Genomic DNA, 57,671 nt, shown 5'->3' with positions numbered 1-57,671 from the left:
AGATCTGGCTAGCAAAAATCATAAGTCGTTTGTCACTGTGGTGGGCTTAGTCACGGGCAAACAATCTCCAGGAACCGCAGGCGGTGTGACCTTTGTGACTTTGGAAGATGACAGCGGTAATATCAATGTGGTTGTTTGGGCAGCAACGGCTCGAGCTCAGAAAAAAGCCTACATGCGTGGTAAAATATTAAAGGTTAAGGGCATATTAGAGCGCGAGGGTGATGTGGTGCATGTCATCGCGGGTAAGCTTATTGATCTTAGCGACTGCTTATTGGAGCTGGACAGTAAATCTCGAGATTTTCATTAGCCAAGGCGTCGAGAGCAGACAAAGCGAAGAGAACATAAAGCAAAGAGAGTAAAGTGACAAGTCAGCATAATCGAAACAAAAAACATCGTCCTTACCAGGTAAAAAAAACCGGTATTAAAGACGAATATATCGATAAGCAAATCATTGTGCTGCATGCTGCGATGGCGCATAAACTATTGTCTGAACCGCAATTACTTGAACAGGTACAGCAGACTTTGGAGCAGCGTCGTGAAACAGGGCGTATAGGCTATGGTGCGTACATTACATGGGTCAGCATTTTGGAGATGTATCATCAACCCGATGTGTTTATCAAAGAGATGACTCGTGATGATGCCAAAATGCGCCGTATGCGTCGCAAGACACCGTTTGTTGGTATTCTAAATGAACAAGAAAGACAGCAGGCCATTAATGCTGGCGCGATAGGTACCATTGATGACATTTCAGTGTTATTTTAATAGCAACCTAACGATTAAGTTAACATATTGAATACTCGCATTATTATTAGTTATTTTTTAATCATCTCCTTGGTTACTTTCTTGGTTTATTGGCATGACAAATATAAAGCCAAAACGGGTAAGTGGCGCACCAATGAAGCCTCGCTGCATTTGTTGGCGTTACTAGGAGGTTGGCCTGGGGCAATGTTGGCAAGACAGTTGTTTCGACACAAAACTCAAAAACAACCTTTCGTTGTGATCTTTTATATCACCATAGTGTTAAATGTTAGCGCGATAGGCTTATTTATCTTTAGACATTACATAGATTTTTGATTAACCAAAATCGTCACTTAGTATTTTTTTACTAAATGGCTCATGCCCTGTATTTTGGCGATGAACAAACTATTCTAATACTAACTAAGCTCATAAAAGTGTTACCATTATTGATAACTTTACCTTAATTAACGCTATCGGTGGTCTTGGCATATTTTTACTTGGCATGATCATTATGACCAATGCCTTGCAGCAACTTGCCGGCAGTGCTTTGCGAACCGCGTTAATTCGTTTTACCAAAAGCCCAACAAGTGGTGCTATCACCGGCGCTATAAGCACCGCTGTGCTGCAATCGTCTAGTGCGACGACCGTTGCCGCGGTGGGGTTTGTTGGTGCCGGTATCATTAGTTTTTCCGAAAGTTTAGGTATTATCTTTGGTGCCAATATTGGTACCACCATTACTGGGTGGATGGTGGCTTTGCTTGGCTTCAAGCTTAAACTTGGGACTGTGCTGTTACCGGTGATTTTTATCGGTGCGCTGATGAAACTGTTTGGTAAACGCCGCTTGGCCAGCGCTGGTTTGGTACTAGCCGGTTTTGGTTTGATCTTTGTTGGTATTGGGCAAATGCAGTTTGGTATGGCCGAGCTTGAGCAATATATTACGCCGCAACAATTTCCTGATGACGATCTGCTTGGCCGATTACAGCTTGTTGCCATAGGTATTGCCATAACGCTCGTCACCCAGTCATCGAGTGCCGGCGTTGCAACGGCAATCACTGCTCTTTATGCCGGAGCAATCAATTTTAACCAAGCCGCAGCTTTAGTTATTGGCATGGACGTAGGTACAACAATAACCGCCTTAATGGTCACCGTTGGCGGCTCGTTAGGTGCACGGCGCACGGGATATTCCCACGTCGTGTATAACTTGTGTACCGCCATTGGGGCGTTAATCTTACTGACACCATTTACCCAAGCCTATCAGTATTTTTTTCCCGGCCAATTACAAGCAAATGGTGAAATAGCATTAGTGGTATTTCATACTGTGTTTAACTGCCTTGGTGTGTTTATTGTATTGCCGTTTACCAAGCAATTTGCCTTAATGATGATGACTTTGGTGGGGGGCAAAGCACCTAGATATACCGACACTTTAGATAAATCTTTGGTGCGCCATCCAGATGTTGCATTGACCGCCACCAACGCCGCTTTGTTACCGCAATTGGTGGACTTACTTGATTATATAAAATACCTCTTTAACCCGGCAGACAAAGACGCAAAGGTTGAATTTAGTCAGTTAGAAATGGCGCTAGATCAAACCCATGAGTATTTGGATCTGATCCACCTTAACAAACAAGACAAGCGAAATTGGCCGACACTGGTATCGCTTATTCACTTGCTTGATCACATGCAAAGGTTGCACGATCGTTGTCTAGACAAAGACATCGTCAGCATCAATAGCAGCAAAGATAAAACCTTGATCAGCGTCGCCGCAGAAATTACTTATACCATTGATTTAGTGATTGATGCCATTGAGCTTAAAAACTTTACACAGGCCAATGTGTTGTTGCTAGCATGCAAAGAACATAATGTCGGCGTACTCGAGCAGTACCGTGATAACGTTATGAATCAAATTGCCAAAGGGGAAAAGGATGTGCCCCAGGGTAGCACGACATTAGAGTCGGTTAGAGACTTGTCGAGACTGCTCAATAATTTGCAAAGAGTGAGCTATTATTTGTTGCAAATACACGTGACCAAGCTGGCTGAAATAAAAGCCAAATCATAAATAGTCATTGCAGCCGATACTTGCCAAGACGAATAAGCAATTGATTTAATTCATGCTAGCATGTAATTGTAACGGTTGACGTTTTCTCACTTAAAACGATTACCAATGTAGGTTGGCGAGAGTTGGGATTAGATGTCACTATTAAGAGTCTAGTAGTAGTCTAGTTGTTCGGTTATTACATTTTCAGGAGCGTCAATGAATCACAATGAAGTAAGTTCGGTATTGTTTGTCTGTATGGGCAATATATGTCGTTCACCCTCTGCAGAAGCTGTTTTTCGGCAAAAAGCCCGTGCTTATGGCTTTGATATAGAGATTGAATCAGCAGGCACCATAGCCAATCATGTTGGCGAGTACCCTGATCCTCGCTCACAAAAAGCCGGTCAAGCAAGGGGCTATGATTTTACAGGTATTCGAGCCCGCAAAGTCGTTGTTGATGACTTTCAACAATTCTCTCTGATCTTAGCCATGGATAACGATAACCTTCGTGGCTTGATGAAACTTGCTCCACAAGAGCATCAACATAAAGTAAAACTGTTTCTCGATTATGCTGACAATTATGAGCATCGAGAAGTTCCAGACCCATATTACGGTGGCAGCCGTGGCTTTGAATTGGTGCTTGATCTTATCGAAGACGCCAGCGATGGCCTACTCAATAAGATAATGCGATAACCAGGTCCTTGTCATGCGCCATATGATCAACTACGCCTTGCTCATTGCCCTGGTTATGGCGTTGTTAATGACAGTCTATGATGCGTATCTAAACCCTAATCAATTGTTTGTCAGTGAAGCAGGTATCGAATGGCAAATGATTTGGCAAACCTTTTTCAGTTGGTTTATGCCACTTGCGATCTCGCTTGCTGTCGGTGCCGCACTGGGCTACTGGCTGTTTAGGGTGATTAAAAAAGGCAGATCATAGTCTGCCTTTTCGCTGTTTAATAAATGAATTTATTAGCGGATGATAGCTATTTCCCATGAAAAACAGATTTACTGCTAATGGCGTGATTGTCGGAGCGTAAGACAAACTCAAACGGTACAAACTTTGCCTTATGATCGATAGGTGACAACACATTGACCAACACCGACGCCCTTGAGTCTGCATCAATTTCTATCGGTTTATTACTGACAAGCTCAAAGCCTTGCACACCTTTAAGTGATACCGTGAAGGTTTCTTTGAGTTGGGTTTTATTGATCAGTTTTAGCTCAAAGGTATTTTCGATTCGTTGCTCATCAACCACACGGTATAAGACATTACGATCTTTGATGATGTTCAACTCAAACATAGGTCGGTTTGCCATCCAGATGATAAAGAGTACCGAGAAGATGCCAATCAAACCGACATAGGCCAGTGAGTGAGAACGTTTGCCTTGAACTTTGCCATGATAACGAATCAAGCCTTTGGCATAGTTAAAGCGACTCATGACTTGGTCACAAGCATCAATGCACAAACCGCAACTTATACATTCATACTGAAAACCGTCTCTTATATCGATACCAACCGGACAAACTTGCACGCACAAATTACAATCGACGCAATCACCCAGAGAATTAGTTTGTTGCTTAATTTGAGACTGCTTGTGCACTTCATCATGAATTTGAACCTGAGCGCTAGGTTTAGATAGTTTACGCGGGCCTCTTGGTTCACCTCGACTGTTGTTGTAGGTTATTTGTTTGGTAGCTTCATTTACCATGGCAGATTGAAAACGAGAATAAGGGCACATATGTTCGCACATCTTCTCTTTGATCCAGCCAGCATTAATATAGGTACAGGCCATAAAGGTCAGGATCCAACCCCAATATAAACCTTCTAATTGGCCAGTGAATAACTCACTGTAAAGCTGTGAGACGGGCAAAAAGTAAGACATAAATGTGGTTGCTGTAAACAACGAAACAAGCAACCACAAGCCATGTTTGATGCCTTTGCGGATCACTTTAGCGGCACCAAACGGCAACTTATCAAGGCGTTTTTGCGCTTGAGCATTACCTTCGACTCGAAACTGCAACCAAAAGAACAACATACTCCAAATTGTTTGCGGGCATAAATAACCACACCAAATGCGCCCGTATCGGTTGGCAATATAAAACAACGCGAATGCAGCAATGATAAAGAGATAAACGAAAATCAGCAGATCGTGAGGGTACAAAATCCAAGCAAATAGGTGCAGTTTTTGCGCACCGACATCAAATAGAATCGCTTGTTGACCTTGGTATGGCACAAACGGTAGGCCGATAAAAATGATGGTTAATATGCTTGCCAAATAACGTCTTATTTTTTGAAACTTACCGGTTTGTTCCTTGATATATATTTTGTCATCAATGTTGGCGGTTTGGAAAATAACTTGGCTAGGTTGGGGGCCTCGACTCATAGCTGAACCTCTGTGTAATGGCGTGCAAATTATGGCGCTGTGTTGGGGCATATTTTATTTATTACGCATCGATGGTTACAGGTACAGATAATTGTATTACTATGGGTACAGATGGGTTTTTAATAAATGTAGAGAACCTTTAAGTGTGTGCTTGGCATATTTATGGAGTCGTATGTTTATTGGGTAGCGTGTTTATTGAATAGAGTATGTAATGGCAACCTTGTATCAACAATTGAGTCGTAAACTAACAGAGCAAATCGAATCTGGTTTGATTCAGCCCGGTGAAAAACTGCCGTCGATTAGAGCATTGATGGCAGAGCATCAGCTGGCTAAAAATACTGTGATTAGCGCACTCCATGATCTAGAGACCGCTGGGGTTATCGAGGCGAAAACGAAGATTGGCTATTTTGTTAAACAGCCAGAGCATGCTAATAACAATGTGCCTAAACAACATTTCCCAGAACTTAGCCGACAAAGTATCTCGTTGTCTGATGTATTTCATAAGGTAATGGCTAAAGAGGCGGCATTCGATATTTTACCGACTGATAAACACCATACGCCAAGTAACGCCATACTCTCACTAAACAAACATATTCGTCGAGCGTTTAGAGAAGATCTGCATTATCGCACCAGTCACTACGACACGCCCAAAGGCAATCAAACGCTACGTGAGCAAATCAGTTTAAGATACCGTTTACGTGGTGTAAGCATTAATGCCGATGACTTGTGTATCACCGCTGGTTGTCAACACGGTCTTATGTTGGCGCTAATGGCCGTGTGCCAAGCAGACGACACGGTTATTGTTGAAAGTCCTGCCTTTTATGGCGTATTGCAGCTGTTAGCGCAACTAAAACTCAATGTGATAGAAGTATCGACCAACCCTGTTACTGGATTAGACATAGCTCAATTACAACAAGCGTTGCAGACATGGCCAGTGAAAGCGTGTGTGGTCACGCCTAATTTTGCTACACCTACGGGCAGCTTGATGCCAGATCACCACAGGCAAGCATTGATCGAGCTTGCGAATAAGCACGATATTGCGGTAATTGAAGACGACATCTATGGCGAGTTGGCGTTTAATGACTCGGTCAGTGCATTAAAAGCGTTAGACAGCCAGCATCGGGTGATTTTGTCCTCGTCAGTTTCTAAAAGCCTTTCTCGGGATATACGTGTCGGTTGGATCGTGGCAGGGCGTTGGCAAAAACAAGTAGAGCAGTTAAAGCTGAGCAGTTTATTGGCTTGCAGTAGTTCCATTCAAGCTGGAGTTGCTGCATTTATGCAATCTGGTGATTACCGTAAACATATCAACATAACGTGCCTGCAGTTAGCGCAGCAAAAACGGCAGTTACTATCTTTGTTGGAGCAGTATTGGCCGAATGAAAGTCGTTATACCAATCCAGATGGCGGTATTTGTTTGTGGGTTGAGTTGGCTCAATCATTCAATACCCAAACCTTGTATCAACAATTACTCGCTGACGATATCGTGATCACCCCTGGGATGTTGTTCTCCCATAAAAACGACTATCAGCAATGCCTGCGCCTAAGCTTTCAGCATGCTTTTGATGACAAACGTAAAGTGGTTATTAAGCGCATAGGGGAGCATATTAACAAGCATATAATTTAATAACCGCCAGCCATTGACCATAAAAAAGCCTTGTCATCAGACAAGGCTTTTTCGGTATAAAGTCAGCGCGTCGCGTTTATTGCTTGGCGGCTTGTAATATATCGAGAATGGTTTCGCTTTGTTCTAGGTTGACACATGCATCGGTGATGCTTTGTCCATAAACAAGCTTGTCTTCTTCACCCTCGATGACTTTTTGGTTTCCAGCAACCAAAAAACTTTCAATCATTACACCAAAAATTTTATCAGATCCATTGCTGATTTGGGTCGCAATATCTTCGGCTACATTGATTTGACGATTATGATCTTTACTTGAATTACCGTGACTGCAATCGACCATTACACTGGCGGTAATGCCGGCGCTGGTTAATTGTTCACATGCCGCATCGATGTGCTGTTCACCATAATTTGGCTGTTTGCCACCACGCAATATAACGTGCGCATATGGATTGCCCGCGGTGCGGTAGATACACATTTGTCCGGTTTTATCAGGTGAATACAAAACATGTGGAACACTAGACGCTTTAATGGCGTCCATAGCGATTTTAACATTACCATCGGTACCGTTTTTAAAGCCAACAGGGCAAGACAATGCCGAGGCAAGTTCTCGGTGAACCTGTGATTCAGTCGTTCGAGCGCCAATGGCACCCCAACTGATCAGATCGGAAATATATTGACCGGTAACCATGTCTAAGAATTCAGTGGCAGTAGGCAATCCCATATCGTTGATTTGCATCAACAGGTTGCGAGCCAGGTGCAAGCCTTTCTCAACATTAAACGATTTATCTAAATCAGGATCTGAAATAAGGCCTTTCCAGCCAACCGTAGTGCGTGGTTTTTCAAAATAAACGCGCATAACGATATACATTTCATTAATGTATTTATCGTGTAACGTCTTAAGTTTGCGAGCGTAATCCAAGGCGGCTTCAGTGTCATGAATAGAACACGGGCCGATTATCACTAACAAACGTTTGTCTTTACCACTGATGATATCTTCAATGACAGAACGAGAGTTGATGATAAATTGCGCATTTTCATCAGACAAAGGAATATCGCGAGCCAATTGCGCTGGTGAGATCAAGTGATCGATCAGCGAGGTGCGAAACTCATCGGTTTTAATTGTCATGTAAATTCTTGAGCTTACAAAAAATAAAGGCGCTAACTATATCAAAAACGGCTCTCTTTGGAACCGTTTTGCTTATATAAATAACGACTATTAAAGGATTAATTACACTATTGTAGTATGTAATAACGTCGTTACTAGTATTTGTAGCGTTGTAAACCCGCTTCAGAGATGATTTTCGCCGAGATCTCTTCTACCGAAAAACTGGTGGTATTGATGTAAGGAATGCGTTCCTTCTTATATAGCTTTTCAACTTCGCGAACCTCCATGCGACACTGGCGCGACGAAGAATATTTTGAGTTCGCCATGCGACCGTCTCTGATCTCCCGCAATCGCAGCGGTTCTATGGTTAAACCAAATAATTTTTTCTTATGTTTTTTTAGAAACTCAGGCAGAGCTACGTCGTCCATATCATCGTCGGTAAATGGGTAGTTTGCGGCTTTAATGCCATATTGCAACGCAAGGTACAACGAGGTTGGGGTTTTGCCTGAACGAGATACTCCGACTAGAATTACATCAGCGTGTTCGTAATCTGTTACTTTGCTGCCGTCGTCATTTGCTAAGGCAAAATTCACGGCATCGATTCGATAATCGTAGCTATTTTCGTGGATAGAATGGGTACGGTGTGATTTAGGTTTTGCGGTAATTCCCAGTTCTTGTTCAACAGGGTTTACAAAATGCTCGAGAAAGTTATAGATAACGGCATCGCTAGAGTCAATAATCTCACGGGTTTCGGGCGTGACAAAGGTGTGAAAAACGAACGGTTTTTCGCCGCTGCGTTTGGCGGTCAAATTGATCTGTTTTTTGACCTCTTCGGCTTTATCCACGGTCTCTACAAAGGGAATGGTGACATGCTCAAATTCCATAGGGAACAATGAAAGTAGGGCGTGTCCAAAGACTTCAGAAGTGATTGCGGTACCGTCGGAAATGTAAAAAGCTGTGCGCATTTGGTAACTCTTGTGAAATGTCATCTAAAAACTTACATGTTGGGTTTTAGTTTATCTTGTTAATGTGTAAAATGTCGATGAATTTTAAGGGCGGCTGAAAATATAAGTCAGCCCCCATTATTACAATAAGCTTAATTCTTGTTAGGAGAACGACGTGCAAGAAAATGTACTTTGGTACCAAGACCTGGGTATGGGCGATGTGGACCGCGTTGGCGGTAAAAACGCATCATTAGGTGAAATGATTTCAAACCTGGCTAACGTCGGGGTTCAAGTACCAGGTGGTTTCGCTACCACTTCCTTTGCATTTAATCACTTTCTTGAGCAATCAGGTATCAATGAAAAAATCTATGCTGAATTAGATAATTTAGACGTTGATGACATCAGTGCTCTAACCAAGTGTGGCGCGAAAATTCGTCAATGGATTATCGATACGCCGTTTCTTCCTGAAATGCAAAAAGATATCGAAAATGCTTACGCGCAACTAGCCGGTGAGTTTAGCGCAGAAGCGTCATTCGCAGTACGCTCGTCTGCAACCGCCGAAGATATGCCTGACGCGTCATTTGCCGGTCAGCAGGAAACTTTCTTAAATGTACGTGGCTTAGATGCGGTGATGACAGCCATCAAACATGTCTTTGCCTCTTTATTTAACGACCGTGCGATCTCTTATCGTGTGCATTCTGGTTACGACCATCGCGGTGTTGCTTTATCTGCTGGTATTCAACGCATGGTTCGTTCAGATATCGCTTCAAGTGGTGTTATGTTCAGTATTGATACCGAATCTGGCTTTGAAGATGTGGTGTTTATTACCTCTAGCTTTGGTTTGGGTGAAATGGTTGTACAAGGTGCGGTTAACCCGGACGAGTTCTACGTACACAAACAAACTCTAGCTGCTGGTCGTCCTGCGGTATTGCGCCGTAATATCGGTTCAAAAGCCATTAAGATGATTTACGCTGACACGCAAGAGCACGGCAAGCAAGTTGAAATCGTTGATATCGACGAAGCTGTATCTGATACCTTCTCGATTAATGATGCCGAGATTGAAGAGCTAGCAAAGCAAGCGGTAATCATTGAAAAGCATTACGGTCGTCCTATGGACATCGAATGGGCCAAAGATGGCCTAGACGGTAAGTTATACATTGTACAGGCGCGTCCTGAAACTGTTCGTAGCCGTGAAAGTGCTAACATAATTGAGCAATTCCAACTGCAAGACAAGTCTAAAGTTGTTTGTGAAGGACGTGCGATTGGTAACAAAATTGGTAAAGGTAAAGTAAAAGTACTGGGCTCAATTGATGAAATGGATAAGGTTCAAGAAGGCGATGTTCTGGTTACCGATATGACTGATCCTGATTGGGAACCTATCATGAAACGCGCATCAGCGATTGTCACTAACCGTGGCGGTCGTACTTGTCACGCGGCGATTATCGCCCGTGAAATGGGTATTCCAGCGGTTGTTGGTTGTGGTGATGCTACTGCTAAAATCAGTGACGGCAGTGATGTCACCGTATCGTGTGCGGAAGGCGATACCGGTTTTATCTATGAAGGTCAACTTGAGTACTCTGTGTCAACGTCTGAAATCGACAACATGCCAAGTATTCCAATGAAAGTCATGATGAACGTTGGTAACCCAGACCGAGCGTTTAGCTTTGCCCGACTACCTCATGCTGGTATCGGCTTAGCTCGTGTAGAATTTGTTATTAACAAAATGATCGGCGTGCACCCTAAAGCGTTATTGAATTTTGATAACGAATCAGCGGATTTGCAGCAAGAGATCAAAGAAATCATGGCAGGCTATGAGTCGCCGCGTGAATTCTACATCACAAAGCTTACCGAAGGTGTTTCAACCTTAGCAGCGGCGTTCGCTCCAGAGCGTGTTATCGTTCGTATGTCTGACTTTAAGTCTAATGAATACGCCAATTTAGTTGGTGGCGATATCTACGAGCCGGAAGAAGAAAACCCAATGATCGGCTACCGTGGTGCGTCTCGTTATATCTCTGAAGATTTCCGTGAATGTTTCGCGATGGAATGTGAAGCCATTAAACGGGTTCGCAATGACATGGGCTTGACCAACGTTGAAATCATGATCCCATTTGTGCGTACTTTAGAAGAAGCTGAGCAAGTGATTGCGATTCTCGCTGAAAATGGTCTAGAGCGTGGCCAAGATGGATTGAAAGTTATCATGATGTGCGAGTTGCCATCTAACGCCATTTTAGCGGACCAGTTCCTCGAACATTTTGACGGTTTCTCCATTGGCTCAAATGATTTGACCCAGCTAACCCTAGGGCTTGACCGCGACTCTGGTTTGATTGCTCACTTATTCGATGAGCGCAACCCAGCCATCAAGGCATTACTTGAGATGGCCATTAACGCTTGTAAAGCACGCGGTAAATACGTTGGTATTTGTGGCCAAGGCCCATCTGACCATAAAGATTTTGCCCACTGGTTGGTAGAGCAAGGTATCGATTCGGTTTCTTTAAACCCTGATACTGTTCTTGATACTTGGTTGTATCTTGCCGAGCAAAACAGCAAATAGTTATCTGCTTAACGGCGAATAATGTGTAAAAGGGCCTTCGGGCCCTTTTTTAATGGTTAATATACGCCAATTATGAATTAATAGTCATCTGCTTATACAATTCGCTCAATGTCGCTAAATTACTGGATAAAGCCATTGTTTTTATAACAAATTTTTAGCATTATTAAGGCCTGCCGTAATAAATAGAATGAATCTAGGATATGTTGCCTCGTTTAGATAGCACAGATATAACCTTACCTTTGTATCAAGCCTACGCTAAAGCGTTAAAGAAAGCCGGTTTTAAAGGTGATATTGAAACCAGTTATTCGTCACGATTAGCGGTGGCGACCGATAACAGTGTCTATCAACAAGTCCCGCAAGCGGTGATCCACCCAAAAACCGTGGAAGATGTCAAAATCATCAATGCGGTGGCAACAAGCGATAAGTTTCATGAGATAAAATTCAGTGCACGTGGTGGTGGTACGGGCACAAATGGCCAGTCATTGACACCGGGTATCGTTGTTGACATGTCGCGCCATATGAAGCAAATCCTAGAAGTAAATACCGAACAGCATTGGGTCAAGGTTCAAGCTGGTGTGGTTAAAGATCAGCTGAACGAATTTCTTAAACCTTTGGGGTTTTTCTTTTCTCCAGACTTGTCGACCAGTAACAGAGCAACCATTGGCGGTATGGTCAATACCGACGCATCAGGCCAGGGATCACTGCTTTATGGCAAAACCTCTGATCATGTATTGTCATTACGTTGCGTGCTCGCCAACGGCGATGAGATGCATACCGAAAGTAAGTCTCGTGAAGAAGTTGAGGCGATAATTGCCCGCCAAGACAGTGAATCTAAGCTATATCAAACCGCATTTTCAGCGTGTTTTGATAATCGTGAAAAAATCTTGGCAAAATTTCCTCGCTTGAATCGTTTCTTAACGGGCTATGATCTTGAAAATGTGTTTAACGAAGATTTATCTAGGTTTGATATTGGTCGTTTGATCACCGGCTCCGAAGGCTCGTTGGCTATGGTCACCGAGGCCAAGTTAAATATTACCCCCATTCCCAAAATCCGCGCCTTGCTGAACATCAAATACGACAGTTTTGAGTCGGCGTTGCGTCATGCGCCTGACTTGGTTAAAGCCAACGCGCTATCGGTGGAAACCGTTGACAGTCGGGTGCTTAATCTCGCTAAATCGGATGTGGTTTGGTATTCGGTTTCAGATTTGATCACCGATGTTGCAGGCAAGGTTATGGATGGCCTGAACATAGTTGAATTTGCCGGCGACAGTGAGCAGGAAGTTGTTGAACTGATAGAGCAATTACAATTGCGCCTAAATGACAATATTGAACAGCAACAACAAGGTGTTATTGGCTATCAAGTAACCTACGATCTAGCCTCTATTAATCGTTTGTATGGTATGCGCAAAAAGGCAGTTGGTTTGCTTGGCAATACCGAAGGCAAAGCCAAACCTATCGCATTTGCCGAAGATACTGCGGTACCACCGGAAAACTTAGCTGACTTTATACTTGAGTTCAGGCAACTACTTGACAGCTACCAGTTAGATTACGGCATGTTTGGCCACATCGATGCCGGTGTATTGCACGTTCGACCTGCGTTAGACATGTGCGATCCGCAACAAGAGCAAACCATGCGAGAAATCTCCGATCAGGTAGTCGCATTGACGGTCAAATATGGTGGCTTAATGTGGGGTGAGCATGGCAAAGGCTATCGCAGTGAGTATGGACCTGAATTCTTTGGTGATGAATTGTTTATGCAATTACGTCGCATCAAAAGCGCGTTTGACCCGTTAAACAAGATGAATCCCGGTAAAATTTGTACGCCGTTAGACTCAACAGAGCAATTGGTCAGTGTCGATGGTGTGAAACGTGGATTTTATGATAGACAAATACCCGTTCGAGTTCGAGAGTCACTGCCATCAGTTACCAACTGTAATGGCAATGGCCTGTGCTTTAATTTTGATCCGAAATCGCCAATGTGCCCATCGAGCAAAATCACCGGTGATAGACGACATTCTCCTAAAGGTCGCGCCGGATTAATGCGTGAATGGTTACGATTGCTGGCAGATAAAGGCGCTGATTTTAATGATCTAAGCCGTCAAGCAAAAGGCTTTAGCATCAAATCATTGGCGTTAAAAACAGTCAATAGTGTTAAGGGCAAGGTGGGGCAATACGACTTTTCCAACGAAGTGATGGAGGCGATGAGTGGTTGTCTCGCTTGTAAAGCGTGTGCCAGTCAATGTCCGGTTAAAGTTGATGTGCCAGAGTTTAAAGCCAGATTCAGTGAAGTTTATTATTCACGTTATTTGCGCCCTTTAAAAGATCACTTTGTCAGTAACATCGAATCTATGGCACCGAAGATGGCTATGTTGCCAACGTTGGTAAATCTAACCGTCGATAATAAGCTGTTTTCAATATTCTCCAAACAGGTTCTAGGCTATGTTGATACGCCTTTGCTGTCGGTTCCGAATTTGAAAAACAACATTAAAAGTCATGACTATCGTAAATTTGATCTTGCTGGCTTTGCCAAATTAACCGATGAGGAACGTGAAAAACTGGTTGTAGTGGTGCAAGACCCATTCACCAGTTTTTATGATGCTGAAGTGGTTAGTGACTTTATGGCTCTTATTAAAGGGCTGGGCTTTGATCCAGTGTTATTACCGTTTATGCCAAATGGTAAGCCGCAACACGTGAAAGGCTTTTTAGAGAAATTTGCTAAAACCGCAAAAACCAGCAGCGATTTACTGAATCAGATTGCTCAACTTGATATTACCATGGTCGGCTCAGATGCCTCATTAGTGTTATGTTATCGCGATGAGTACAAGCAAATCCTGGCGGATGAACGGGGGGATTTTGAGGTGCTGTTGGCACACGAGTGGCTCACTCAGATCATTGCCGATATGGACCAGCCGGAACAGAAATATCTACCTATTTATCAATTGTTTAGCCATTGTACTGAGAAAACTGCTTTACCTGCGAGTGAGCAACATTGGCAGACCATTTTTGAATTCTTTGGTTTAAAACTGCAACCTATGGCGGTCGGCTGTTGTGGAATGGCAGGCACTTATGGACATGAAGCGAGTCATTACGATAACTCGAAAGCCTTGTATAAATTAAGTTGGCAACAACCGGTTGCCTCAGGTGACACCAATTACCAACTCGCCACAGGCTTTTCTTGTCGTTCACAAGTAAAGCGTTTTGGCCAAAAACGACTACGACACCCAGTTCAAGCGTTGCTTAGCCACATTTAATATTAGATAACAGTAATTATGATTATTTGCCACAATGCCGTGAAAATTATAGAGCCCAACCTGCAATGCCAGCAGGCTTATCAGCATTATATTGAGCGTTTAGGTGATGAAGAGCGCTACCCATTTGTGCTCGATTATGACTCAACTGACTTTGCTCAATACATTGCGTTAATGCAAGACTTAAAAGACGGTAAGGTAACGGGTAAAGTTGCCAGCTCAACATTTTGGCTTATGCATGGTAAGCAGATCCTTGGGGTGAGTAACTTACGCCATTATCTCGATGACAGTATTCGCGAGGTTGGTGGCCATATTGGCCTTGGTATCAGCCCTGAATTACGTGGCCAAGGATTATCAAAACGATTACTGCAATTGACCCTAGACAAAGCAGAGCAACTCGGTATCAGCTGTGTTCACCTGCATTGTTATCAACACAATTTAGCATCAAATAATATGATCCGTGCCTGTCAGGGGCAACTTGACTCAGTCGTTGAAGATGCATCTGGCGCTGTCATTAACCGTTATTTGATCAAGGTAAATTAATTTTCGTTACAACAATAAAAAAGGTAAGCCATTGGCTTACCTTTTATGTCTTTTTGCATTTACTTTCTATTTATGACCGTTGGCGATGATCTCACGTGCCATTTTATCGGCAACCTGTCCCGTTGGTAAATCCAACTCGTCTGCCTTAGTAAACACCGTCATCAATGTATGATAAATATTTTCTACCAAACGTGTCGCTTCGTCGGCACAGTAAGGTTCTGGATAGATCTCTAAGGCAACGTTAATAATGCCGCCAGCGTTTATCACATAATCTGGTGCATACAAAATGCCTTTGTCTTTAACGATTTGATCGTGACGGTATTCGGCAAGCTGATTATTGGCACAACCGGCGATAATCACGGCTTTTAATTGAGCAATGGAATCATCGTTAATGCTTGAACCTAACGCACATGGTGAAAACACATCAACATCTTGGCTGTATATCTCGTCAAGACCAACGACGGTCGCGTTCAGTTCGCTAGCCGCTCTTTGTAATGTTTGTTCATTGATGTCGGTAACGATCAGGCTTGCACCGGCTGCATGAAGCTTTTCACACAAAGAGTAACCAACACTGCCTAAGCCTTGCACAGCGACACGAATGCCGTTTAAGTCATCTTTACCCAGTTTATGTTTAACCGCAGCTTTAATACCTAAGAAAGTACCAAGTGCGGTAAATGGACCAGGGTTACCACTTTTGCCTTCTAGACCAGAAACAAACTCTGTTTCGGTATTAACCATGGCCATGTCTGAGGTAGTGATATTAACATCTTCGGCAGTGATATAACGACCACCGACACGGTTTACCGCGCGACCAAACGCCTTAAATAAAGCGTCTGATTTAAGTTGTTTTGGGTTACCAATGATAACCGCTTTACCACCGCCAAGTCTTAAACCCGCCATAGCATTTTTATACGTCATACCTTTTGAAAGACGCAATACGTCTTTTAAGGCGTTCTCTTCGTTTTCATAATCCCAAAAACGACAACCGCCAGCCGCAGGGCCTAGGTTGGTATTGTGTACTGCAATGATGGCTTTCAATCCGGTTTGTTCATCAGAACAGTAAACAACCTGCTCGTGGTGATCAAAGTCGGTTAAGTTAAATAGAGCCACAATATTCTCCCGATGTTTGTTATTTGTGTGCTTAATATTGAAGACTGTTGTGCACAGATGAAAATAATGGGCAAACATAGCATTTTCGTGCGCAAGACTCTATCTTTTCTACCGTAATTAATGGCAATTTCAACGTCTATAATTGTTCAGATAAAATTACAGTGTAATTTTTCAGCATCTGTATCAATAATGCTTGTTTTTATGTTGCAATTCTGCGAAATTGAGCAAATTCAGATTCTCAGAGAAGTACTATGACAGAAACAAACCAACAACCGCCTATGAGCGAAGAGCAACGCTCTGCATGGGTTAGAGAACAATATCAAAAAGCAACCAAATACCTGGCACAAAAAGGTGTGGTAACCAATAGTGTTGCACCTGAATCAAGTCGTTATTTACCACCTGTGGTTGCGGTTTGGAAATTGCAAACCATTAACAATGAAAAAGTGTGGGTGATCAGTGGTGATGTTCCTTGCGATCATATAACCGCAGACGCCGAGAGCAGCGTACGTGACGTGTTGCGTAATTTCTCGATGAAGTGGCAAGTACAAGCGGAAAACATTCGTCATACAGCAAAAGACAAAAGTCATTTGGTATTTGCTTCATACTTGGTATCTAGAGCGGAAGGCTTATATCAATTATTTGAAAATGATCACTTCTGGAAAGAAGAACAATAATAGCCACTGCGATAATAAGCGCTTTTATCACTTTGAGCTAACATGACAACTCTTAGTGAGATAAGTAAAAGCGCTTAAGACTTACATCCGAAAGACCGCATATCATCCTCTGCCTTGGCACGCCAGCCTCCATAAATACACCGCCTATCGGCCTAAAATTGTGTTTCGCAAAATAAGTGACGGCGTCTAATGAACTGTTGATGAAAACTTCTTTTAACTTTTTGCGGCGGGCAATGTTGAGGAGGGTGTTGATAACGTCTTTACCTACGGGGGTCTTTCGCTTCGAGATAACTACACATATTCTCGATATCTCGCCTTGACTGGTAATACGTCCTGTGGCGATTGGCTCTGCGGTGCTCTTATCTACGACTAATACGTGAAATGCTCGGCGATCATGACGATCAAATTCAACATTTCTTGGTATACGACGTTCAAATACGAACACCTTCTCACGAACAGCTTTTAATTGCTGTTCCGCATCCTGCCAATTGACGATATTAATTTGGTAAGACATAACCTGTTCCGCATCATTAACCTAAGAGCAGAGGCGTCAATGCAAAACATCGACGCACACTCTGGACAGATTGAAAACACAGGTTGTAGTGTTTGCTATTAACGTGCGCTAATAAATAACACTAACTCGCCTACTCAAATGTCCAGAGCCCCTTATTTATAAGGCTAGTTAACAATTGAGTATTTTTCAAACAGTCAAAGGAACTTTCTAAGTCATCGGATGTCAAAGGGTGCTTGCTTGTCAATTTGTGCGCAAGCGCAAGGGTGTCCTCGTCTAGAGCAAAAGCTTCGCCATTTGCATACATCGCTTGATGGTCATTTTCGTTAATCAATAAGCATTTTAAACCAAGCACTGGTTGTAGGGTTTCACCCTCGGAAAATATCGACTCGATCACCGTCCAAGTTAACTCTTCTGTTGGCACTAATAGGTTCAAGGTATGATGTACTTGAGTAAGTTGCTTACCGAGAAAGTCTTGCAATACATGCTTATCGCTGATGGCGGTTTGCATCACCTGTTGCAACAAAGTCACATCGTCGTCAGCTAGTATATTGGGTGCGCTGGTTGTCTTTCGTTGACTGTCATCAAACCTGTCTTCAAGTAATTGATTATCAATAAGATAGTCAGCCAAACCAGAAATTAACTCCTGCGGGTTCGGTGCCTGAAAACCAACCGAGTAATTGACCGAATGATCGATTGCTACGCCATCATGAGGGTGATTTGGTGGAATGTACAGCAAGTCACCAGGCTCGGTAATTTCGTCAATTACAGCCTTAAAATCACTGACTTGCTTTAAATCTTCATGGGGTAGTAATTGTTGTAAACTGGCATCCGGATTGCCAACGCGCCAGCGTCGTTTACCTTCACCTTGAATTATGAATACATCGTATTGATCTAGGTGTGGGCCAACACCGCCACCAGGTGTGGAAAAACTGACCATAACATCGTCTATTCGCCAGTTTGGAATAAACGTAAATGGCTCAATTAATTGATTAACGCCGGCAAACCAATTATTCACGGCCTGTACTAATAATGTCCAATTAGCATCACCGAATTCACTAAAATCTTCAAACGGCCCATGTTTTACATCCCATGTGTCATTATGGCAGGATACGATGCGAGACTCTATAAACTCTTCCATAGCAAGGCCTGCTAGTTCATTCGCATCAATCGGATCGGTGAACTCTTTAAAAGCGTTTTTGATGATCAATGGCTGCTTTTGCCAATACTTTTTGAGGAATAACTCAGGGGTAAGTTCGTTAAATTGTATTTGCATGGTATGAGTTTAAAACGATTAGAGGTTGTTGTCGGCTATTATAGCGTTAAAATCACAGCGGAGTAAGAACTATAGAGTGAACAACACAAAGCACTCGGATAATGTTTGATAAGGCACAAAAAAGCCCAACGGATGTTGGGCTTTTACAGGTTTGCATTAAGCAGTGTCGTTAAATGTTGGTAACGGTGGCTATAAAGCTAATAGTCTGCCGCACTGCAACAGGGTAAACGTCGCTTACTTATAATTCGTTGATGAACTCAATAGCACGACCGATATAGCTCGCTGGTGTCATTTTTTTCAATTCGTCTCGTGCTTCTTGTGGCATATCAAGACCATCGATAAAGGCACGCATAGATTCTGCATCAACTCGCTTACCACGAGTTAACTCTTTAAGTTTCTCGTATGGCTTTTCGATACCGTAACGGCGCATTACTGTTTGAATTGGCTCTGCCAATAGTTCCCAGTTTGCGTCTAACTCATTAAGTAATGATTGCTCATTTACTTCTAACTTGCTGATACCTTTTAAGGTGGCTTGATATGAAATCAATGAGTGGGCAAAACCAACGCCTAAGTTACGTAGTACGGTTGAGTCGGTTAGATCACGTTGCCAGCGAGAAACCGGTAGTTTTTGCGCCAAGTGAGCCATGATAGCGTTGGCAATACCTAAGTTACCTTCAGAGTTTTCAAAGTCGATTGGGTTAACTTTGTGCGGCATTGTCGACGAACCAATTTCACCAGCAATAGTCTTTTGCTTAAAGTGACCCATGGCAATATAACCCCAAACATCACGATCAAAGTCAATCAAGATGGTGTTGAAACGGGCAACCGCATCAAACAACTCGGCAATGTAGTCATGTGGTTCAATTTGCGTTGTAAACGCGTTCCAAGTTACACCTAACGAGGTAACGAAGGTTTCTGAAAACTCATGCCAGTTTACTTCAGGGTATGCCGATAGGTGTGCATTGTAGTTACCAACAGCACCATTGATTTTACCTAACAACTCAACATTGGCGATTTGATCACGTTGACGACGCAAACGTACATAAACATTGGCCATTTCTTTACCCATGGTAGATGGGCTAGCTGGCTGACCGTGGGTGCGCGCCATCATTGGAATGGTTTGATACTCTACGGCCAAGTTTTTGATTGCTGCTAGAACGTCATCCATAGCCGGTAAAATAACCTGTTCACGGGCTTCTTTTAGCATTAGCGCGTGCGATAGGTTATTGATATCTTCTGATGTACAAGCGAAGTGAATGAATTCAGAAACTGCTGCAAGTTCTTCATTGCCAGCAACTTTTTCTTTCAATAGGTATTCCACGGCTTTAACATCGTGGTTGGTCGTTGCTTCAATTTCTTTAACGCGAGCTGCGTCTTGTTCAGAGAAGTTATCAACGATAGCGTTAAGCACTGCGTTAGCGTCTGCTGAAAAAGCAGGTACTTCATTAATGCCGTCAGTTTCAGCCAGTTTTTGTAACCAGCGAACTTCAACAGTTACGCGGTATTTGATTAGACCAAACTCACTAAAGATAGGACGCAAAGCTTTTACTTTACTGCCGTAACGACCATCTACTGGTGAAATAGCACTGATGCTTGAAAGTTCCATAGGTTTTCCCAAAAAGTTAAGGTTCATTTTTTAATAATTGCTGGGCGGCGCTGACGAATTTGCGTCGACCAAATAATATGTTGCGGCGTTTTCCGCCAACTTGACGCCAAAGCACGGCACTGCGAATGCCGGATAATAGTAGGGCGCGAATGCGGTGTTGATTACCCACTTGTTTTAATATGTTGGGCTCACCGGCTATTTGAATGCGCGTTGCCAACGGGCTGATAAGATCTGAATAGATGCTGGCAAATGCGTTCAGCATGGTATCGCTATTGATATCGTAGTGTTGCAATTGGCGTTGGCATTGTTCAATACGATTACCGAGCTCGGCCATAATCTTAGGCTTACCTTGAAGTCGGCGCTCTAGATTTAACAAGCTGACGATGTAGCGTGTTATTTCTGGGTCTTTTTGTACCGAACCATCCCCCAGTTGCGTGACGATAAGCGATAAACCTTGTTGTATGTTATCAAATTGTCCGCCATAGACGTCAATGGCATCGCTTGGATTGGTATTGATAATGCTTTGCAACATCACAACGAACTGTTGCTCATCCAATTGGTTTTTACGAGCGATACCTTGCACCATCGCCGCAGATTGGCATATGCCTGCAAAGGTTAGTGATTGTTGTTCAATACTCATACGCTGCTAATTAACCGTTTAATCTCGAATAAGGGTATCTATAATACCGCCGCCTAAACAAACTTCGTCTTGATAAAACACCACAGACTGACCTGGCGTGACGGAGCTTTGTGCGTTGTTAAATAGGATCTGATAGTTATCTTTATCAAGTCGTGTTACCTGACACGGCACATCGTTTTGGCGATAACGGGTTTTAACCGTGCAATTGAATGTGTCACCCACGGCAACATCATGACGGTCGACCCAATGCAATTGTGAAGCAAGTAATCCGTTTGAAAACAGGCGAGGGTGATTTTTACCTTGGCCTACGATCAAGACATTACGTTTTAGATCTTTTTCGACCACATACCATGGCTCTTCGCCAGCGTCGGCCATACCACCGATATGCAAACCTTTGCGCTGCCCTAGCGTGTGATACATCAATCCTTGATGCTCTCCGATGATTTTACCTTCAGCGGTTTCAATCTTACCAGGTTGTGCTGGCAGGTAACGGCCAAGAAAATCACGAAACTTACGCTCACCGATAAAGCAGATACCAGTAGAGTCTTTTTTATCGTGAGTGACTAAACCTTCACGTTCAGCGATAGCGCGTACTTCTGGCTTTTCGATGCCACCAACGGGAAATAGGGTACGCCCAACTTGCTCATGGCTTAAGGTGTATAAGAAATAGCTTTGATCTTTATTGGCATCAAGACCACGTAGCATTTCATATTTGCCATTGTCATTGAGTCGACGATCAACGTAATGACCGGTTGCAATGTAATCTGCACCTAAGTCTTCACAGGCAAATTCTAAAAATGCTTTGAACTTGATTTCTTTGTTGCACATGATATCTGGGTTAGGTGTGCGACCGGCTTTATACTCTTCAAGGAAGTATTCAAAGACATTGTCCCAGTATTCTGCAGCAAAGTTTATGGTATGCAGTTCTATGCCGAGTTTTTCACACACTTGTTGTGCATCTTTTAAATCTTCAGCAGCAGCGCAATATTCATCATCATCGTCTTCTTCCCAGTTTTTCATAAACAGGCCTTCCACTTGATAACCTTGCTGTTGTAGCAAGTAAGCGGATACAGAAGAGTCAACACCACCGGACATGCCGACGATGACTTTGATGTTACTGTTATCTGTGTTGGATTCGATGTTCAAGGATGTAAATTTCCACAGCTGTTAAAAATGGCGCGCATTTTAACATGAAAACCCTAAAACAACATTAAATATTAGCGACTATTTGGTTAATTTTCGTTGCTTTATTGTCAATGAATCAAGCGAGTTAGCGCCAATCATCGATTAGCTGATGTCTTCTTGAAGAATATCGAGACTGAATCTGGCGCCATTAACGTAATCATCTAAACATTTTTTTACCATAACGCTGCGCAGTTGCGCTTGTTTGTCGATGATTTGTTGATAGCTCAGCCAATGACACGCAATAATATCGTCGTCTTCTGGCGTCGCGCTAAGGTACTGATCTAATTCGACAATAAAACAGAAACGGACATAGTAAATGTCGAGATCGGCGCGGTGGTTATAGTAAATACCGCTTAGCCCTGACGGGGTAACACTTAAGCCTGTTTCTTCTTTTACTTCGCGTACAAACGCGTCATAGATGGTTTCATTGGCTTCGATGTGTCCTGCTGGCTGGTTGTAGACAAGCTGATCACTGTCTATCTCTTCCACCATCAAAAACTTACCTTGGCAATGAATAATGCCGGCGACGGTTGTATTGGGTTTAAACTGGCTCATATAGGGACTCTTTATTATGTGTTTTCGATTATACGAAACTCGCCGGGTTTTATATCACCAAGTTGATAGGGGCCTAGACTCACTCGTATTAAGCGCAAGGTTGGAAAGCCAACATGCGCAGTCATTCGGCGTACCTGACGATTTTTGCCCTCGGTTAGTATTATTTCTAACCAACTGGTTGGAATATTCTTACGTTCTCTTATCGGTGGCGTCCTTGGCCATAAATCTGGTTCAGATAATAGCTTGACGGTTGCAGGTTTGGTTAAGCCGTCTTTGAGTTCAACGCCTTTGCATAACTGGGCAATAGCCTGCTCAGTTACGTCACCTTCGACTTGCACCCAATAGGTTTTGCGTTTGTTGTATTTGGGGCTGGCGAGCTTGTGTTGCAATTGGCCGTCATTGGTCAAAACCAAGAGGCCTTCAGAGTCTTTATCTAATCGTCCGGCAGCGTAGACATCTTTGACCGTGATGTAGTCTTTTAACGTGGCACGATTCGCGTCATCGGTAAATTGTGTTAAGACATCAAAAGGCTTATTAAATAAAACGACGACTTGCTTTAACGGCCTAGGTGTAGCAGCTGTTTTTTTGCGAACCTTATTGTACGGCGTTTTTTGACCAGGTTTGTTTGTATCTCGATGCTTGGTTTGACTGCCTGCAGCAGTAAACTGAGATTTATTTAGTCTCTTGTTTGAACGCGTTTTATGTGTTGAATCAGTCAATTATCTGGTCCATGTCAGTATTGATTAAGGTTCAGTTGAATGACTTTGGTCAATGACCAATATAAGCCTGATGAATACCCTATATAAATAAGAGTACTATTTTAATCTATCGCATATTGCTATACTAGCGCCCGATTAAAATAATGACTCTTTAGACGCTTTATGTCTGACTATTTACGCCTACTCAGATGGGCCTAAATCGGCGGTTATCAATCGGCCCTCAGACAATGACAGACTCGTCGTTTTGCCAGTCTACATGCCACTATATTATGGCGTGGTTCAATTCGTTTCGGCAAAGTCGGCAAAAAGAATTCCGGTCACAACAGATGGCCAACGCATAAAATAGGAAATCACATGACAACTGATAATTCTAACATCATTTACACCATCACTGATGAGGCGCCAGCGTTAGCAACGTACTCATTTTTACCTATCGTTCAAGCGTATGCTGCAACCGCTGGCATCAACGTAACAACGAAAGATATTTCTTTAGCAGGTCGTATTTTAGCGCACTTTCCAGAATACCTTACCGAAGAGCAACGCATCGGTGATGCTCTAGCTGAGTTAGGTGAATTGGCAAAAACGCCAGAAGCGAACATCATTAAACTGCCGAACATCAGTGCATCGATTCCACAATTACAAGCAGCGATTAAAGAATTGCAAGAAAAAGGTTACGCGTTACCTGATTTCCCTGAGGAAGCAAAGAATGATGAAGAAGCAGCTATTAAGGCACAGTACGCTAAAGTATTGGGCTCAGCTGTTAACCCAGTATTGCGTGAAGGTAACTCAGACCGTCGTGCGCCAGCGTCAGTTAAGCAGTACGCTAGAAACAACCCACACTCAATGGGTGAGTGGTCAGCAGACTCTAAATCATACGTTGCCAGCATGACTGACGGTGATTTCTTCGGTTCAGAGCAATCAGTAACAATTGCTGATGCCACATCTGTGAACATCATTCATCGTGATGCCGATGGTAATGACACCGTATTAAAATCAGGTTTAGCACTAGAGTCTGGTGAGATCATTGATTCATCAAGCATGAACAAAAACAAATTACGTACTTTCTTAGTTGAGCAAATCGCTGCAGCTAAAGAGCAGGGCATTTTGTTCTCATTACACATGAAAGCAACCATGATGAAGGTTTCTGACCCAATCATTTTCGGTCACTGTGTGTCGGTATTCTACCAAGACGTATTAGAAAAACACGCTGAGCTATTCGCTGAGTTAGGTGTTGATGTAAACAACGGTATCGGTGACGTTTACGCTAAAATCGCCAGCCTTCCTGCTGACAAGCAAGCTGAAATCGAAGCTGATTTCGTTGCTCTATACCAAGAGCGCCCAGACATGGCGATGGTTAACTCACACAAAGGTATTACCAACCTTCACGTGCCGTCTGACGTAATCATTGACGCGTCAATGCCTGCCATGATTCGTTCATCTGGTTGCATGTGGAATAAAAAAGACGAGTTGCAAGATACCATTGCGGTTATTCCTGATCGTTGTTATGCCGGTGTTTACCAAGCCACTATCGATTTTTGTAAGAAACACGGTGCCTTTGATCCTCGTACTATGGGTACCATCCCTAACGTTGGTCTAATGGCGAAAAAAGCTGAAGAGTACGGTTCACACGACAAGACGTTTGAAGTTGCAGCTAACGGAACCATGCGTGTAGAAGACAAAGACGGCACCGTGTTAATGCAACACGATGTTGAGCAAGGCGATATCTGGCGTATGTGTCAGGTGAAAGATGCACCTGTTCAAGACTGGGTTAAGCTAGCCGTTAACCGCGCTCGTTTGAGCAATACACCAGCGGTATTCTGGTTAAATTCAGAACGTGCTCACGATGCTCAACTTATCAACAAAGTTGAAGCATACTTACCTAACCATGACACTGATGGTTTAGATATTCGTATTTTGGCACCATTAGAAGCAACTGAGTTCTCACTTGAGCGCATGAAAAATGGTGAAGATACGATTTCTGTTACCGGTAACGTATTACGTGATTACCTTACAGACTTGTTCCCAATCTTAGAGTTGGGTACATCAGCGAAAATGCTATCAATCGTACCATTAATGAATGGCGGTGGTTTGTTCGAAACCGGTGCTGGTGGTTCTGCACCTAAGCACGTTCAACAGTTTGAAAAAGAAAACTACTTACGCTGGGATTCACTAGGTGAGTTCTTAGCGCTTGCGGCGTCATTTGAGCACTTAGGTAATTTTGCGGGTAATGCTAAAGCACAAATCTTAGCGGATACCTTAGATGCAGCGACTGCGACATTCCTTGCGGAAAATAAGTCTCCTGCACGTAAGCTAGGTCAAATTGATAACCGTGGTTCACACTTCTATCTAACCATGTACTGGGCACAGGAATTGGCGGCACAAGATAAAGATGCACAATTGAAGGCGCGTTTTGCTCCTTTAGCTGACGCGTTAACGTCTAACGAAGCGGCAATTGTCAATGAATTAAATTCAGCCCAGGGCGTAGCCAATCAAATTGGCGGTTACTACATGCCAAGTAATGAGGCGACTGCGGTAGCAATGCGTCCAAGTGCGACATTAAATTCTGCAATCGAGTCTCTATAATTTTCTGACTTGATTTTAGAACCATAAAAAAAGCTGAAAGCGTAGTGCTTTCAGCTTTTTTCTATTCTAATGCATCCAGTTTTTCCATCTAACGCTCAGCGCACCAGTGCGACTCGTCAGATTTAATAGATGACAAAACAACCCGGCAATTAAAAAATCACCAGAAAATAAGATGTAGGAGGTAAACGCGAGGGCGCAAATCACACATCGTATAACGATATCTAATTTGCTATGCCCACTGTATTAAACGAATTATTCGTCTTCTACTGGTTTAATACTTGCTGCATGTTGGCCTTTTGGTCCTTGATTTAGTTCGTAATCAACTGACTGACCCGCTTTTAGAGTTCGATAGCCTTCCATTTGAATGGTAGAGTAATGAGCAAAAATGTCTTCACCACCTTCTTCTGGACGAATAAAACCGAAACCCTTGGCATTGTTAAACCATTTTACTGTGCCGTGTGCCATACTTCCTACTTCCTTCTTTCTGATTCGGTATCTTGTTATAATAAGTGACCAACCTTGCGTTTATTTTGGCACTGTTATTTTCACTGTATCAGCGTTAATATAGCCACATATAAACTTGATTAGACAAATTCAAATTAAGAGGCGTTGAAACTTCTTAAATAAATTGCGTGTCTAAAATTTAGTCACTTTTAAAAATTTAGATAATTTGAGCGATTAGTCAAGGTAAATTATTGGTTTTTTTTAATAAATTTTTTTTTAAAACAGTTCTCCATTAATCAACTATGAGGCTATTATTACTTTATGGGTAAGGTAAAAGAAGAGATCGGAACTGGTCAAGAAGCCCTAAAAGAGGACAAGGAAAAGGTCAAACGTCCGCCGATGTACCGTGTTATTCTTTTAAACGACGATTACACCCCAATGGACTTTGTGGTAGAAATATTATCTCGATTTTTTAACATGGATAGTGATCAAGCAACGCAGATTATGCTTACAATACATTATAAGGGTAAAGGCAGTTGCGGAATTTTTACCGTCGATGTTGCAGAAACCAAGGTTGATCAAGTTTGCAAATATGCACGCAAACATCAACACCCACTCATGTGTACCATGGAAAAGGTATAGAGTTTGCGATACAAGAATGAGAAATAACAGTTCTCAGATTTATAAGTAAGTAGTATCAGGAGTACGCCTATGTTGAATAAAGATTTAGAAATTTCGTTAAATTTGGCGTTTCGTCAGGCGAAAGATTCGCGTCATGAGTTTATGACGGTCGAACATTTGTTGCTCGCACTACTGGAAAATCCAGAAGCAGTGGAAGCGATCAATGCCTGTGGCGGCGATATTCCAAAGTTAAAAATGGAATTACTAAACTTTATTGGCGAAACAACGCCAGTTATCCCTCAGGGCGATGAGGAACGTGAGACACAACCGACATTAGGGTTTCAACGCGTATTACAACGCGCGGTATTTCATGTGCAGTCGTCTGGTAAAACCGAAGTTAACGGTGCCAACGTATTGGTTGCGATATTTTCTGAGCAAGAATCTCAGGCAGCCTATTTTCTGAAAAAATCAGACATCACCCGCCTTGATATTGTTAATTATATTTCTCATGGTATTGCCAAAACAGCCTCTCAAAATGATGCGGCTGCTAGTTTAGAGCAACAAACCGTTGCGCCAGAAGAGGCAAAAACCGTCGATACCTATGCCAGCAATTTAAATGTATTGGCGCAAAAAGGTGAAATCGACCCTATGATAGGTCGAACCCGCGAATTAGAACGAACCGTTCAAGTACTATCCCGTCGTCGTAAAAACAATCCATTGTTTGTCGGTGAAGCGGGGGTAGGTAAAACCGCTATTGCTGAAGGATTAGCCAAGAAAATTGTTGATGGTGATGCGCCTGAGGTTTTATCGGATGCAACCATTTACTCTTTAGATATGGGCGCGTTACTGGCCGGTACCAAATATCGTGGTGATTTTGAGAAACGCTTTAAATCACTGCTTAAAGATTTGGAAAAAGACAAACACGCGATTTTATTTATTGATGAAATTCATACCATCATTGGTGCTGGTGCAGCATCCGGCGGTATGATGGATGCGTCGAACCTAATTAAGCCTTTGTTATCGTCTGGCAAGTTACGTTGCATGGGCTCGACCACGTATCAAGAATTTTCAACCATTTTCGAGAAAGATCGCGCACTAGCACGTCGTTTCCAAAAAATAGACATTAAAGAGCCGACGATTGATGAGACCACCAAGATTCTTATCGGCTTGAAAGATAAGTACGAAGAGCATCACAGCGTTAAATATACCAATAAAGCGTTAAGAGCGGCGGCAGAGTTATCAAGCAAATACATCAATGATCGATTTTTGCCAGATAAGGCGATTGATGTAATTGACGAAGCCGGTGCTAAACAACAGTTGGTTGTGCCTTCCAAACGTAAAAAGGTGATCAACATTGGCGATATTGAATCTGTGGTAGCGAATATTGCTCGCATTCCTGAGAAATCGGTTTCGTCTACTGAGAAAGACAACTTAATGAACATTGACCGCAATTTAAAAATGGTGGTGTTCGGCCAAGATGAGGCTATTGATAGTTTAACTTCAGTGATTCGTTTGTCTCGTGCAGGCCTTGGTCAGGAAGAGAAGCCAGTTGGCTCTTTCTTATTTTCTGGTCCTACCGGTGTCGGTAAAACCGAGGTAACCAAGCAGTTAGCCAATCAATTGGGTGTTGAATTACTGCGTTTTGATATGTCCGAATACATGGAGAAACACGCGGTAAGTCGTCTAATTGGTGCGCCTCCTGGTTATGTAGGTTATGAGCAGGGTGGTTTGCTGACCGATTCGGTAATTAAACACCCGCATTCAGTGGTGTTACTGGATGAGATTGAAAAGGCTCATAGCGATATTTACAACATCTTATTGCAGGTTATGGATCACGGTACACTAACCGATAATAATGGACGTAAAGCGGATTTCCGTAACATTATTCTGGTGCTAACAACCAATGCGGGTGTACAGGAAACTACCCGTAAATCGATTGGTTTCAAGCAGCAAGATCATTCGCATGATGCGATGTCAGAAATTAACCGCGTGTTTTCACCGGAGTTTAGAAACCGCCTTGATTCGATTATTTGGTTTAACCACCTACCTGAAGAGGTTATCGAACAAGTGGTTGATAAGTTCATCGTTGAACTTCAAGCGCAACTCGACAGCAAAGGCGTGTCACTGGAAATTAGTGAAAAAGCCCGTAAGTGGTTGGCGAGTCGTGGTTATGATAAAACCATGGGCGCAAGACCAATGGCGCGCTTGATTCAAGAGCAAGTGAAAAAACAGTTGGCCAACGAGCTATTGTTTGGTGAGTTAATGCAAGGCGGTATTGCCCGAGTTGATTTGGATGAAGACAGTGAGCAATTGACGTTCTGCTACGAAGAGAAAGAAGAGTTGGTGTCATAGTACTTAGTACCTGCATAGCTTTTTTATTCGCAATTCAGATAAAACGGAACTTAGGCTCCGTTTTTTATTGGCTCAAAGTACTTGGCCCTTAACTCTTAGCACTTAGTTGTTAGCCCTTGTAAACGATAATATGCTCAACGCTCAGCTAAGGCTAGTTCTCGTGATTGATTAAATTTGTCGTTAGGGTTTAGTTCAAGCGAGTCACGATTTATAAAACCACACACCGAATTTTCTTTATAGCGTTTACCATTGTCTTTTTTAACGGTGTAGATCACCTGGATGCGCAAGCTACCATCTTTAACATCAACGGCTTTATGCTCTTGAAAATGAACTGACTCAGGATGTTTAATTAAGCGCTTAGCTTGCTCTAAACAGATTTCTGCTTGTTGTGTTTCATTGTCTTGAAATACATTGAATCCAGTGACTGTTAAAACAGTTACCGTACCCAATGTTAGGCCCTTAAGTATAAGTGTCATTGCTATCCACCATATTATAAGCAGTTCAAAATATTGTAGTAAGCGATTGCCGTTATCGCAATTCACTCGTTGGTCTGACGTACAACGAAACGGTGCTGTAAGCCACGACAACAGCTGAAATCACACTGCAATCCTAAAATAACTGTTTGAATAAACTAGGGTCTAAGGATTTCAGCGATAGTGCCTGGGAAGGCAGCAATAAACTGCCAATTTTTCGCTAAAAACGTGAAAAAAGCATAATGTTTCGGCGAAGATTGTTGTCATAGACGCATTAGAGTTGCGCAAAACGTATGCCATGCTATTGCTTAAAGAATGTCGAGAGAATACGTTAGGAGTGAGTCGACAATGCACTGAGTAAGCAAAGTCAGCTATTACCTTAACGGCATGAAAATATGCGTTGCTAGGGCGTATGCTAACTCGATGATTACATTTAGATAACATTTAATGTCTTTGTTAAGTGCTGAAAGCCCTGTAGAATGTGCGACCCTTTTTTAACCGAGTAGTTGATTATACGATGTGGTCATTTTTACCAATTTTGATGTTGATGGTGGTGTTTAGTCCACTGGCCATCGACATCTTTTTGCCGTCGTTACCCGACATGGCAAATGACTTTCAATCCGATCTGACGTTATTGCAATGGTCAATTAGCGGTTTTCTTTTAGCCATGGGTATAGGGCAGTTATTTGCTGGTCCTGTTGCCGATAAATATGGCCGTAAACCTGTGGCGTTGTTTGGCATCGTTATTTATTTTCTCGCCTGTTTAGCCTGTGTCGTTGCCAACACCATAGAGTTGCACTTGCTTTCTCGCTTTATACACGGCTTGGGTACCTGCGCGATTGTGGTCAGTGCGTTTGCCATTGTACGCGACAAGTATGATGCCAGACAAAGCGGTATGATGTACAGCTACCTTAATGGTGTGATTTGTTGCATCCCCGCGCTAGCGCCTATTTTGGGCGGTTGGTTAGCCAGTGAGTACGGTTGGCAAAGTACCTTTATGTTTATGGCAGCGTACGCTGTAGGTGCAGGTACGTTAGTGGCGGTGTTTTTAAAAGAAACCAATACAACCAAAGATGCCAGCTCGGTGAAGTTACTGCATTTTAATCGTTACACCAGTATTGCCTTAAATCGTGTGTTTCAATTTCATTCGTTGGCGGTATTGGTCGCAATGGCGGTGATCATCGCTTATGTCAGCAGTGCACCTGCTTGGCTAATGGTTGAACTTGGTCTAAGCAGCCAAATGTTCATTTTTTGGTTTAGCTTGAATGCCATTTTTAATATCGCCGCATGCGTGTTGGCACCAAAGTGTTTAAAAGTGTTTGGTGTCGTCAATACCATCAGTGCTGGCTTTATTACCTTGTTAGCCGGTGGCTTGCTTATGGTAGCAATGCAAGATTTACACACCCCCGTCGCGTTTATGCTGCCAATTATGCTCAGTTCTATTGGTTTTTCATTGTTGATGGGGACCTGTGCCGGTCAAGCGTTAGCGCCGTTTGGTGAAAAAGCGGGTACAGCATCGGCACTATTGGGTTTTTTGCAGATGGCAGGTAGTGCGGTGTTGGTTGGAATTGTTCAACAGATCCCCGTGTCGGTACCTATGCAAGTGGCGTTGTTGATGTTGTCGTTTGTGGTGTTTGCGCTGATTTGGTTTTGGCCTGGCTCAAGAGTGCGTGCCGTCGCTGAAGCCTAGTAGTGACATCAGGACAGGCGTTATATTTAGATAGCCTCTCTATTCAAATAGATACAAATCCCGACACTAATAACAGACACAAAAAAGCCTCGTTATAACGAGGCTTAATAAGACTGGAACCTGTTTGGCTATCACCAAACAGCCATTTAACAGATTATCTGGCGCGGAAAATAATGCGACCTTTAGACAAGTCGTATGGCGTTAGTTCTACAGTTACTTTATCACCAGTAAGAATACGGATGTAGTTTTTACGCATTTTACCTGAGATGTGAGCCGTAACAACGTGACCGTTTTCTAACTCTACGCGGAACATGGTGTTTGGTAACGTATCCAACACCGTACCTTGCATTTCAATATTTTCTTCTTTCGCCATTTGGCTGTTAAACCTCTAAACATTAATTAAAGTACCAAATCATATGATAGTGTTTGCTATCGTTTAGTCAATTTGGCAAGTGATAAAAATTTGCTGACGAGATAATGCCGAAAACGGTTGGCTTTGTAAAGAAAATGCGTGATTTATTTAAGCAATTTTAGCTTTTTCTTTCGATTCGTTGCCAATTATCGTTTACTAGGCGCTCATGCGGGTAATATTGACTCTTATAGTTCATTTTCTTACAAGCATCTATTTGATATCCCAAATATAAGTAATGCTTATTAAGCTTCACTGCTAACTCTATTTGCTGCAAGATTGAATAGCGTCCTAACGAACGTTTTTGATAATCCGGATCGTAGAAGGTATATAGCGCTGATAGGGCTCGCGGAAGGTTATCGCACACCGCCACCGATATCAGTTTATCCTTGTCATAGAGCTCAAGAAACAGTTGCGGTACCTGTTTAGAAAATATAAACGCGCGGTATTGCTCTTGGTTTGCAGGATACATTGAACCATCACGATGATTGGTGTCGATGTATTTTTGATATAAGGCAAAGTATTCTGCTTTTTCGGTCTGAGCAATGCGTACCGTGAAGTCTTTATTGGCATTAAGCAGTCGCTTTTGGCTTTTACTCGATTTAAATAACCTAACAGGGATGCGCAATGACTCACAGGCTTGGCACGTTTCGCAATGAGGGCGATAGACTTGATCGCCACTGCGTCTAAAGCCTGCCATCATCAAACGTTGGTAGTTTTCGGCATTAACGTCTTCACTGTTGGTGATAACGATTAAACGCTCTTGCTGCTCAGCTAAATAGTTACAATCGAACGAGCGGGTTAAGCCAAATTGGAAATACTTTTTGGACTCGGTCATAGCTTAAGTATAGTGCCTACCTTATTAGGTTTTTTTAGAAGAGTTGGTTACTTGATGCTCGTCGTTAATTTGACGCTAGCCATGTCAGCTTACGAAACAGCGATCTCGGTTGCAAGCCAAAATTTATGATCAGGAATAATGTTTAATGCGCTATGTTTCATTTGCATAAAACGCTCGCGAGGTATTTCAACCGCCCCCATGGATTGCAAAAAAGGATTTTGGATCTGACAGTCAATCAAACCAACACCTATTGAACGCAGTTTGTTGGCTAAGGCGATAAGCGCAATTTTAGAGGCGTTGTCTTTGCGATAGAACATAGATTCACCGCTGAAAAAACCATTAACAGCCACACCATACAAGCCACCAATAAGTTCGCCGTGTTGCCATACTTCCACCGAATGCGCATGGCCTTGATGATGCAACCTGACGTATGCCTCTAACATCTCTGGCAGTATCCAAGTGTCGTCGTCACGAAACGGCGCGTCAGCACACAAGTCGATGACGTCTTCAAAGGCATGGTTGACGGTAACTTTATAGTCACATTTGCGGATAAACTTTGCCAAGCTACGATTGATTTTAACCGCATTGGTTTCGATGATAGCGCGTGGGTTAGGGGACCACCACAGGATAGGGTCGTGGTCGCTATACCAAGGAAATATGCCATTTTGGTAGGCAACCACTAGGCGTTCAGGACTTAAGTCGCCGCCGACAGCGAGTAAACCGTTTGGATCGGTTAAGGCGAATTCAGTAGGAGGAAAAGCCAGCAAGCTGTCGTCTAATGCATACAGTTGCTGGCTCATATTTTTACGTACCTGGGCTGCTTACTTGCTCGATGGCAAGGCATCAAGGTAACGTTCAGCGTCTAGCGCGGCCATACAACCCGAGCCTGCAGAAGTGATAGCTTGGCGGTAGATATGGTCAGCCACATCACCGGCAGCAAAAACACCTTCTTTGCTGGTTTGTGTTGCGTTACCATTGGTACCGCTATTGATGGTCAAGTAACCATCTTTCATATCCAACTGATCTTTAAATAGGTCAGTATTTGGTTTGTGACCGATGGCGATGAAACAACCTGCAACATCGATTTCTTCTGTGGCATCAGATTTCGCGTCTTTAAGACGTAAACCGGTAACACCCATGTTGTCACCAAGAACTTCGTCTAGGGTACGATCAAGGTGTAAAACGATATTACCGTTTTCAACTTTATCCATTAGGCGCTTGGTTAGGATCTTTTCACTACGGAACGTATCACGACGGTGAATTAGGTGTACTTCTGAGGCGATGTTCGCCAAGTACAACGCTTCTTCAACAGCGGTGTTACCACCACCAACAACCGCAACTTTTTGGTTACGATAAAAGAAACCGTCACACGTTGCACAAGCCGAGATACCTTTACCCATAAATGCGGTTTCAGATTCTAGACCTAGGTATTGTGCTGATGCACCCGTACAAATGATCAACGCATCACAAGTGTACTCACCAGAGCTGCCTTTTAAGCGGTATGGCTTTTGTGAGAAGTCAACGTCGTCAATGTGATCGAATACAATCTCAGTATCAAATTTCTCCGCATGTTGTTGCATACGAACCATAAGGTCTGGACCGGTTAAGTCATTGGCATCACCAGGCCAGTTTTCAACTTCCGTCGTTGTGGTTAATTGACCACCTTGTTGCATACCGGTAATGAGAACTGGTTTTAGGTTTGCGCGTGCAGCATATACTGCTGCGGTGTAGCCTGCCGGGCCTGAGCCAAGGATAAGAAGAGGGCAGTGTCTTACATCACTCATGAATTACTCCAAAAATATAATAATGGCAATCGAAAGCATGGTGTCAGTTACGACCGTTCAAGCGCTTCAATGATTGCATCAATACCAATTGATTACGTTAAAAACAATGATTGGGATGATAAGGCAATAAAACAAGGGTAACAAGAATAAAAAAACGCAGTCTTATGCGACTGCGTTCTTAAAAAAGGAGGATTTGTAAACTAACTTATACTGACGCCTATGCGTTGGCTAAAGCTTGTTTCGGGTCAACGTAATCAAAACCTAGGTTTTCAGCAACTTCACGTACGGTTACCTGACCATTGATCACGTTCAAACCGTTAAGGAAGTTATCATCTGATAACAACGCATCTTTGTAACCTTTGTTCGCAAGGTTAATGATGAACGGCAATGTCGCGTTATTTAGAGCAAACGTTGATGTGCGTGGCACAGCGCCAGGCATGTTAGCAACACAGTAATGAACTACGTCATCAACAATAAAGGTTGGCTCTGCATGGGTTGTCGCCTTAGATGTCGCAATACAACCACCTTGGTCAATGGCAACATCAACGATAGCTGAACCAGGCTTCATGTTTTTGATGTGCTCTGCAGTAACAAGTTTTGGTGCAGCAGCCCCTGGGATCAAGACACCACCGATAACCAAGTCAGCATCAAGAACGTGTTTCTCTAAGGCATCAGCCGTTGAGTAAATCGCTTTAACTTTGTTACCAAATTGCGCGTCTAGCTTACGTAATACATTAATGTTGCGGTCTAGGATGACAACATCTGCACCCATACCAACGGCCATTTGTGCGGCGTTGTTACCAACCATACCACCACCGATAACAACCACTTTCGCTGGCTCAACACCTGGTACGCCACCAAGTAACATACCGCGACCTGCGTTTGATTTTTCAAGTGCCTGTGCACCGGCTTGAATTGACATACGACCAGCAACTTCAGACATAGGCGCTAATAATGGTAGGCCGCCGGTACGGTCAGTAACGGTTTCGTAGGCAATACAGATAGCTTTTGATTTAACTAGGTCTTCAGTTTGTGGCAGGTCTGGGGCAAGGTGAAGGTAAGTGAATAGGATTTGACCTTCACGTAACATGGCACGTTCAACGGCTTGCGGCTCTTTAACCTTAACGATCATTTCTGCTTTAGCAAAAACTTCTGCCGCGGTATTTAGGATCTCCGCGCCTACTTCAACGTAGTCTTGGTCGGTAAAACCGATACCAATACCAGCGTTTGTTTCAACAAATACTTCGTGACCGTGGTTAATTAACTCACGAACACTTGCTGGAACCATACCAACGCGGTACTCGTGGTTTTTAATTTCTTTAGGTACACCAATAATCATAATTTATCTCTCGACATGGTTAAATTTAGTAAGTCGGTATGACGGTTAAGATGATTCAAACCGATACTGTTTTTTATTTTGTGCCAATTATAGTTGGCTTTTATTAGAGTTACTTGTTGTATTTTATCGATAGCTAGTAGAAAATATCGTTAAAGCCCATTAAAACAGATAAATATTCTTTGACATGTGGAACCAAGAAAAAAAACTTGATCGTATCGATAGAAACATCCTAAAGGAGTTACAAATTAATGGCCGGTTGTCTAACGTAGAGTTGTCAAAGCGTGTTGGCTTAAGCCCGACACCGTGTTTAGAGCGGGTTAAAAAACTCGAGACTGAAGGGGTGATCACGGGATACAGTGCTAATCTTGACCCTAAATTCCTAGACGCTGCGTTATTGGTATTTGTTGAGATAACGCTTACCCGTACCTCTTCGGATGTATTTGAAGAGTTTTCCAACGCGGTGATGAAGGTTGATGTCATCCAAGAATGTCATCTGGTGTCAGGTAATTTTGATTTCTTATTGAAAACTCGCGTGTCAGATATGCAAGCCTATCGCAACTTATTGGGTGATACCTTATTAAAGTTACCAGCGGTAGCCGAAAGTCGTACCTATGTGGTGATGGAAGAAGTGAAAACTGATAATAAATTACCCATTCAGTTTGATTAACGCAGTTAAAGCCTTACAAATGGTTTAACCGCGCCAGTATTTCTGCTAATTTAAATCGTATATAATATAAAGAGAATGTCGATAACGACATTAACTCAATAAAACCAAATTAAAACTAATTTAAAATTTAGTTAACACCAAGATAATAATAATGGATTCGAGTTTGAGCGCTAAAGAGTCTTCACCTGTAACTGGTCATAAATTGACAGGCAGCCAACGTTTGTTGGAAGCCGGTTTAATTTTTACCAGCATTTTTTCCTTATACCTAATCGTTGCCTTATTCTCGTTTGATGCATCGGATCCCGGTTGGTCACAAACCGCTTATCACGCCACAGTCAATAATAAAGCCGGCGCGTTAGGTGCATACCTGTCAGATATTTTATTGTTTACCTTTGGCTTAGTAGCGTATGCGTTGCCGTTTGGTCTGGCCTTTACCGGTTGGTTATTGTTTCAACGCGTCCATCTATTGCTCGACATCGACTTTTTCACCTTAGCATTAAAGTTGGTCGGAGCGATGTTGATGGTGGTTGGTTTTACCGCCATCTTTAGCATGAATGTTGATGACCTTTACGGCTTTTCATCTGGTGGTTTGATTGGTAATTATGTCTCATACAGCTTGATGCCGTATTTGAACTACACCGGTAGTTCTTTGTTGTACATTATAATGGCGAGCACAGGCTTTGTGCTTACCAGTGGCGTATCACTGTTTCGCATCATCGATAGCATAGGTGAGCTGGCAATTAATGCCTATTTGTTGGTGAAGAGTATGTTCTCTAAGGCAACATCGCACTACAAAGATGTAGGAACAGATATTGCTCAAAACGATGTCGATAGCGTTGCTGATGATTCGAAAAAAACCAGCAAACGAGCAAAAGCGATTAAACAACCGGTACTGAGTAATGTTGATATAGACGATGTTGATGCATCGATTCATGGTGACGTTGGCGACGAATTGCACGACGAAGACGCCACTGATGAGATTGTCGCTGAATCTAAATCTGATAAAGAGGCGGATTTGGTAAGCAGCTTGTTTGGCATGTTTAGCAGCAAAAAACACAGTGACACAACCGATGCTTACTCACAAAGCAGTGACCAAGCTAACGATGAATTTAACCATGGTTTAGCGTCAATAGACGATGATATCGATGAACCTGTGTTTGGTGATTTTAATGATTCTGATTTAAACCCAGAGCTAAATCCAGGGCTAAACCCAGAGCTAAGCGATGACAATGTTATCGATTTTGATGCGCCATCCCAGTCCATACCTTTATCAACCGCGACAGCCAAACCTGCAAAAGAGAAATTGCCATCTGAATTATTAGCTGAAAAATACGAGAGTATGCCAACTATTGAATTGTTGGATAGAGCCGATAAAGCAAAAAATCCAATCAGTCAGGAAGAGCTCGATCAAGTCAGCCGCTTAGTTGAAGCGCGTTTGTTAGACTACGGCGTTGAAGTGCAGGTCACTGATGTGTTCCCTGGACCGGTTATCACGCGTTTCGAATTGGATCTAGCACCTGGCGTTAAGGTCAGCAAGATCAGTAACTTATCTAAAGATTTAGCACGTGCGTTATCGGCAGCCAGTGTCCGCGTAGTGGAAGTGATCCCTGGTAAGTCGGTTATTGGTTTAGAAATTCCAAATAAGCACCGCGAAATGGTGCGTTTGTCTGAAATCATCAGTTGTGAAGAGTTTAATAAAGCCAAATCCTCATTAGCCATGGTTATCGGTAAAGATATCGCCGGTGATCCTGTGGTCGCAGATTTGGGCAAAATGCCACATATTCTTGTTGCCGGTACTACGGGCTCAGGTAAGTCGGTTGTGGTTAACGTGATGATCGTCTCTATGTTGTATAAATCAACACCAGAAGATGTGCGCTTTATTATGATTGACCCGAAAATGTTGGAGCTTTCAATCTATGAAGGTATTCCGCATTTATTATCGGAAGTTGTGACGGACATGAAAGATGCTGCCAATGCATTGCGTTGGTGTGTTGGTGAGATGGAGCGTCGTTACAAATTGATGTCGGCGGTTGGCGTACGTAACTTAAAAGGCTACAACCAAAAGGTGTGCAAGGCCATTGAAGAAGGTGAGCCGTTGATTGACCCATTATGGCAGCCAACAGATGGTTTAGATCAAACACCGCCATTATTAGAAAAACTGCCGTCGATTGTGGTTGTCGTCGATGAATTTGCTGACATGATGATGATCGTCGGTAAAAAGGTTGAAGAGCTTATTGCCCGTATTGCACAAAAAGCCCGTGCTGCTGGTATTCATTTGATATTAGCAACACAACGACCGTCAGTGGATGTGATCACCGGTTTAATTAAAGCCAATATTCCAACCCGTATGGCATTGACGGTTCAATCACGCATTGACTCACGTACCATTTTAGATCAACAAGGTGCGGAGCAGTTGCTTGGCCACGGTGATATGCTTTACTTACCTCAGGGCACAAGTATTCCACTACGTGCACAAGGGGCGTTTATTGACGACCACGAAGTACATGCCGTGGTGGCTGACTGGAAATCCCGCGGGGAACCAAATTACGTTGACGACATCTTATCAGGTGAGACCACCGAAGATAATATGTTACCGGGTGAAGCGTCTGATTCAGAAGAAACAGAGTCCGACCCGTTATTTGACGAGGTTGTTGCGTTTGTCACTGAAAGCAGACGGGTATCAATTTCAAGTGTACAACGAAAGTTTAGAATAGGGTATAACCGCTCAGCACGTATCGTAGAGGATATGGAAATGGCGGGTATTGTTAGCTCACCGGCACATAACGGTCAGCGCGAAGTACTGGCACCACCTCCAGTAAAAGTTTGATAGGATTATGATTAAAAAACTCGTTAATAAAACACTAATGCCAGCATCCATGCTGGCGTTATCCTTTATAGCAAGTGCCAATTTGGCCCATGCTAATCCGCAAAACAGTCTAGAATTGCAGGCGAAATTGGCTAAAGTAGCCGGATTTAAAGCCAGTTTTAAGCAAGATGTCATAGACGCAGATGGCAATAAAATTCAGGAGTCATCGGGCAACTTAGCGGTGAAACGTCCTAACTTTATCCATTGGCAAACATTTGCGCCGGATGAAACCTTAGTGGTCAGTGATGGCGAAACCTTATGGTTTTACAACCCATTCGTTGAGCAAGTCTCGGCGTTTCGTGTTGACAATGCCGTTGCCAATACACCAATTTTGTTGCTCAGCGGCTTAAATAAACAGGCGTGGCAAGACTATACCGTTAACAAAGCCAGCGACAGCGATTATACCATTGTTGCCAAACAGCAAGATGCGCAGGTGAAATCACTGCATTTATTGTTTGACGGCGATAGCATTGAAAAATTTACCGTATTGGATGCGACCGGTCAGTTAAGTCACTTTGATCTTGATGATGTCACAACGTCACCATTACCAGATGCCAGTTTGTTTCAATTTACCTTGCCGGACGGTGTTGATTTAGATGACCAAAGATAACGGTTCTTTGTCGCTCGATTTTGAACATCAGCAACAATTTGCGCCGCTTGCGGCGAGATTACGACCAAAAACATTAGAACAATACATTGGCCAGCAACACTTGCTTGCCAAGGGCAAACCATTGCGCCTGGCAATAGAGCAGGGCTTATGTCATTCATTGATATTTTGGGGACCGCCTGGAACCGGTAAAACGACCCTGGCTGAATTAATTGCCACCTATGCCGATGCCGACATTCAACGCATCTCTGCGGTGACCTCAGGCGTTAAAGACATTCGCGCAGCTATAGATCAAGCTAAGTTAACCAGCCAAGCACACAATCGCCGTACCATCTTATTTGTCGATGAAGTGCATCGCTTTAACAAATCTCAGCAAGATGCATTTTTACCGCATATTGAAGATGGCACAATCACCTTTATTGGCGCAACCACCGAAAACCCAGCGTTTGAATTAAATCAGGCGTTGTTATCGAGAGCCCGTGTTTATTTACTAAAAAACCATAGTGAACAAGAACTGCAACTGGTTTTAGACCGCGCGCTAACGGATACCGAATATGGTTTGGCGAGCGCCAATATAACCTTTGCCGATAAAGCCCGCGAGTCATTGTTAACATTGGCTAACGGTGATGCCCGACGTTTATTGAATTTGTTGGAAAATTGCGTTGATATTGCCGATGGCGATGATGCCGGAACACGGATCAGCCTCGATATCGTTAATATGGTCGCAGGTGAAAAACAAGCGCTGTATGATAAAAGCGGCGATCATTTTTATGATTTAATAAGCGCCTTTCATAAATCTGTGCGAGGCTCGAATGCTGACGCGGCGCTGTATTGGTATTGCCGAATTCTCGAAGGCGGTGGCGATCCACTGTATGTAGCACGACGATTATTGGCTATCGCCAGTGAAGATATTGGAAATGCCGATCCTCGCGCCATGCAATTGGCAGTCAATGCCTTTGACACATACCATAAAATTGGACCAGCTGAAGGCGAACGCGCAATAGCTCAAGCTACGATTTATATGGCCTTGGCACCAAAAAGTAACGCCGTGTATAGCGCGTTTAAAGCGGCTAGGCAGATGGCAAAAGATACCGGACAATTGCCGGTACCATTGCATTTAAGAAATGCCACGTCAAAACTGACCGAGTCGCTTGGACACGGCGCTGAGTATCGTTATGCTCACGACGAAGTCGGCGCCTATGCGGCAGGCGAAAATTATTTTCCGCAAGAGATCCAACACGCTAATTTTTATCAGCCTTCAGACAGAGGCTTAGAGAAAAAACTGAAAGAAAAACAAGATTATTTACACAGCTTAGACTTAATGGCAGTGAGAAGACGCTATGAGTAGTGTGCAAATGTACTTGTTTGTCGCCGCTGGTGGTGCCCTTGGTGCCAGTTTGCGCTTCTTTATTTCAGAAATAGTGCTAATTTGGCTTGGAAAAGGATTCCCTTTTGCGACCTTGATCGTTAATATAACGGGCTCGCTCATCATGGGCGTGTTGTACGGATTAATAGAACAGGGCGTAATTGAAGTGGCTATCTACCGCACCTTAGTAGGCATAGGCTTTTTAGGCGCTTTTACGACCTTTTCAACATTCTCGCTGGATACTGTGTTGTTATTACAGCAAGGATTTCTGGTGAAAGCCATGGCAAATGTATTGCTTAACGTTGTGTTATGCGTAAGTGCAGCCGCCATTGGTCTTATTTTGGTAACCAATAAATAGTACGTGATAACTCATGCTAGATTCAAAATTGTTAAGAGCCGACATCAACGCTGTAGCCGCTAAATTGGCTGAGCGTGGCTTTAAATTGGATGTCGCTACCTTTAATGCGCTCGAAGAAGAGCGTAAAGAACTACAAGTTCGCACACAAGAACTTCAAAACGAGCGTAACGTTCGTTCGAAATCAATTGGCCAGGCTAAAGCACGCGGCGAAGACATCAAGCCTTTACTGGACGAAGTTAGCCAATTAGGCGCTCGACTGGATTTAGCGAAAGACGAGTTGGCGACGTTATTGGCAAAAATTGACCATATCGTTTCGGCCATTCCAAACTTACCAGCCGACGATGTGCCAAGTGGTAACGATGAAGATGATAACGTTGAAGTTACTCGTTGGGGTACGCCTCGTGAGTTTGACTTTGAAGTGAAAGATCACGTTGATATCGCCACCGCGTTAGATAAAGGTTTGGACTTTGAAAGCGGCGCTAAATTAAGTGGTACACGTTTTGTTGTTATTAAAGGCCAAATGGCGCGACTTAACCGTGCGATTGGCCAATTCATGTTGGATCTGCACGCTGATCAACATGGCTACACCGAAGCCAATGTCCCATTATTAGTTAATCACGACTCGCTATATGGCACAGGTCAACTTCCTAAGTTTGGTGAAGACTTATTCCATACCGATTTAGGTAGCAAAAAGTTTTCTTTGATCCCAACCGCAGAAGTGCCGCTGACTAACTTAGCGCGTGATGAAATTCTTGATGAAGATGCGTTGCCAATTAAATTAACCGCGCTATCGAGCTGTTTCCGCTCAGAAGCCGGCTCTTCTGGCCGTGATATTCGCGGATTGATCCGTCAACACCAATTCGACAAGGTTGAATTAGTACAGTTGGTTCATCCTGAGAAGTCATTTGAAGCGTTGGAAGAGCTAACCGGTCATGCCGAAAAAGTATTGCAGTTATTAGAACTGCCATACCGCAAAGTTACGCTTTGTACGGGCGATATGGGCTTTAGTGCAACTAAGACTTACGATTTAGAAGTTTGGTTACCAGCGCAAGACACCTACCGTGAAATTTCGTCATGTTCAAATATGGGCGATTTCCAGGCGCGTCGTATGCAAGGTCGTTTTCGTCCTGCAGGCAGCAAGAAACCAGAATTATTACATACCCTAAATGGTTCAGGTTTGGCGGTTGGTCGCACCTTAGTGGCTATCTTAGAGAACTATCAACAAGCCGATGGTACTGTTCAAGTGCCAAAGGTATTGCAACCGTATATGGGTGGCTTAACCAAGATTGGTTAACTTTCACCCGGGCTAAGTTTCTAGTCTAAGTTCTCTAAATGGCCTCCAAGCCATAGATAACGAACTTAAGAAACGGACATGTCATTTAAAAGGCTGGTATTGATACCGGCCTTTTTGTTTTCCGGCTATGGAGTTCGATTAAGTTCGACTTATTTTATTTTGCCGTCGCATACTTACATCTTGTCGCTTTATGAGCATATACTATGGGGATGAATGCTGATGTTATTTTAACAAGCCTAATTAACTTGTCCGATCATCAAAAAGCGCAACAGGCAATGCGTTTTTTTAAAACCGCCAAAGGCGAGTACGGTGAAGGGGATAAGTTTCTTGGCATTTCTATGCCGATATTGCGACAACAAGTGAAACATTTTAATGCGGTCAGTTTAGACGATTTGTGTTGCTTGTTAGCGAATTCGTATCATGAAGTACGCATGTTTGCCTTACTGGCGATGGTTCAGCAATTTAAGCGTGCCAGCGGTAAACGCAACTATAATCAACAGCAGCGAAAAGCGATTTATTCAGCCTACATGCAATATTGTGATCACATCAACAATTGGGATCTGGTGGATTGTTCAGCCTATTGGATCGTTGGACCATATTTACACGGCAGCGATTGCCAACCTTTGCTTTATTGGGCGAAGACAGGGCACTTGTGGCAACGTCGAATTGCCATGGTTAGTTGTTATCATTTTATTCGCCAAGGGCAATTTACTATCGCGTTAGAAATCTGTGAGTTACTGGTACACGACAAGCATGATCTGATCCAAAAGGCGGTAGGTTGGATGCTAAGAGAAATTGGCAATCGCGATAGGCAAACAGAAATAGAATTTCTAAACAACCATTACCAATCTATGCCCCGAACCATGTTGCGCTATGCAATCGAAAAATTTGATGAAGAGCTACGGCAAGGCTATTTAAAAGGCCAGATCTAAGCGCAGCCGTATTGTACCAGGTCATGCTTTTCAGTATATTAATGCTTCATCGCTGAACCCCAAACCAATAATAATAAAGGCGCATAGAACATGGTATTTCGAACACTGCCGCTAGGCAATATTCTGGCGAAATCGATTCTTCTTCCGTTGTTTCATTTTAAATTGCTATTGACCCTGTGTGCACCATACATTGCGTTTTCCTTTGTTGCGCCATTTTTTATTGGCGATTTAGCGGCTCAGACTTATTCGGCAAATATGATGTTATATATTGCCATTTCGGTGGTGCTTTTGCTGTTAGCAGCGGTTAATTGTCATAAGGTGTTTCTACTGTCAGATCAACAACTAGATACCTTATCGCCTTTTTCGTTAAATAAAAGCCATGTTAAATTCGCTTACGCGGCGCTGGTGTTTGCGATTATGTCGGGTTTGTTAAGCGTACCGTTTATTATGATCAGTAGCGCAGCATTGGGCGATGGTCATGCTAGCGCCATGAATGAGCCTTTAGAGCAGGGCAATTACTTGTTTTATATCATGATGCTGCCAGTCGCTTATTTTTCTTCGCGCTGGGCGATGATTTTACCGGATGCGGCTGTGGGTGAAAAACGTGGTAGTGGTTGGGCGTGGTCGTTAACACAGCATCATGCGTTATCAGTGTTTGTATTGATTGGTATTGTGCCGGTAGGTTTAGCACTGCTCGCCAAGTTAATATTAAGTTTTATCGTCTCGCCGACGTTAACACACCTTGTTGGAAGTGCGTTAGGTTTAGTATTTTCGGTCATTGAACTGTGCATTTTATCGCTTACGTATGCATGGTTGGTTGAGGCAGACAAGGATAAAGCGGACACACAACAAACGCCAGATACTGACCTGCAATAACCATAAAAACGCCCTGTATGTTATATCATCAGGGCGTTCACGGCTTAATCTTTAGGCATTTATTGGCTTGATTGGTAAATCACGGTAGCGTTTACCTGAGGCTGCGTAAATGGCGTTGGTTAATGCAGGTGCAAACGGTGCCACACCTGGCTCACCTAACCCTGTCGGATTTGCATCTGAATCGACAATATGCACACGCACATTAGGCATTTCGTTAATGCGCAGTACTGGGTAGTCGTGGAAATTTGAGTTAACCACAGCGCCATCTTTAAAGCTTATCTCGGTATATAACGACAATGACATGCCCATTACCACAGCACCTTCCATTTGCGCGGTGGCGCCATCGGTATTAAGAATTTGACCACAATCGATACCGCAGTCGACATTCAAGACCTTGATGTTATCGCCATCGACTTTGACATGTACCGCCATAGCAACATAACTTTGGAAGCTGTAATGCACAGCGATACCCAAACCTTCGCCTTCTGGCAATTGTTTGCCCCAGCCAGCTTGCTTGGCGACCAGATCTAATACGCCTTTAGAGCGTTTAACTTGTTCCTCTTGCTCCGGGTTTTTGTTGGCATCGTATAATTGATGCAACATAGCAACGGTATCGATACCTTTAGCTATGGCAAGCTCATCGGCAAAACTGCCATAAGCAAAACCATAAAATATCGCATAAACAGCGCGATACCAGCCAATGCGTGTATGGGCAGGTGCTAAGCCTGATTCACTGCGAAAGTTACTGATATTGAACGGATGACTATTTACATCGCCAAAGGCGCGCTCAGGTGCTCGTTCAAGCCCTGGTTGGAATAATGAGCTTATTGAAGGGAAGGCGACACGTTGTAACCAACCATCGACATCACCGTCTTTATTGATAGAGGCTTCAAGGTGTTGCGCACTTATCGAATGATAAAAACCGGTTCGCATATCTTCTTCACGGCTCCAGATAAGCTGCACAGGTGCTTGAACTTGATTTGAGATCACTGCTGCTTCATGAACGTAATCACACTTAAATTTACGACCGAATGCGCCGCCACTGATCATGACATGAACGACGATATCCTTTTTCTCTCGACCTAACACACTGGCAAGGACTGTTTGGATATCGTCTGGTGCTTGGGTAGATGCCCATACTTCGCAGCTATTATCGGTGACCGAAACCACGCTTGCGTTCGGCTCCATTGGCGCATGACTTAGATGACCGCCTGTGTACGTTGCTTTTACCATGGTCTTAGCGTTGTTGAATGCGGTTTGCAGATCGCCACGCTCTCCCATTTTCTCAGCGGTTTTTTCAACGTTATTCACCAAATCTTGGCGGTATTGTTCAGTGTTATAGACTTTATTAGGGCCCAGATCCCATTCAATATCTAGTTGTTTAACCGCTTGCTGTGCGGTCCATGAATTATCAGCTACAACGGCTACACCACCGACAGAGCTGTATGGGTGTTGAATCGGTTTTATCTCGACAACATCAACAACCCCTTTAACTGCCATGGCTTTGCTCTTATCTAATCGTTTGAGCTTGCCGCCTAATACCGGGCAGTGGATGATAGCCGCATATTTTAAACCAGCAACCTTTGTATCAGCGCCGTACGTACGTTGACCGGTCACCACCATGTCTAAGTCGTGGCGTTGTAAGTCACTGCCAATATAACGGTACTGATCTTTGCTTTTTAAGGTTGGCTCTTGCGGTACGTCAATATTTTGCGCTACGTCGACTAAGTCGCCATAGGCAAGTTTTTCACCATTGTCTTTGTTGACAATAAAGTGGTTATCGGCTTTAACATTGGCGACATCGGTTGACCAAACTTTCGCAGCAGCGAGCATTAACATCTCTTTTGCAGCAGCACCGGCTTTACGCATCGGTTCATACATCACTCGAATACTGGCAGACCCACCGGTTGCCTGAGGGCCGTATTTATCTTGGTCTCCGTCGGCTTGTTTGACGGTTACGCGTGACCAGTCTGCCTCCATTTCATCGGCAACTGCCGACGGTAACGCGGTAGAAATGCCTTGTCCCATTTCACAACGACCACAGTAAATGGTTAAGTCACCATTACGATGCAAATGAATGAATGCGTTTGGATTAAAGGTGTCTGTTTTGCTGTCAGAAAATGCCAATGCCGGCACATTTACGCCAATTAATAAACCGCCACCGGCGACACTTGATAATTTTAGAAAACTACGTCGACTGATTCCTGAATTCTCATCTTTTGTCGGCGTTGTTGACGATTGTTGTGATTGGTAGAACTGCTCGAGCTCTTTTTTAATATGAGGATGCATTATGACACCTCCTTGGCAAGATCGTCTGCGGCTTGGCGAATCGCTTTTTTGATGCGCTGATAGGTACCGCAACGACAGATGTTGCCTTGCATGGCATTGACTATGTCATCATCACTGGGTGTAGGGTTGGCTTTTAACAAGCTTGCCGCGTTCATGATTTGACCCGCTTGGCAGTAGCCGCATTGCGGTACTTTATTATCAACCCAGGCTTTTTGTAGGGCATGATCGCCGTTTGCCGATAACCCTTCAATGGTGGTTATCTGTTTGCCTTCAAGGCTGCCTACAGGCGTAATACATGAGCGTGTAGCATTGCCGTCAACATGAACGGTACAGGCGCCGCACAAACCGCTACCGCAACCAAACTTGGTACCAGTAAACTCTAAACGGTCACGTAGAAACCACAATAGTGGCATGTTTTCATCGACATCAATGGCAATTTTTTCGCCGTTGATTGTTATGGATTTGGCCATAAGTATCCCATCACAATGATTGTTGTTAACAAATAATATACATGATGGGCGTTAAAACGCACTTAAAATTGACAGTAAGCGATTGGCAGGTAACTAAAAACTGTAAGAAAATATAACCAAATGCTGGCCTAAATCGTTAACCAGATTAATGTTCTGCTGGTATGGATAGACAGGTAGTCGCAGTAACTATAAACAACGCTTAGGTTTAGGTAAGCCGGCAATCTTAGTAGCTTGTTTAGCTGCGCCTTTAGGGAATAACCGATGTAGATAACGACTGTTGGCTTTTTCCTCACCGAACTCTTCTTTCATCGCTTTGATTAGCGCACGAATAGCAGGGGAGGTTTTGTAGGTTAAATAGAAGTTGCGCACAAAACGTACCACATCCCAATGATCGTCTGTGAGCTCTATGTTGTCGAACTTGGCAAGCTCTGGCGCTAATTCTTCAGACCACAGGGTAAAATCGAGTAAGTAACCTTCTTTGTCGGTTTCAAAGGTTTGATTATTAAACTCTATTGCCATGTGATCACTTTATCTGCTTTTTCAGACTGCTCAACCAAGTCTTTAAGCTCGGCCATAACGATAGCTTGTTCTTCGCTGCGCACGCCACGAGCAGCAAGGTGATCTTGTACCGCGAACACTTTAAATTCATGAAGTCGTCTGATAAGTTTTGGGTGCGCTACGTTATACACACCATCGTCCATTAGAAACAAAGTGTCTTTTGCGCTTAATAAACCCAAACATAAGTTCAATTTATTGTCATTAAATGCGCTGTTGCGCACGATATGTAATACAGCCATAAATCTATTTAGAAAGTAAGGACGACGTCAGCAGCTTCAATAAGCTGCGATATTTGTTGTTGCGATATAACCGAGACATCGGCAAAGGCAAAACTATCCGATAAGCTACGTTCTGCAAGGCAAGGCTCACTAACATAGATATCTTCTATATCGTAGAAGTGTACCGCTTTAAACGATGCAATGAAATCTTTTGCGTGAATTAATTCGGGATTTTGTGCCGCTTGAGTCTGATATACGCCATCGCCGATAAAACAAAGGCTCACAGGCAGATCATAACTGGCTAAAATCAGTGCCGCATCTAATGACTCACGGGCATGCAATTTATCAAAACTGGCGCTGGTATTGACGATCAGATAGCGCTTTTTGGCATGGCTCATAATTGCACGACCTTATCGGCTTTTGCCGTTAATACCGCCAATTCGCCTAATCCTGAAATAGTAAATTCAGCAACAATGTTATGGTAGAAGTCCTCATCGTTACTGTCGGTTAAGCCACGGCGTTCGGCAGCAGAGATACACAAGTGCAATGGCGTTGCGGTTTGCTGGTTAAACAGTTGCCATTCTTTAGTTAGGTTTGTTTCATCACTTGGCGTTTGCACAAAAGTGTTCGCATTCAACACTCCGTCTTGATAAAAGAATATGCCATTGACTTGATGACCCATGGTCAACAAGGTTCGGGCAAAATTCAGAGCGCTCACGGTTTTATTATCCGTGGGGCCGGTACTGACAACCAAAGCAAATGTACTCAATGCAACCTCTAACACATAAAAACTATCATAAAAACTAACGCATAAAAAAGGCTCCGAGATGCGGAGCCTTTATAGTATAAAATATTTTGCTTAAAAAATTAATCGTCTCCGCCAGCAAATGCTAACAAGATGTGTAGTAAGCTACTGAAAATATTGTAAAGAGACACAAACAACGTCACTGTTGCTAGAATGTAATTGCGCTCACCACCGTGAATGATTTCACTGGTTTGGTACAAAATAATCGCTGACGAAAACAAAATAAACAGGGCGCTAATGGCTAGCGACATTGCTGGGATTTGGAAGAATAAATTCGCAACAATAGCGATTAATAAGAACCAAAAACCAACGTTAAGCATACCCGTTAAGAATGACATGTCTTTTTTAGTGGTCAACACGTACGCTGACAAACCAAAGAAGATCAGACCCGTCGCACCTAAAGAAAATACAACCAAGTCACCAGCGCCTGCGCCGACGGCATAACCTACAAGTGGCGCAATGGTGTAACCCAAAAAGCCTGTAAAGGCGAATACCGATAAAATACCCATGCTTGAGTTAGCGGTTTTGTAGGTTAAGAACATCAAACCATATACACCGATAAGCGTAACGATTAAACCAGGGCTCGGTAGGTTTAACATGATGGTAAGCATGGCAACAGCCGCACTAAACACCAAGGTCATACCCAGTAGTGTATAGGTGTTACGTAATACTTTGTTAATTTCAATAGCAGAGCTTTGAGTCGCTGTTGAAAAACCCATTTGTGATTGCATAAAGTTTCCTTCGTACTTGTAAATTACTAATTATTAGATGGGGTTGAATCGAAAAAATTCAATGACAATTGTTATTATTGCTGTTAAATCCAACCTGACTTACCGTTTTATAGCGTAAATTTGCTATGGCGTAAACATCTAACCTTGACATATTATGACATACTCTCACCAAAAAGGTAGAGTTGGTCGCATTTTGTTACGAATATTGCTCGATGATAGGTTGTCGACGAAAACAATCTTCGCTGTGGTCATTAACCATACCGCACGCTTGCATGTGTGCATACACAATGGTTGAGCCAACAAACTTAAAGCCGCGCTTTTTTAAATCTTTACTTAGCGCATCTGAAATATCTGAGGTAGCAGGGTAGTCGTCGACGCTGTTTAACGTATTGACGATAGGCTTATGATCAACAAAGCCCCATATATAATCACAAAAGCTACCAAACTCCTGCTGTACTTCAATAAAGCGCTGCGCGTTATTTACCGCCGCTTGTACTTTTAAACGATTGCGAATGATGCCTGGATCTGTCAACAGTTGCTCAATTTTTTGCTTATCAAACGTTGCTACAGCTTGGACGTCAAAGTTGGCGAACAAACGACGGTAATTGTCACGCTTTTTTAATACCGTATACCAACTCAATCCCGCTTGCGCGGATTCTAAGGTTAAGTACTCAAACATGGTTTGATCGTCATACACCGGTACGCCCCATTCTTTATCGTGGTATTCAACATAGTCGGGTTTGCTTAAATCGAGCCAAGGGCAACGACAAATGGCATCGCTCATAAAATCACCTTATACCGCTAAGTTTATGTATTTAGGTGTTAATTTAGCAGAAATAATAAGCGATGTGCGCAAAATATTTGCAATCAAATTATTTTTTCAAATTAATGCTTTACAAGCGTAATAAGACTCCTTAATATGCGCATCAACTTCAGGTGAGATGGCTGAGTGGTCGAAAGCACCGGTCTTGAAAACCGGCATGGGTTTGTAGCCCATCTAGGGTTCAAATCCCTATCTCACCGCCATATAAGATAAGCCCAGCGTTAGCTGGGCTTTTTCTTTTGCTATTTAAAAAACAATCTAAATTCAGCGAATTTATTTTGTAACCGACCAAAAAAACATCTCATTTACCAACAATGCGTGAAATATGGCATTTTTCCGCATTTGCGCATTACAGACCACTCCAAGACTCTCTATCATGTTGATTTAGTTGTACTAAAACAGTTATCCTATTTTCTTTTATTGAATAGATGGAACTTAGCCCTGTGCAAACATGGAATTTTTCCTTCTAATAAACTGTTAGCTGACTTTACTTTCTCTACTTTGCAATAATGGAATAGCCAAAAATGATGATTAACTTACCTTCTAGTAAATGCAATTTGACACTACTAACTTTATTCTTATTAGTTAACTCTGTATTTGCAGTTGAAAATATGACTTTTCCAGAAGCCTATAAAATTGCAGAAACTACAGAAAGTAACATGTCAGATGATTCCAAAGACACGCTAACAAAGTCACAAGGTGAGTTTTTAGTTAAAAGTGTTATTAGCTGCATTAACGATACAGGTGAGAAACCTAAGTCATTTTCGCTTGTTGTGAAATTTAATGCTCAAGGTAATGTTACCGAAACTTGGAAAACTAAAAGTAGTGATTTTCTTGATTGCTTTGAAAGTGAAGCAAAAGAGAAATATAAATATGTTTCAGGTGAAAAAGAGTTTTATTCATTTATTAAAGTTAACCTTTAGTGTTTGAAAACTCAGCTAACAAGCGCCTAAACTCCGACAATGTAAAGTTGTCATGGTTTTGGCAAACAACGCAAAAAGCCATGCCAACACATTGCGTGTTAGGCGGGCGTTATGTTTCAAAGGAGTTTTAATAAAAATTGTAGAATGGAAGTCTCTAAGGCTAATATGGTTCCCATGGTTCCTGTTTGTTATTTTCCCGTACGTTTATTATTCTTTTTTTGTTGAATCACCAGACGCCCTACAATTCTTAAGTAGCTCAATCACAACATCAGTAATGATTGGTTGTATCTTTTATTCTATCGGTATTAAATTTTATACGAGAGTATTTTGGCAATCGTTATTTGTTATCGCAATCTTTGATGAGCTTTTTGGAGTTTACGAAAACGGAATTGATATTGAAAGTGTACCGATCTTTTTAACTATATTTTTAGTACTTGGACTTTACGCATTTCAAAACAAAACAATTTGGGTGTCTAATCAAGCAGATGAAACATAACAAGCTATTAAACAAGGACAAAAAACAGTTTGCTGTTTTCGTTCCTCAACATTTTAGCAAACAATTTTTTGCCTGTTAATAGGGCGTTATACGCACTGAGTATTTCAGCTAGCTTCAGCAAAAAATGGCCATGAGATAAATGTTAATTTAAGGAGAAATTAATTGAGCATCACAAATAAAGAATCTTTAGGGATTATTAATGGAGTCGGTTATTTTTTCATACTTGTCGTAATTTCAACACTTTATTCTAGGGATGATATTACTATAAAAGCTTTATTGATAGGTGGGGGATTCTCAATCCCACTTATTGCATTAGCAACTTGTTATTGGAAACAAAAGTTGTCTTATCAATCAATTGAATCAAGTTTTGGTGCATTGTTTTTTGCTAAAAATAAAGTATATAGCAATTTACTGTCTATAGAGCTTTACGTTGCTGTAATTGAGGTTGAGAATGCTGCTGATGGGCTTTCTTTATCTATAGCTATGGAAATTGCAGATAGAAATGAGAATTTGGAGCTTTTGACAAAAGTATCCTGGAGCAAATGTAGTGGTACTGAAATAGTCAATGAAATTAATGAGATATCAAAAGTAACAGGGGTTACAGTAATTAATGCATCCCCGCAGTTTAAACAGATGTTCCAGCGTCAGTTTAATAAAGAATTTAGTTTATCTTAATTCTTGAGATTTAAAATTAATATGCGTATAACAAGGCGCTCAAACGGAAAAATTACAGTCGGCTCGCGCTTCGCGCAGTTTAGCCTAACTGTATTTTTCCGCTTAGCTTGGCGTTATATGCACGAGGCTCAGCATGGGCGATTTAGAAGAAACTGCATCACAAAATATACTTTTTCAAATCACAAAAATTGTTGAAACTGAATGTGCAAAAGATGCCAGCACTCTGTTAAGTGAAGGTTTTGTTTTGCTCGCCGTTGGCAACAATATTTTTAATGACGATGAGAATCGATTTGTATATTCACTCGGTTTTCCAAAATCAACAGAAGAACTAAGTGATTGGGCTCGAGATAATTTCTGAGTATGTGCATATAACAAGTCAATCATGTCGTTCACAAGTTCACTGGGACAAATACTCAGCGGCTGGCGCTTCGCGCAGTGTAGCCGCTCCGTATTTGCCCCATATTGAAGCGTTAGCTGTCTTAGCAAATTTTAGGGGTGAACTCAGTGTTCGCTGTATGATCAAATGTCCGAAGAAAATTTGACGAAAATCCATTTAGATCTACCGAGAAATACAGAGGTAGGTGGAGAATCATTCTGGGCTGAAGACCTCGGAGATAATTTGTATCGCTTGCGTAATACACCTTTCCACGCATTCGGCATAAACTTCTACGATATCGTATTAGCAAAATCAGAAGGTGACGACTTAAAACCATCCATACTTAAAGTACATGAGTATTGCGGTCATAAAACCTTACGGGTTATATTTTTAGATCAAGCATCCGCGCAAGAACGTGCTTCCCGCTTATCTCAACTCAATAAATTCAAGGCGTACCATGAGAATGCAAATGGCACGTTATTCGCTATCGACGTAGAACCAGAAGGTGACTATGGCGAAGTCTGTAATTGGCTTTATCGGTGGGAGAATGAGGGGGTTTTATCTTACGAAACCTGTGAAGCAAGAGACGGTCTAGGTTTTGATGGTGAGTAAACAGCTAACAAACGCATTAAAAACGACGCCAAACACTCCAGTTGCTTTGTGTTTCCGCTTCGCTCCAACATAACACAAAGCAACTTCCGTATTCGGCTCGTTTTATGCGGGCGTTAGCAGCCCATAGGATCGGTTAACCCTGAACTGTCGGGTGAATGTCGGGTAAAATTCGTAACCGACAGTAAGGAAATCAGTGAATACTCGTGATTCTTAGGTACAGAGGTAAATTTAATGATTCTTAAAGAGCTACGTATTAGCAATCATCTTTCACAAGAGCAATTAGCTCAAATGTCTGGATTAAATGTTCGAACAATTCAACGGATTGAAAGTGGAAATAATGCAAGCTTGGAATCTCTTAAATGCCTAGCCTCTGCACTTGAGGTTGATGTATCAACTTTGAATCAGGAGAAATTTATAATGGATAAAAAATCAGATAACTGGAAGGCCTTACCTTTCATATTAAAATGTTGGTTTGTGTTTAACTTTTTACAAACTCGCCCCAGTAGGAAGTCAGCATCTCGAATTGAGGTTATAGGACATATAAGTGGTTTTGCTTTTTGTTGCTTAGGGCTTATAAATGAAGCAGCCTTAGTTGGTGGCTTAATAATGCTTTCAACAGCTTATTTATACCATTGGCTCAAATACCAAGGTGATAAATACGGTATTTGGTATGATCATGAGTCTGCAAAGGGCAGCTAACAAGCAAATCAAGCGGGACTTAACAGTTGGCTGTGTTCGCAAGCTCACAAATTTTAGCCAACTATTATTTAGCCGTTTATTGCGGCGTTATATACCTCAAGGAGAATCGGCGTGTTTTCAAAAATTTTTTCTCTGTTCAAATCCGCTAAAGCTCCCTTAAGCGCAAGGGAACTTTTAAAGGAAGCGACTCAATTAAAAAAAGAAAAAAGATATGATGAAGCGTGCAATAAATTAAATGAGGCGTACTCTGCTAGCGGAAGTGAAGATTTAATGATGAAAGATTTTCTTCGCTTGCCTATGTATTTACAGCTAGCTGGAAAAAATGACGAAGGTTGGCGGGTACTAAACGAGTTAAATGTTAAATATACGGATGTATTCTCTCAAGCAGATATAGCAAATCAAATGAGAGTATTCCTCCAAAAAGAGAAAAAATTTAAACTAGCCGTTCAATTTTCAGCATGGAGTATTTGCAAGCAAATTGAACGGGATTACTCAAATATTAAAGATAGCGAAAAAATGACAGATCAAATGGCTAAAATTAATTCTGACTATTCGCTTGAAGATGATTCTGCTGAAAAAGCAGAAGTATTTGGTAAAACTAAAAAAGGCAATGCTATAACCGACAAAGCATACCCTATGTTTAAAGATCGTATCGAGCATTTTCAAAGTCCAGAAGGACTGCTTAAATCACTCAAAAGTGATTTAAAAAAAGCCAAACTGTCATCTATAGAAACAGAACTTAGCCAAGCACTATCAGATTATTTAATTAGTACTAAAAGGTATCAACTCGCAATGGTCAGAGATATTATCGATGATCGTGTAAACGGTATATAACAAGCTAATAAATAAGGACAAAAAACAGTTGGCTGTTTTCGTTCCTCAACATTTTAGCCAACTATAATTTTCCGCTTATTGCGGCGTTATAAATTATGGGTAGTAGGTTGACTCGCATAGAAATTATCATGCTCATTGGAGTATTAGGGATTATAGTAAGTGCCGTTGGGCGTGCTGGTTATATAGATTTAGATGGCGCTATCAACGGTATTGTAGTTGCAGTGCTTGATTACTTTAATGTAAGCGCCAATACTCGAGAAAACCTTCTTAATGCCTTCTATGCAGTTGTCATATCTACGATCTGTTACTTCACATATAAGAGATTTTTGCGAGAAAGAGCTGAAGCACGACGAGAAAATAAACCTTGGAAAAGATGGTTTTTGAGGGTGTTATGCTTAGTAGTATGTTTACCTTATATCTTTGTTATTGGTATGGTATTTATAAAAAGTTAGTAAATAATTTATAACAAGGCGCTCAATTGGACAAATAACAGCTGGCTATTTGCTCCTTCGTCGCTTATTTTAGCCAACTATCATTTGCCTCTTAATGGGGCGTTATAAGCCAGTCGAAAATGAAGCCATCTATCGAAAATATTCGTTGCCTAATTAAGTTTCTTCCAGAAAAGTACGTAAAAAGCGTCATGGATGAAGGCTTGCTTTATATGAACACTCTTAAATACTTCAGAACTTATGAGGATAGTGATGAAGCATTAAGAGGCGATGAACATGAAGGATTGTCTGCGAGTTTCTTACCAGAAGAAATACAAATGACGGTCAACGGAACTAAAATTGAAGGAATAATTGGAAAAGTAGACTCTCGGCCACTTCATGTCGATGAAATAAAACTTTTTTGTATGACAGCTCTAACTGATGACATATTAAAAGATGGACTTGTTTTAGATCCGCGCTTTTCAAAGTTTGGCGATAAAGCAATAGTAATCGAAGGGCAAGGTTTGGTTTCATTTTTCAAAATGCTTAGAAACAGCGTAAAAGATGACCAATCAGTATTTGCAATCGATTCAACGTTCAAAACTAATGGTTTGGTTGAGTATGTTGACAGGATTCTTCATCACAAAGAACTAACTGTTTTTCATAAATTTAAAGAGTATAGTTGGCAACATGAGTTTAGGATCGCATTTGAAAGATCCGAAAATGATGGCAGTTTCCCACTATACATAGGCTCGCTGCATAACATTGCATACGTAAAAGATACTAAAGAAATGCTAGAAACAAAGTATGGGTTAAAAGGCTTATAACAAGTTACTCAACAGGACGCAAAACGCTTGGCTTACGCTCCTTCGTCGCTAATTTTAGCCAAGCATTATCAGCCCCTTATGCGGGCGTTAGGTGCTTATGCAGTTTCATCAGAATGGAGTATTTATGGTTAAGGTTTTTACACCGTTTATCTTGTTTATATTATTATCTTTTAATGTTGATGCTAACGATATTAAGATAGGCGAGAAAAATACCCTACAATCTAATATCTTGAAAGAAAAAAGAGAGTACTGGGTTTCACTCCCAAAATCCTACAACAATAATAACTATACAAAATATCCCGTACTTTATTTGCTAGATGGTGATATGCATAGCTTTTTTCAAACGTTTTCTGGCATGGTCAATCAAATGAGTGTTGATGCTAGTCCAACGATACCTGAAATGATTGTTGTTGGCATAGTGAGTCAAAATAGAGTGAGGGATAGCTCTCCAACAAACTCATTGACCCAATATGGCGGAACTAAAAACCAAGCTCTAAATGTAACTGGTGGAGCAGGTAAGTTTATTAACTTTATTAAAAACGAGCTCATTCCAACGATTGATTCAAATTACAGAACATCAGATTATAGGTTGCTCACAGGTTATTCATTTACCGGTCTACCGGTAATTCAAAGTTTATTCACTACACCAGATACTTTTAATGCTTATATCGCTATAGATCCTAGTATGTGGTGGGATAATCAATTCATGCTTAAGCAGTTAGAACCCTTTTATCAAAAACCTTCATTAAACAAACGTCGATTGTTTGTTGCTACTTCAGATCGAGTTAGCGATATTTACCCTAAAAATAACTATGTGAAGCAACTGATTGAAAAGTTAAATACAAAGCCAAAACAGGAGCTTTACTTTGATTCAATTACATTTGGATTAGATGAAAATCATCACACGATGCCTATTTTAAGTTTTTACAAGGGGTTACGTTCAATTTTTGATGGTTATATGAT

At 42.3% G+C, this 57,671-nt stretch carries 59 protein-coding genes and 1 tRNA gene (2 of these 60 cut by a window edge); 34 read left to right on the top strand and 26 right to left on the bottom strand.

Translation table 11 applies throughout. From position 1 onward, the window contains the following. The 6 genes from HII16_RS03635 to HII16_RS03610 all read left to right on the top strand — a co-directional run. A protein-coding gene (locus HII16_RS03635) for an error-prone DNA polymerase (RefSeq protein WP_169127564.1) crosses the window boundary here: on the top strand, positions 1 to 307 show its 3' portion. It extends 2,855 nt beyond the left edge of the window; only the last 307 of its 3,162 coding nucleotides appear in the window; its start codon lies beyond the left edge, outside the window; its stop codon occupies positions 305 to 307. A 53-nt stretch (positions 308 to 360) separates the two neighbouring features. After that, complete coding sequence (locus tag HII16_RS03630; RefSeq protein ID WP_169127562.1) at positions 361 to 762, top strand: hypothetical protein; 402 nt, start codon at positions 361 to 363, stop codon at positions 760 to 762. Positions 763 to 789: 27 nt separating this feature from the next. Beyond that, a complete protein-coding gene (locus tag HII16_RS03625) occupies positions 790 to 1,074 on the top strand; it encodes a DUF1294 domain-containing protein (protein ID WP_211183387.1) in 285 nt (94 codons plus the stop codon). 106 nt (positions 1,075 to 1,180) lie between these two features. Continuing rightward, the gene (locus HII16_RS03620; RefSeq protein ID WP_348981387.1) at positions 1,181 to 2,794 is read left to right on the top strand and encodes a Na/Pi symporter; all 1,614 of its coding nucleotides are present in this window, start codon (positions 1,181 to 1,183) and stop codon (positions 2,792 to 2,794) included. A 195-nt stretch (positions 2,795 to 2,989) separates the two neighbouring features. Then, positions 2,990 to 3,463, top strand: a complete 474-nt coding sequence (locus HII16_RS03615) for a low molecular weight protein-tyrosine-phosphatase (RefSeq protein ID WP_169127558.1) — start codon at positions 2,990 to 2,992, stop codon at positions 3,461 to 3,463. A gap of 13 nt (positions 3,464 to 3,476) precedes the next feature. Next, positions 3,477 to 3,710, top strand: a complete 234-nt coding sequence (locus HII16_RS03610; RefSeq protein ID WP_169127556.1) for a hypothetical protein — start codon at positions 3,477 to 3,479, stop codon at positions 3,708 to 3,710. 46 nt (positions 3,711 to 3,756) lie between these two features. On the opposite strand, the gene ccoG is transcribed toward HII16_RS03610, so the two are convergent. After that, complete coding sequence (ccoG, locus tag HII16_RS03605; protein ID WP_169127554.1) at positions 3,757 to 5,157, bottom strand: cytochrome c oxidase accessory protein CcoG; 1,401 nt, start codon at positions 5,155 to 5,157, stop codon at positions 3,757 to 3,759. A 211-nt stretch (positions 5,158 to 5,368) separates the two neighbouring features. Here ccoG and HII16_RS03600 point away from each other — a divergent pair, with 211 nt between their 5' ends. Beyond that, positions 5,369 to 6,781: a PLP-dependent aminotransferase family protein gene (locus HII16_RS03600; protein ID WP_169127552.1), complete on the top strand. Its 1,413-nt coding sequence runs from the start codon at positions 5,369 to 5,371 to the stop codon at positions 6,779 to 6,781. Between the two features lie 76 nt (positions 6,782 to 6,857). On the opposite strand, the gene HII16_RS03595 is transcribed toward HII16_RS03600, so the two are convergent. Beyond that, complete coding sequence (locus HII16_RS03595) at positions 6,858 to 7,904, bottom strand: 3-deoxy-7-phosphoheptulonate synthase (protein ID WP_135440217.1); 1,047 nt, start codon at positions 7,902 to 7,904, stop codon at positions 6,858 to 6,860. A gap of 134 nt (positions 7,905 to 8,038) precedes the next feature. Next, positions 8,039 to 8,848 (bottom strand): pyruvate, water dikinase regulatory protein, encoded by an 810-nt coding sequence (locus HII16_RS03590; RefSeq protein WP_169127550.1) that lies wholly within the window; start codon positions 8,846 to 8,848, stop codon positions 8,039 to 8,041. 154 nt (positions 8,849 to 9,002) lie between these two features. Between HII16_RS03590 and ppsA the strand changes: the two genes are divergently transcribed. The 3 genes from ppsA (at position 9,003) to HII16_RS16835 (ending at position 15,169) form a co-directional block, all read left to right on the top strand. Further along, entirely contained in the window at positions 9,003 to 11,378 is a 2,376-nt protein-coding gene (gene ppsA / locus HII16_RS03585; RefSeq protein WP_169127548.1) for a phosphoenolpyruvate synthase, read from the top strand. 200 nt (positions 11,379 to 11,578) lie between these two features. Next, a complete protein-coding gene (locus HII16_RS03580) occupies positions 11,579 to 14,629 on the top strand; it encodes an FAD-binding and (Fe-S)-binding domain-containing protein (RefSeq protein ID WP_169127546.1) in 3,051 nt (1,016 codons plus the stop codon). Positions 14,630 to 14,668: 39 nt separating this feature from the next. Further along, on the top strand, positions 14,669 to 15,169 hold the full coding sequence (locus tag HII16_RS16835; RefSeq protein WP_169127544.1) for a GNAT family N-acetyltransferase: 501 nt from the start codon (positions 14,669 to 14,671) through the stop codon (positions 15,167 to 15,169). A 66-nt stretch (positions 15,170 to 15,235) separates the two neighbouring features. Here the strand turns inward: HII16_RS16835 and HII16_RS03570 are convergent, their stop codons facing one another. Beyond that, positions 15,236 to 16,279, bottom strand: a complete 1,044-nt coding sequence (locus tag HII16_RS03570) for a Glu/Leu/Phe/Val dehydrogenase (protein WP_169127542.1) — start codon at positions 16,277 to 16,279, stop codon at positions 15,236 to 15,238. 251 nt (positions 16,280 to 16,530) lie between these two features. On the opposite strand from HII16_RS03570, the gene HII16_RS03565 reads away from it, so the two are divergent. Next, the gene (locus HII16_RS03565; protein WP_169127540.1) at positions 16,531 to 16,953 is read left to right on the top strand and encodes a DUF4826 family protein; all 423 of its coding nucleotides are present in this window, start codon (positions 16,531 to 16,533) and stop codon (positions 16,951 to 16,953) included. 52 nt (positions 16,954 to 17,005) lie between these two features. Here HII16_RS03565 and HII16_RS03560 read toward each other — a convergent pair whose 3' ends face one another. From HII16_RS03560 to HII16_RS03530, 7 genes are all read right to left on the bottom strand, one after another. Continuing rightward, entirely contained in the window at positions 17,006 to 17,467 is a 462-nt protein-coding gene (locus HII16_RS03560; protein WP_169127538.1) for a GNAT family N-acetyltransferase, read from the bottom strand. Between the two features lie 130 nt (positions 17,468 to 17,597). Next, complete coding sequence (locus tag HII16_RS03555; protein WP_169127536.1) at positions 17,598 to 18,740, bottom strand: cupin domain-containing protein; 1,143 nt, start codon at positions 18,738 to 18,740, stop codon at positions 17,598 to 17,600. Between the two features lie 238 nt (positions 18,741 to 18,978). Next, positions 18,979 to 20,346, bottom strand: coding sequence for an adenylosuccinate lyase (purB, locus tag HII16_RS03550; protein WP_135440227.1), 1,368 nt, complete (start codon positions 20,344 to 20,346; stop codon positions 18,979 to 18,981). A 16-nt stretch (positions 20,347 to 20,362) separates the two neighbouring features. After that, on the bottom strand, positions 20,363 to 20,986 hold the full coding sequence (gene hflD, locus HII16_RS03545) for a high frequency lysogenization protein HflD (protein ID WP_169127534.1): 624 nt from the start codon (positions 20,984 to 20,986) through the stop codon (positions 20,363 to 20,365). A gap of 18 nt (positions 20,987 to 21,004) precedes the next feature. Next, positions 21,005 to 22,126, bottom strand: a complete 1,122-nt coding sequence (gene mnmA / locus HII16_RS03540) for a tRNA 2-thiouridine(34) synthase MnmA (RefSeq protein ID WP_348981386.1) — start codon at positions 22,124 to 22,126, stop codon at positions 21,005 to 21,007. Between the two features lie 147 nt (positions 22,127 to 22,273). Continuing rightward, on the bottom strand, positions 22,274 to 22,726 hold the full coding sequence (locus HII16_RS03535; RefSeq protein ID WP_169127532.1) for an NUDIX hydrolase: 453 nt from the start codon (positions 22,724 to 22,726) through the stop codon (positions 22,274 to 22,276). Between the two features lie 14 nt (positions 22,727 to 22,740). Further along, the gene (locus tag HII16_RS03530) at positions 22,741 to 23,445 is read right to left on the bottom strand and encodes a pseudouridine synthase (protein ID WP_169127530.1); all 705 of its coding nucleotides are present in this window, start codon (positions 23,443 to 23,445) and stop codon (positions 22,741 to 22,743) included. Between the two features lie 354 nt (positions 23,446 to 23,799). Here HII16_RS03530 and HII16_RS03525 point away from each other — a divergent pair, with 354 nt between their 5' ends. After that, the gene (locus tag HII16_RS03525) at positions 23,800 to 26,028 is read left to right on the top strand and encodes an NADP-dependent isocitrate dehydrogenase (protein ID WP_169127528.1); all 2,229 of its coding nucleotides are present in this window, start codon (positions 23,800 to 23,802) and stop codon (positions 26,026 to 26,028) included. 252 nt (positions 26,029 to 26,280) lie between these two features. Here the strand turns inward: HII16_RS03525 and cspD are convergent, their stop codons facing one another. Continuing rightward, complete coding sequence (gene cspD, locus HII16_RS03520) at positions 26,281 to 26,493, bottom strand: cold shock domain-containing protein CspD (protein WP_135440232.1); 213 nt, start codon at positions 26,491 to 26,493, stop codon at positions 26,281 to 26,283. A 300-nt stretch (positions 26,494 to 26,793) separates the two neighbouring features. Here cspD and clpS point away from each other — a divergent pair, with 300 nt between their 5' ends. After that, positions 26,794 to 27,114 carry an ATP-dependent Clp protease adapter ClpS gene (gene clpS, locus HII16_RS03515; protein ID WP_135440233.1) on the top strand — a complete coding sequence of 107 codons (321 nt, stop codon included), beginning with the start codon at positions 26,794 to 26,796 and terminating at the stop codon, positions 27,112 to 27,114. A gap of 69 nt (positions 27,115 to 27,183) precedes the next feature. Then, positions 27,184 to 29,445 carry an ATP-dependent Clp protease ATP-binding subunit ClpA gene (gene clpA / locus HII16_RS03510; RefSeq protein WP_169127526.1) on the top strand — a complete coding sequence of 754 codons (2,262 nt, stop codon included), beginning with the start codon at positions 27,184 to 27,186 and terminating at the stop codon, positions 29,443 to 29,445. 134 nt (positions 29,446 to 29,579) lie between these two features. Here clpA and HII16_RS03505 read toward each other — a convergent pair whose 3' ends face one another. Next, positions 29,580 to 29,921, bottom strand: a complete 342-nt coding sequence (locus HII16_RS03505) for a hypothetical protein (protein ID WP_135440235.1) — start codon at positions 29,919 to 29,921, stop codon at positions 29,580 to 29,582. 514 nt (positions 29,922 to 30,435) lie between these two features. Here HII16_RS03505 and HII16_RS03500 point away from each other — a divergent pair. Continuing rightward, the gene (locus HII16_RS03500) at positions 30,436 to 31,608 is read left to right on the top strand and encodes a multidrug effflux MFS transporter (RefSeq protein WP_169127524.1); all 1,173 of its coding nucleotides are present in this window, start codon (positions 30,436 to 30,438) and stop codon (positions 31,606 to 31,608) included. 154 nt (positions 31,609 to 31,762) lie between these two features. Here HII16_RS03500 and infA read toward each other — a convergent pair whose 3' ends face one another. The 5 genes from infA to ald all read right to left on the bottom strand — a co-directional run bounded on the left by infA (position 31,763) and on the right by ald (position 35,978). Continuing rightward, positions 31,763 to 31,981, bottom strand: coding sequence for a translation initiation factor IF-1 (infA, locus tag HII16_RS03495; protein WP_011043571.1), 219 nt, complete (start codon positions 31,979 to 31,981; stop codon positions 31,763 to 31,765). Positions 31,982 to 32,138: 157 nt separating this feature from the next. Next, positions 32,139 to 32,855 (bottom strand): arginyltransferase, encoded by a 717-nt coding sequence (locus HII16_RS03490; protein WP_169127522.1) that lies wholly within the window; start codon positions 32,853 to 32,855, stop codon positions 32,139 to 32,141. Between the two features lie 89 nt (positions 32,856 to 32,944). Continuing rightward, entirely contained in the window at positions 32,945 to 33,655 is a 711-nt protein-coding gene (aat, locus tag HII16_RS03485; RefSeq protein ID WP_169127520.1) for a leucyl/phenylalanyl-tRNA--protein transferase, read from the bottom strand. 21 nt (positions 33,656 to 33,676) lie between these two features. Beyond that, on the bottom strand, positions 33,677 to 34,639 hold the full coding sequence (gene trxB / locus HII16_RS03480; RefSeq protein ID WP_135440239.1) for a thioredoxin-disulfide reductase: 963 nt from the start codon (positions 34,637 to 34,639) through the stop codon (positions 33,677 to 33,679). Positions 34,640 to 34,856: 217 nt separating this feature from the next. Next, positions 34,857 to 35,978 carry an alanine dehydrogenase gene (ald, locus tag HII16_RS03475; protein WP_169127518.1) on the bottom strand — a complete coding sequence of 374 codons (1,122 nt, stop codon included), beginning with the start codon at positions 35,976 to 35,978 and terminating at the stop codon, positions 34,857 to 34,859. Between the two features lie 184 nt (positions 35,979 to 36,162). Between ald and lrp the strand changes: the two genes are divergently transcribed. The 8 genes from lrp (at position 36,163) to HII16_RS03435 (ending at position 44,944) form a co-directional block, all read left to right on the top strand. Then, positions 36,163 to 36,645, top strand: a complete 483-nt coding sequence (gene lrp / locus HII16_RS03470) for a leucine-responsive transcriptional regulator Lrp (protein WP_169127516.1) — start codon at positions 36,163 to 36,165, stop codon at positions 36,643 to 36,645. A gap of 151 nt (positions 36,646 to 36,796) precedes the next feature. Then, the gene (locus tag HII16_RS03465; protein WP_169127514.1) at positions 36,797 to 39,472 is read left to right on the top strand and encodes a DNA translocase FtsK; all 2,676 of its coding nucleotides are present in this window, start codon (positions 36,797 to 36,799) and stop codon (positions 39,470 to 39,472) included. A gap of 7 nt (positions 39,473 to 39,479) precedes the next feature. Further along, positions 39,480 to 40,121 carry an outer membrane lipoprotein chaperone LolA gene (gene lolA / locus HII16_RS03460; RefSeq protein ID WP_169127512.1) on the top strand — a complete coding sequence of 214 codons (642 nt, stop codon included), beginning with the start codon at positions 39,480 to 39,482 and terminating at the stop codon, positions 40,119 to 40,121. Then, positions 40,108 to 41,466: a replication-associated recombination protein A gene (locus HII16_RS03455; RefSeq protein ID WP_169127510.1), complete on the top strand. Its 1,359-nt coding sequence runs from the start codon at positions 40,108 to 40,110 to the stop codon at positions 41,464 to 41,466. The genes lolA and HII16_RS03455 overlap by 14 nt, the downstream gene beginning before the upstream one ends. Beyond that, complete coding sequence (crcB, locus tag HII16_RS03450; RefSeq protein WP_169127509.1) at positions 41,459 to 41,842, top strand: fluoride efflux transporter CrcB; 384 nt, start codon at positions 41,459 to 41,461, stop codon at positions 41,840 to 41,842. The genes HII16_RS03455 and crcB overlap by 8 nt, the downstream gene beginning before the upstream one ends. A gap of 13 nt (positions 41,843 to 41,855) precedes the next feature. After that, complete coding sequence (serS, locus tag HII16_RS03445; protein ID WP_169127508.1) at positions 41,856 to 43,136, top strand: serine--tRNA ligase; 1,281 nt, start codon at positions 41,856 to 41,858, stop codon at positions 43,134 to 43,136. Positions 43,137 to 43,339: 203 nt separating this feature from the next. Beyond that, entirely contained in the window at positions 43,340 to 44,068 is a 729-nt protein-coding gene (locus HII16_RS03440) for a DNA alkylation repair protein (protein ID WP_169127507.1), read from the top strand. Positions 44,069 to 44,158: 90 nt separating this feature from the next. Then, positions 44,159 to 44,944: a hypothetical protein gene (locus tag HII16_RS03435; RefSeq protein WP_169127506.1), complete on the top strand. Its 786-nt coding sequence runs from the start codon at positions 44,159 to 44,161 to the stop codon at positions 44,942 to 44,944. Between the two features lie 51 nt (positions 44,945 to 44,995). On the opposite strand, the gene HII16_RS03430 is transcribed toward HII16_RS03435, so the two are convergent. From HII16_RS03430 to HII16_RS03395, 8 genes are all read right to left on the bottom strand, one after another. Next, positions 44,996 to 47,233 carry a molybdopterin cofactor-binding domain-containing protein gene (locus HII16_RS03430; RefSeq protein WP_169127505.1) on the bottom strand — a complete coding sequence of 746 codons (2,238 nt, stop codon included), beginning with the start codon at positions 47,231 to 47,233 and terminating at the stop codon, positions 44,996 to 44,998. Next, the gene (locus HII16_RS03425) at positions 47,233 to 47,703 is read right to left on the bottom strand and encodes a (2Fe-2S)-binding protein (RefSeq protein WP_135440250.1); all 471 of its coding nucleotides are present in this window, start codon (positions 47,701 to 47,703) and stop codon (positions 47,233 to 47,235) included. The genes HII16_RS03430 and HII16_RS03425 overlap by 1 nt, the downstream gene beginning before the upstream one ends. 186 nt (positions 47,704 to 47,889) lie before the next feature. Next, complete coding sequence (locus HII16_RS03420; protein WP_169127504.1) at positions 47,890 to 48,222, bottom strand: TusE/DsrC/DsvC family sulfur relay protein; 333 nt, start codon at positions 48,220 to 48,222, stop codon at positions 47,890 to 47,892. Beyond that, a complete protein-coding gene (gene tusB, locus HII16_RS03415; protein WP_169127503.1) occupies positions 48,213 to 48,500 on the bottom strand; it encodes a sulfurtransferase complex subunit TusB in 288 nt (95 codons plus the stop codon). Before tusB ends, HII16_RS03420 begins: the two co-directional genes overlap by 10 nt. Positions 48,501 to 48,508: 8 nt before the next feature. Then, entirely contained in the window at positions 48,509 to 48,877 is a 369-nt protein-coding gene (gene tusC / locus HII16_RS03410; RefSeq protein WP_169127501.1) for a sulfurtransferase complex subunit TusC, read from the bottom strand. After that, a complete protein-coding gene (gene tusD, locus HII16_RS03405) occupies positions 48,874 to 49,248 on the bottom strand; it encodes a sulfurtransferase complex subunit TusD (RefSeq protein ID WP_169127499.1) in 375 nt (124 codons plus the stop codon). Before tusD ends, tusC begins: the two co-directional genes overlap by 4 nt. Before the next feature lie 98 nt (positions 49,249 to 49,346). Continuing rightward, positions 49,347 to 50,015 (bottom strand): Bax inhibitor-1/YccA family protein, encoded by a 669-nt coding sequence (locus HII16_RS03400; protein ID WP_135440255.1) that lies wholly within the window; start codon positions 50,013 to 50,015, stop codon positions 49,347 to 49,349. Between the two features lie 196 nt (positions 50,016 to 50,211). After that, complete coding sequence (locus tag HII16_RS03395) at positions 50,212 to 50,799, bottom strand: DNA-3-methyladenine glycosylase I (protein ID WP_169127497.1); 588 nt, start codon at positions 50,797 to 50,799, stop codon at positions 50,212 to 50,214. A gap of 151 nt (positions 50,800 to 50,950) precedes the next feature. On the opposite strand from HII16_RS03395, the gene HII16_RS03390 reads away from it, so the two are divergent. From HII16_RS03390 to HII16_RS03340, 11 genes are all read left to right on the top strand, one after another. Further along, positions 50,951 to 51,041, top strand: a tRNA-Ser gene (locus tag HII16_RS03390). 321 nt (positions 51,042 to 51,362) lie between these two features. Beyond that, positions 51,363 to 51,761, top strand: coding sequence for a hypothetical protein (locus tag HII16_RS03385; RefSeq protein ID WP_169127495.1), 399 nt, complete (start codon positions 51,363 to 51,365; stop codon positions 51,759 to 51,761). Positions 51,762 to 51,813: 52 nt separating this feature from the next. After that, on the top strand, positions 51,814 to 52,257 hold the full coding sequence (locus tag HII16_RS03380; RefSeq protein WP_211183385.1) for a hypothetical protein: 444 nt from the start codon (positions 51,814 to 51,816) through the stop codon (positions 52,255 to 52,257). Between the two features lie 162 nt (positions 52,258 to 52,419). Then, on the top strand, positions 52,420 to 52,932 hold the full coding sequence (locus tag HII16_RS03375) for a hypothetical protein (RefSeq protein WP_169127491.1): 513 nt from the start codon (positions 52,420 to 52,422) through the stop codon (positions 52,930 to 52,932). 133 nt (positions 52,933 to 53,065) lie between these two features. Continuing rightward, positions 53,066 to 53,290, top strand: a complete 225-nt coding sequence (locus HII16_RS03370; protein ID WP_169127489.1) for a hypothetical protein — start codon at positions 53,066 to 53,068, stop codon at positions 53,288 to 53,290. 180 nt (positions 53,291 to 53,470) lie between these two features. Beyond that, on the top strand, positions 53,471 to 53,920 hold the full coding sequence (locus tag HII16_RS03365; protein ID WP_211183384.1) for a DUF4265 domain-containing protein: 450 nt from the start codon (positions 53,471 to 53,473) through the stop codon (positions 53,918 to 53,920). A 231-nt stretch (positions 53,921 to 54,151) separates the two neighbouring features. Beyond that, a complete protein-coding gene (locus HII16_RS03360) occupies positions 54,152 to 54,619 on the top strand; it encodes a helix-turn-helix domain-containing protein (protein ID WP_169127485.1) in 468 nt (155 codons plus the stop codon). A 111-nt stretch (positions 54,620 to 54,730) separates the two neighbouring features. Further along, positions 54,731 to 55,453 carry a hypothetical protein gene (locus HII16_RS03355; RefSeq protein WP_169127483.1) on the top strand — a complete coding sequence of 241 codons (723 nt, stop codon included), beginning with the start codon at positions 54,731 to 54,733 and terminating at the stop codon, positions 55,451 to 55,453. A 128-nt stretch (positions 55,454 to 55,581) separates the two neighbouring features. Further along, positions 55,582 to 55,905 carry a hypothetical protein gene (locus tag HII16_RS03350; protein ID WP_169127481.1) on the top strand — a complete coding sequence of 108 codons (324 nt, stop codon included), beginning with the start codon at positions 55,582 to 55,584 and terminating at the stop codon, positions 55,903 to 55,905. Positions 55,906 to 56,024: 119 nt separating this feature from the next. After that, entirely contained in the window at positions 56,025 to 56,708 is a 684-nt protein-coding gene (locus HII16_RS03345; protein WP_169127479.1) for a hypothetical protein, read from the top strand. Between the two features lie 124 nt (positions 56,709 to 56,832). After that, on the top strand, positions 56,833 to 57,671 hold the 5' portion of the coding sequence (locus HII16_RS03340) for an alpha/beta hydrolase-fold protein (protein WP_169127477.1). The gene runs 355 nt beyond the window's last position; only the first 839 of its 1,194 coding nucleotides appear in the window; it begins with the start codon at positions 56,833 to 56,835; its stop codon lies off the right edge, out of view.

The sequence above is a fragment of the Thalassotalea sp. Y01 genome, from assembly GCF_012932945.1.
Classification (GTDB): Bacteria; Pseudomonadota; Gammaproteobacteria; order Enterobacterales; family Alteromonadaceae; genus Thalassotalea_A.
Note: the sequence above shows the minus strand (reverse complement) of the source record. Positions and strands in the feature narration are given on the sequence as shown.

Bases quoted from the DNA above. Each gene is read 5' to 3' on its own strand.
- cspD (WP_135440232.1), bottom strand. From the start codon at position 26,493: ATGGCACACGGCACAGTAAAATGGTTTAACAATGCCAAGGGTTTCGGT.
- purB (WP_135440227.1), bottom strand. From the start codon at position 20,346: ATGGAACTTTCAAGCATCAGTGCTATTTCACCAGTAGATGGTCGTTAC.
- HII16_RS03430 (WP_169127505.1), bottom strand. From the start codon at position 47,233: ATGCATCCTCATATTAAAAAAGAGCTCGAGCAGTTCTACCAATCACAA.
- trxB (WP_135440239.1), bottom strand. From the start codon at position 34,639: ATGAGTGATGTAAGACACTGCCCTCTTCTTATCCTTGGCTCAGGCCCG.
- HII16_RS03535 (WP_169127532.1), bottom strand. From the start codon at position 22,726: ATGAGCCAGTTTAAACCCAATACAACCGTCGCCGGCATTATTCATTGC.
- HII16_RS03400 (WP_135440255.1), bottom strand. From the start codon at position 50,015: ATGCAATCACAAATGGGTTTTTCAACAGCGACTCAAAGCTCTGCTATT.
- HII16_RS03505 (WP_135440235.1), bottom strand. From the start codon at position 29,921: ATGACACTTATACTTAAGGGCCTAACATTGGGTACGGTAACTGTTTTA.
- crcB (WP_169127509.1), top strand. From the start codon at position 41,459: ATGAGTAGTGTGCAAATGTACTTGTTTGTCGCCGCTGGTGGTGCCCTT.
- clpS (WP_135440233.1), top strand. From the start codon at position 26,794: ATGGGTAAGGTAAAAGAAGAGATCGGAACTGGTCAAGAAGCCCTAAAA.
- HII16_RS03615 (WP_169127558.1), top strand. From the start codon at position 2,990: ATGAATCACAATGAAGTAAGTTCGGTATTGTTTGTCTGTATGGGCAAT.
- HII16_RS03600 (WP_169127552.1), top strand. From the start codon at position 5,369: ATGGCAACCTTGTATCAACAATTGAGTCGTAAACTAACAGAGCAAATC.
- ccoG (WP_169127554.1), bottom strand. From the start codon at position 5,157: ATGAGTCGAGGCCCCCAACCTAGCCAAGTTATTTTCCAAACCGCCAAC.
- lrp (WP_169127516.1), top strand. From the start codon at position 36,163: ATGTGGAACCAAGAAAAAAAACTTGATCGTATCGATAGAAACATCCTA.
- tusB (WP_169127503.1), bottom strand. From the start codon at position 48,500: ATGGCTGTATTACATATCGTGCGCAACAGCGCATTTAATGACAATAAA.
- HII16_RS03465 (WP_169127514.1), top strand. From the start codon at position 36,797: ATGGATTCGAGTTTGAGCGCTAAAGAGTCTTCACCTGTAACTGGTCAT.
- HII16_RS03440 (WP_169127507.1), top strand. From the start codon at position 43,340: ATGGGGATGAATGCTGATGTTATTTTAACAAGCCTAATTAACTTGTCC.
- HII16_RS03610 (WP_169127556.1), top strand. From the start codon at position 3,477: ATGCGCCATATGATCAACTACGCCTTGCTCATTGCCCTGGTTATGGCG.
- HII16_RS03565 (WP_169127540.1), top strand. From the start codon at position 16,531: ATGACAGAAACAAACCAACAACCGCCTATGAGCGAAGAGCAACGCTCT.
- infA (WP_011043571.1), bottom strand. From the start codon at position 31,981: ATGGCGAAAGAAGAAAATATTGAAATGCAAGGTACGGTGTTGGATACG.
- HII16_RS03380 (WP_211183385.1), top strand. From the start codon at position 51,814: ATGGTTTTGGCAAACAACGCAAAAAGCCATGCCAACACATTGCGTGTT.
- HII16_RS03435 (WP_169127506.1), top strand. From the start codon at position 44,159: ATGGTATTTCGAACACTGCCGCTAGGCAATATTCTGGCGAAATCGATT.
- HII16_RS03455 (WP_169127510.1), top strand. From the start codon at position 40,108: ATGACCAAAGATAACGGTTCTTTGTCGCTCGATTTTGAACATCAGCAA.
- HII16_RS03395 (WP_169127497.1), bottom strand. From the start codon at position 50,799: ATGAGCGATGCCATTTGTCGTTGCCCTTGGCTCGATTTAAGCAAACCC.
- HII16_RS03370 (WP_169127489.1), top strand. From the start codon at position 53,066: ATGGGCGATTTAGAAGAAACTGCATCACAAAATATACTTTTTCAAATC.
- lolA (WP_169127512.1), top strand. From the start codon at position 39,480: ATGATTAAAAAACTCGTTAATAAAACACTAATGCCAGCATCCATGCTG.
- tusC (WP_169127501.1), bottom strand. From the start codon at position 48,877: ATGAGCCATGCCAAAAAGCGCTATCTGATCGTCAATACCAGCGCCAGT.
- HII16_RS03425 (WP_135440250.1), bottom strand. From the start codon at position 47,703: ATGGCCAAATCCATAACAATCAACGGCGAAAAAATTGCCATTGATGTC.
- HII16_RS03360 (WP_169127485.1), top strand. From the start codon at position 54,152: ATGATTCTTAAAGAGCTACGTATTAGCAATCATCTTTCACAAGAGCAA.
- HII16_RS03490 (WP_169127522.1), bottom strand. From the start codon at position 32,855: ATGACCGAGTCCAAAAAGTATTTCCAATTTGGCTTAACCCGCTCGTTC.
- HII16_RS03345 (WP_169127479.1), top strand. From the start codon at position 56,025: ATGAAGCCATCTATCGAAAATATTCGTTGCCTAATTAAGTTTCTTCCA.
- HII16_RS03560 (WP_169127538.1), bottom strand. From the start codon at position 17,467: ATGTCTTACCAAATTAATATCGTCAATTGGCAGGATGCGGAACAGCAA.
- hflD (WP_169127534.1), bottom strand. From the start codon at position 20,986: ATGAGTATTGAACAACAATCACTAACCTTTGCAGGCATATGCCAATCT.
- clpA (WP_169127526.1), top strand. From the start codon at position 27,184: ATGTTGAATAAAGATTTAGAAATTTCGTTAAATTTGGCGTTTCGTCAG.
- HII16_RS03590 (WP_169127550.1), bottom strand. From the start codon at position 8,848: ATGCGCACAGCTTTTTACATTTCCGACGGTACCGCAATCACTTCTGAA.
- HII16_RS03420 (WP_169127504.1), bottom strand. From the start codon at position 48,222: ATGGCAATAGAGTTTAATAATCAAACCTTTGAAACCGACAAAGAAGGT.
- serS (WP_169127508.1), top strand. From the start codon at position 41,856: ATGCTAGATTCAAAATTGTTAAGAGCCGACATCAACGCTGTAGCCGCT.
- HII16_RS03500 (WP_169127524.1), top strand. From the start codon at position 30,436: ATGTGGTCATTTTTACCAATTTTGATGTTGATGGTGGTGTTTAGTCCA.
- HII16_RS03595 (WP_135440217.1), bottom strand. From the start codon at position 7,904: ATGACAATTAAAACCGATGAGTTTCGCACCTCGCTGATCGATCACTTG.
- ald (WP_169127518.1), bottom strand. From the start codon at position 35,978: ATGATTATTGGTGTACCTAAAGAAATTAAAAACCACGAGTACCGCGTT.
- HII16_RS03555 (WP_169127536.1), bottom strand. From the start codon at position 18,740: ATGCAAATACAATTTAACGAACTTACCCCTGAGTTATTCCTCAAAAAG.
- HII16_RS03525 (WP_169127528.1), top strand. From the start codon at position 23,800: ATGACAACTGATAATTCTAACATCATTTACACCATCACTGATGAGGCG.
- HII16_RS03580 (WP_169127546.1), top strand. From the start codon at position 11,579: ATGTTGCCTCGTTTAGATAGCACAGATATAACCTTACCTTTGTATCAA.
- HII16_RS03385 (WP_169127495.1), top strand. From the start codon at position 51,363: ATGATGATTAACTTACCTTCTAGTAAATGCAATTTGACACTACTAACT.
- HII16_RS03350 (WP_169127481.1), top strand. From the start codon at position 55,582: ATGCTCATTGGAGTATTAGGGATTATAGTAAGTGCCGTTGGGCGTGCT.
- aat (WP_169127520.1), bottom strand. From the start codon at position 33,655: ATGAGCCAGCAACTGTATGCATTAGACGACAGCTTGCTGGCTTTTCCT.